This window comes from Streptomyces hawaiiensis, from assembly GCF_004803895.1.
Taxonomy (GTDB): Bacteria; Actinomycetota; Actinomycetes; order Streptomycetales; family Streptomycetaceae; genus Streptomyces; species Streptomyces hawaiiensis.
This window is the reverse complement of the sequence record NZ_CP021978.1, coordinates 8,765,013-8,822,120: the sequence shown is the minus strand read 5'-3', so window position 1 is coordinate 8,822,120 and position 57,108 is coordinate 8,765,013. Positions and strand designations below refer to the sequence as shown.

The following is a 57,108-nucleotide window of genomic DNA, read 5'->3' as shown; positions in this document are numbered from 1 at the left end:
TGGTGTTGAACTCTGGCATCAACTCGCGCCGGAACTCCGCCATGAAGGCGTACGACGAATGATCGAACACCACGACGAGCGCCGCGATGCCGCGCAATGCATCCAACCATCCAAGCCTTGATGGACGGGCCGACGCCCCGGATGCGGGTAGTCGTGCAGGTGCAGAAGGTAACGGCTTCAGCGCAGGCTCAACACCGTGGGGGGCTTCCATACCCACCTTCACGTTCAGCGCCTCGCCGATGTTCAACCAGGGAGTCTTCGCCATCTTCGAACGTGCAGGTCGGAAGCTCTGGCGTGGCGCTCGCTCGGGATATTCATGCTGCTCGGGCGGGAGTCTGCGGTCTTGATCACCCGTCATGTCATCGGTCGAGGCTGAGCCGCTCGCGGCGGCGCGGCCCGAAGGGCACATCAGGCCCCAGCGTCATCTCCTGGTGCGGTACGTCTCGCGGCCCACGGCCGGCGACGGCGTCCGCGAGGGGCGCAGCCAGGCTTCCGTTGTATGTAGTGTGCGGAAATGACAAGAAGCGAGCGACTCGCGGACCAGTTGGACTGGTACTGGAGCAAGAACCTGCGGCCACGGCTGGAGGGTCTTACCGACGAGGAGTACTTCTGGGAGCCGGTGCGCGGCTGCTGGAGCATCCGCCCATGTGGCACGTCGGCCGCACCGATGTCGGAAGGTTCGGGGGTATGGACGATGGACTTCGCGTCCCCTGCCCCGGTGCCTGCGCCGGTGACCACGATTGCCTGGCGGCTGGCGCACATCATCGTCTCCTGCCTGGGCTATCGGGTCGGATGGCACTTCGGCGGCCAGGACCTCGAGTCCCAGGCATTCGCCTACGCGGGGACCGCTGACGATGCGCTAAAACAGCTCGATGAGATGTATGGGAGATGGAACGCGGGGGTCCGCGAGCTCTCGGACGCTGACCTGGACAATCCGCCCACGGTGGGTCCCGAGCGGTTTCCCATGGAGAACAGGGTCCTGCACGTCAACAGGGAGCTGATCCATCACGGCGCCGAGATTTCCCTGCTGCGCGACCTCTACCGCTGGCAGGACGGAGCCGTACCGCGCCGAATTTGACTGATCATCTGTCAGCGTGAGAGCTCGAGGTTCGAGAGGACCAGGAGAGCGCGCAAAAGGTCGGTGGCGCGAGCGGGGTCGGTGCGGAGTTTGGTGAGGATGCGCCAGGTCTTCAGGTGCGCGAAGCCGTGTTCGACGGGAGCGCGTGCGGCGGCGAGGACCCGGTTGGCCTGCTTCTCGCCGGGGGTGAGCTTGCGGGCGCGGGTGGCCTCGTAGCCGGTGACGATCACCGGGTCGTCGCTGTCGTCGGTGAGGCCGAGGAAGCCAAGGTCGGCCAGGGCGCCGAGGCCGGCCGCGCGCAGGTGAGTGAGGATGTGGTCGCGGCGGGCGGCGGTGATGTCGTGAGTGCGGCCGGGACGGGCCGCGGAGATCCAGCTCAGGCGGCCGTTCTCGTCGGTCAGGGCGAGGAAGTGCAGGCCATGACGGCGGTGTTTGCCGGAGTAGTTGGGCCGGTTCGTGGTGCCGGTGCGGCGGACGGTGGGGATCAGGGTGCCGTCGATGAGGACGACCTCGCCACAGCAAAAGGACGGGTGGGGGCCGGTTGATCCCGTCCTGGAGCGCCGGCCTGACGGCCGGATCGCCCCCAAGGGTGCGGTGGTCGATCTGTCGTTCTCCGGCGGTGGTTCCGGCTCTGACATGCTTCGGATGAGCAAGGACGGCCGGTCGATCACCCTTGGCTGGACCGATGCGTTGCCCGAGCCGACCCTGAACGGTGCAACAGCCACGTACCCCAATGTTTTGGACGGGGTGGATCTGCAACTGACGGCGACCGCGGAGGGGTACCGCGAGGTACTCGTCGTGAAGACGCCCGAGGCCGCCCGCAACCCCGAGCTCGAGCAGGTCAAGCTCACCGCAACCGGAGACGGGCTAGCTGTGGTTCCGGGGGCCGGTGGCGGTCTGCGGGCAGTTGACGAGGACGGCAATGCCCTCTTCCGCGGGCCGGCCGGGCAGATGTGGGATTCGGCCGGTGACGACGCCGAGTCCGGACCGCAGACCCAGCTCGTGGCAGCCGAGAGTGAGGCGGCTGTGAAGGAGCCCAAGGAGGACGATCCTTCACAGCCCGGCGAGGGTGATGCCAGCACGGTACTGCCGGTCAAGGTGGAGAACGATACCGTCGCTGCCACCCCGACCTTGACCTGTTGCGTGGCGAGGACACCGTCTACCCGGTCTACATCGACCCCTCCGTCGGCCTGGGCGCCCAGGAGCGTACGAAGATCTCATCCGATGGTGACAAGTTCTGGATGTTCGACGGCGACAAGGGCGTCGGCAAGTGCGGTACTGCTGACGGTTATTCATGCGGCGCTGGCTACATCGACCGCATGTACTTCGAGTTCGCGCCGACGAAGCTCGCGGGCAAGTACGTGTTGGACGCCACCTTCCGGGCCCGCGAAACTTGGTCGTACAACTGCAATCCCTACTGGGTGGACCTGGAGCGCACCGACAACATCTCCGAGGGCACCCGGTGGCCGGGCCCGAAACAGCTGGACCAAATGGGTGACCGGTACGTCTCCGCCGGCCGCGGCGGCCTCTGCACGCCCGATCAGCCCGACGCCTGGATCGAGTTCAACGACAACCCCGACGAGGCGGACGAAAATCTGAAGAACACCGTCCGCTCGTTCGCCGACGGCAAGATCAGCCGCCTGACACTGATGCTGCGGGCCAAGGACGAGAGCGAGCCGCGCGCCTGGAAGCGGTTTGATGACAACGCCGAACTTCAGGTCACCTTCGCTTACAAGCCCGGCATGCCCACCGACGTCGGCATCATCCCGGGCGACGGCAGCACCGCCTACTGCAAGAAGTCTTCGAGTGACCCGCTGGTCGTCACCCGCAAGGACCCGATCGCGCAGGCCCGCGTCCAGACGCAGGTCGAGTCAAACAAGGGTGCGGAGGAAGGATCTCTGCAAGCCGAGTACGTCGTGGAGCGCGGAGACGACGCGGCCTGGCATCAGGTGTGGAGTGGCCACATGCCGGACACGGGCTGGCACCCGGACGGCACACTGGAAAAGCTACGTATGAGCGAGCGCGCCGATGGCGGTCTCTACCGCTACAAGGCGCGAACCCAGTCTCACTGGTCCTATGCGGGCAAAACCGGTGACTTGTTCTCCTCTTACAGCTCATGGTGCTACTTCAAGATCGACTCGTCCGCGCCCAAGGCGCCCCGCATCACTGCCGGTTCGCCGTACACCGAGTGCACAGCGACCCTGTGTGAAGGCCGGGGAGGGCCGGGAGTACCCGGATCCTTCACCTTCCAGCCGAACACCGCTGACATCAAGTCCAACGGCGCCACCGACGTAACAGCCTACGAGTGGAAACTGCTGTCCACGGCGGCCAAGCCGGTCGCAGGCAGCCTCAAGGTCACGGTCTCAAGCGTGACCCCACCACTCTCGGGCACCCAAGTCCTGTCGGTCCGGGCCAAGGACGTCTATAACCGTTGGGGGGCATACCAGGAATTTGTGTTCAAGGTTGCTCCCGCCCAGGGCGAGGTGGGCCGCTGGCACCTGGACGGCGTACCTGGCTCTGGAACCATGACCGCCAAGGACACCGCCACGGTGGGGACCCGCCACGACGCGACCCTGGTGGGGGAGGCAGGGACCGGCTGGTCGACCAGGGCCCGGCGTGGTGAGGCGGACTATTCGCTGCGGTTGAACGACGACACCACCGACCCGGCTCAGCAGACCGGCTACGCCGCCACGTCCGCTCCTGCAGTCAACACACGGGATTCCTTCACCGTCTCGGCCTGGGTGCAGTTGACCAGTGCCTCAGCCAACCGGGTGGTGCTGTCCGCGCCCGGCGCACACGGCAGTTCCTTCGCCCTGTACTACTCCGCCGCCTACAAGAAGTGGGTGTTCAACCGCACGGACAAGGATGAGGCCAGCCCGGTGTACATCCGGGCGCAGGCAGACCAGGAGAACCCGCCGCTGAACGTGTGGACACACGTGGCGGGCGTCTTCAAGACGGAAGGCGACGACAATCTCCCCGACACCGACCCCGCCAACGACACCATCCAACTGTTCATCAACGGCCGACCCCAAGGCCAGCCCGTGAACCTGTCCAAGACGGCGTCCACGTACACGCCGTGGACCGCGACAGGGGGGCTGCAATTCGGCCGAGCCAAGGCGAGCGGTACCTACGGCGACTACTACTTCGGTCTGCTCGACGAAGTGGCCGTCTGGCAGCGTTCCCTGCAACCGTCCGAGCTGGTCGAGGAAGCCAGCCTCGAGCAGGACGGTGTGCCAGCCAATGAATTGGTCGCCCACTGGGACGCCACCACGGCCACGGGTACCCAGATCGGTGAAGCCACGCCCTACCCGCCATCCGCGATGGTCCTGTCTGGCACCGGTGCCACACTGAACCCGGAAGACAACACGCTGGTCCTCGACGGAACGTCCGGACACGCCGCCACGACCGGGCCGGCCGTCGACGAAACCGGCTCCTTCACAGTGTCGGCGAGCGTCTCGCTGAACTCCGCAGCCCTCGCCTCCAAGCCGGTCGGCTACAAGGCACAGGTGGCCGCCCAGCGCCTGGGCGGGCAATCCTCCTGGTCTCTATGGGCGGTGAAGCTCGCGGACGGCGTCTATCAGTGGAAGTTCACCCGCACAGCGGTGGGCGCGGACGGCAGGGTCACCCAGAGCGCCGAGGCGCCGGCCGCCGACGTGGCCGAGACCGATACGCAGGTACAGATCACGGGCACGTTCGACGCACAAGAGACCGTGGAGTGGACCGACCCGTCCGATGGAACAACCGAGGTCCGCTACGGCAAGCTCCATTTGTACGTCGGCGCGGCTGATCAGGTGTCCGACGGGACAGCCGGGTTCACGGTCCCCCAGCAGGGCAGTGGCGAGCTGAGCCTGGGCCGAGGAACCAATGCAGGCAGCACTGGCAACTACCTGCCCGGACGCCTGCAGGATCTGCGGATCTGGACCGGAGCCATGACGGCCGACCAGGTTCGCTCCCAGATCCTGCCCGCCGACATCTGACATTTCGCACCCAAGCCGGTGCTGGGCGGCCCGCGTACACCCGCCCAGCACCGACAGGTACGCGTTGGCCATTTCTCTCCTCTGTCTCACCGGCACGCGTCCGGCGCTGTTGCCTGGCGCCGCACAGGAAGAAGACACATGCATCCCTTCGGCATACCCCCCTCCGGCCAGGGGCGGGGAAGCAGAACCAGTCGCTGGTCCCGCCGCCTCGCTGCAGCCACTGGGCTCGCTCTACTCACCGGCCTCCTCACCCCCGTGGCGTTCGCCGCGGAGCCCGACCCGCTGGGGGCCCCTCACCTTGATAAGCCCCGCTCGGCCAAGGTCAACCCTCTCACCGTCAAGGTGAACCAGAAGGCTGCTGCCGTAGTGGAAAAGTCCGCCGCAGCGGACCGCACTGCAGCCGTCCGCGCACGCCGTGACCAGCAGAAGCAAGCTACTTGGCCTCACGCCGGCAAGGCATCACTGACTACCCGCTCGAAAGGCATCACCGAAGCCACCCCCGGCTCCCTTCCCGTCACCATTGCTGCGCCGGGCAAGGGCAAGGCACCTGCGTCCGTCACCGTTGAGGTCCTCAGCCAGAAGGCGGCGGCCAAGCTCGGCGTCAAGGGCGTCGCCCTGAAGGTGACGGGGCCGAGAGGCGGAGGTGCTACCAGACTAGGCGTCGACTACTCAGCTTTCGCTTCCGCCTATGGTGGCGACTGGGCTGGACGCCTCCAGCTGACCCGCCTGCCGGGCTGCTCCCTCACCGACACGGCCAAGGCAGACTGCCGCAAGCGCATCCCCCTGGATTCGGTCAACGACCGGGACGAGAATCGAGTCTCGGCTCCCCTGAGTCTGCCGGCCAACGGCTCACCCATGATGCTGGCCTTGGCGGCCGGGACACAGTCCGGCGCCGGCGATTACAAGGCGACCCCGCTTGCTTCCTCCTCCACTTGGGAAGCAGGCGGCTCTTCCGGAACCTTCACCTGGTCCTACCCGCTGCGCATTCCGCCGGCCGCCGCTGGCCCGCAGCCAAAGCTGTCCCTCTCGTACAACTCTGGCGCTGTCGACGGGCGCACCGCTGTCACCAACAACCAGGGCAGCCAGGTCGGTGAGGGTTTCGACCTGACCTCGTCGTTCATCGAGCGCACGTATGGATCATGTGACGACGACGGCCAGGCGGACAAGTTCGACCTGTGCTGGAAGTACGACAACGCCTCGCTCGTGCTGAACGGCCAGGCGTCGGAACTGGTGAAGGACGACACCACCGGCGCATGGCGTCTGCAGAACGACGACGCCTCCACCGTCACCCGCTCTACTGGAGCGGACAATACTGATGACAACGGCGAGCACTGGACCGTCATCACCGGCGACGGGACCAAGTACGTCTTCGGTCTGAACAAGCTCGCCGGCGCCAGCACCGACGACCGCACCAACTCGGTTTGGACCGTCCCCGTCTTCGGCGATGACGAAGGCGAACCCGGCTATGCCGACGGCAGCTCGTTCTCCGGCCGTGCCAAGACCCAGGCCTGGCGGTGGAACCTCGACTACGTCGAGGACACCCACGGCAACGCGATGTCCTACTGGTACACGGCAGAACACAACAACTACGACAAGCTCGGTGACGACACCATCGGCACTGACTACGTCCGCGGCGGATACCTGAAGGAGATCCGCTACGGCCAGCGTGCCGACACGCTGTTCTCCGGGTCCCCGGCCGCGTCGAACAAGGTGGTCTTCGACTACGCGGAACGCTGCTTGGCCTCAGGTACCGGCTGCGACTCACTCACCGAAGACACCCGCGACAACTGGCCCGACGTACCCTTCGACTCCGTCTGCAAGGACGGCGACAAGTGCACCGGCAACCCCGGTCCGACCTTCTTCACCCGCAAGCGCCTGACCACCATCACCACCCACGCGTGGAACGCAGCCGCCACGACGCCCGGCTTCGATCCGGTCGACGTCTGGAATCTCAAGCAGATTTACCTCGACCCGGGCGACACCGGCGACTCGACCGACCAGTCCCTGTGGCTGGACGAGATCAGGCACACCGGTAAACGCGGGACCGACCTCGCGCTGGACCCCGTCAAGTTCACCCATGAGATGCGCGCCAACCGCGTCGACGGCACAGACAACATCCTTCCTCTGCACAAGCCTCGCCTGAAGACCGTCACATCGGAGACCGGCGCCCAGACCATCGTCACTTACTTGGATGCCGACTGCGTCAGCGGCCAGACTATGCCCAAGGTCGACGAGAACACCAAGCGCTGCTACCCGGTGTACTGGTCCCCGAACGGTGAGCAGGATTCCGTCCTCGACTGGTTCCAGAAGTATCCGGTCAGTTCAGTGCAGACCACCGACCCCCACGGCGGCTCGGAAGCAGTGCAGCACGCCTACCAGTACTCCGGCGGCGGGGCCTGGCACTACAACGAGGACCCGATGACTCCGGCCAAGGAGCGCACCTGGTCCATCTGGCGCGGCTTCCAGCAGGTCACCCATCTCGTCGGCATATCGACTGGAACTCGGAGCAAGACCGTCACGGTCTACCTGCGCGGCATGAACGGCGACCGAGTTCTGAGCGCTGACGGCAAGACCCCCGACGCAGATGCCCGGAAATCGGTGACGGTCACGGGCATCAAGGCACCGGCTGTCACCGACTCCGACCAGTACGCGGGCTTCACCCGTGAGACGGTCACGTACAACGACACCACGGAGGTCACCGGCACCGTCAACGACCCGTGGTCGAAGCGGACCGCGACCCAGCACAAGTCGTATGCCGACACCGAGGCGTACTACGTCCGCATCGGTGCCACCCACACCCGCACCAACATCACCAGCAAGCTCACCCCCTACGACCGGGTACGCACGGTGAGAACGACCTTCGACGACTACGGCATGAAAGCCACCGTCGAGGACCAGGGCGACATCGCGATCGACGGCGACGAGAAGTGCACCCGCACTTGGTACGCCCGCAACAACGCTAACGGCATCAACTCCCTCGTCTCCCGCACCCGTGTCACCAGCAAGCCCTGCGCCATCACGGGTGACGCTCTGGATCTGCCGGCGGATTCCAGCAGACCCGGTGACCTCATCTCCGACACGGCCGTCGCCTACGACTCGACGACCTGGTCCTCGGACCAGACCCCGACCAATGGCGAGCCCCGGTGGGCCGGCCGGGTCCAGGGGTACACAGCGGCCAACAACCCCATCTGGCAGAAGCAGACGACCACGACGTTCGACACACTCGGCCGTCCCCTCATCGTCAAGAACACCAATGATCTGCAGGTGTCGAAGACGACCTACACCCCAGCAGCGACTGGTCCTCTTACGGCTACTGCCGTAGAGGACGCCAAGCTGTACAGGACGACGACCGCAGTCGACTTCGCCACAGCTGCCCCGCTCAAGGTGACTGACCCCAACAGCAAGGTCACCGAGACGGAGTACGACAGCCTCGGGCGTCTGACTAAGGTATGGCTGCCCAACCGCCTCAAGGTCCTGAACAAGACACCGAACTATGTCTATGCCTACAACGTCACCGGTTCCGCCATGTCCTGGGTGTCCACCGGCACCCTGAAGGGCGACGGTTCCGGCTACAACACCACCTACACCTTCTACGACTCCCTGCTGCGCACCCGTCAGACCCAGGCCCCGACACCGCAAGGGGGCCGTCTCATCTCACTGGCCCTCTACGACACCCGGGGTCTGGCGGTCAGTCAGCAGTCCGACATCTGGGACAGCACCTCAGCCCCGGCGTCCACACCGGTAGAGACCTCCGCCGGTCAGGCCCCGCTCCAGACGGATACCACCTACGACGGTGCCGACCGCCCGATCAAGACAGTCACCAAGGCACACGGCACCACCCGCTGGACCACCACCACGTCCTACACGGGTGACACGGTCAGCACCAGCGCCCCCAGCGGAGGCCAGGCAACCGCCACGGTGACCGACGCCCTCGGGCAGCTGACCGAGCGTCGCGAGTACGGCGGTCCGCAGCCCACGGGGACCGACCACACCACGACCAGCTACGCCTACACACCGGCAGGCCAGCAGAAGACCATCACAGGCCCCGACCAGAGCAAGTGGTCCTACACCTACGATCTGCTCGGTCGCCAGGTCACGGCCACCGACCCGGACAAGGGCAAGAGCACCACCGAGTACAACGCCCTGGACCAGATCGTCAGCACTACCCCGAACGACGACCCGAACAAGAAGCTGCTCCACGAATACGACGACCTCGGCCGCAAGACAGGCACGTGGCAGGTCGCCAAGACAGACGCCAACAAGCTCGCCGCCTGGACCTTCGACACCCTGGCCAAGGGCCAGCCGGACAGCTCTGTCCGTTATAACAGCGGCTTGACCGGAAAGGCCTACACCCAGAAGGTCACCTCGTACGACGCGATGTACCAGGTGACCGGCAGCCAACTGCTCCTGCCCGACACAGATCCCTTGGTGACGGCGGGCGTTCCCAAGACACTGTCGTTCACCACCGGCTACAACCTGGACGGCACGACCAGCCAGTACGCCTCCCCGGCCATCGCCGGACTGCCCGCTGAGACCGTCTCCTACAGGTACGACTCGACTGGCCACCAGATCAGTTCGACCGGCACCACCGGTTACCTCCAGGGCGCGGCGTTCTCCCCGCAGGGCGACCTGCGTCAGCTGACCCTGGGCATGGACGGTACGAGTACGGCGAAGAAGGCCTATCTCAACTGGGACTACGAGCCGGGCACTCGCCGACTCACCCGTTCCTACGTCACCGACGACGTGCACGGCTACATGCCACAGGAACTGAAGTTCACCCAGGACGACGCAGGGAACGTCACCTCGATCTTCGACGCCACCACCCAGGGCGGCACCACCAAGGCCGACTACCAGTGCTTCGCCTACGACGGCTACAGCCGCATGACCGAGTCCTGGACGCCGAAGACTGCGGACTGTGCGGCAACGGGGCGGGCGACGCCCAACATCGATGGGTCCGCCCCTTACTGGACCTCGTACACCTACAGCGCTGCGGGGCAGCGCAAGACCGAGACCAAGCACACCTCAGCCGGCGACCAAACCACCCACTACACCTACGACGACACGACAAAGGACGGTAAACCCCACACGCTGGACGTCACCACCGGCGCCCGCCCCAGCAGCTACTCCTACGACGGCAACGGCAACGGCAACACGACCTCCCGTCCCGGCCCCACGGCGCAGCAGACGCTGGCCTGGAATTCCGAAGGCAAACTGGCCAAGCTCGTCGAGAGCACGAAGGAGACCTCCTATCTCTACGACGCGTCCGGTGAACTGCTCGTCCGGCGCGCTCAAGGCGACGGCGACACCGTGCTCTACCTGGGTGGCGGCAACGAGGTCCGCCTGACAGTCAAGGGCACAACGAAGACGCTGACCGGAACCCGCTACTACACGGCCAACGGCCAGACCATCGCCGTACGCAAAGCGGTGCCGGGTACGACGGGCACAAAACTCAGCTTCCTGGCCGCCGACCACCACGGCACTTCCAGCGTTGTCCTGGACGCCAGTACGTACGCAGTCACGAAGCGTTACACCACGCCATTCGGGGCCACCCGCGGCACCAAGCCAAGCGCCTGGCCCGACGATAAGGCTTTCCTGGGCAAGCCGGTCGACGACGCAACCGGTCTGACCCACATCGGCGCTCGTGAGTACGACCCTTCGATCGGCCAGTTCATCAGTGTCGACCCGCTGCTCACCCTGGAAGAGCACCAGTCCCTGAACGGATATGCCTACGCCAACCAGCATCCCGCCACGAGCAGCGACCCGACCGGTCTGTGCGATGACCCGGTGGGGAACGGACGCTGCCGGCCGGGCAAGGTCGGCAAAGACGCGGTGGACCCCGCCTACCCGACCAATGTCAATCCGTCTCCCAGCGGGTCTGGCCATGGACTGGGCGGCGGAGGCGGCGGAGGCGGCGGCGGCGGAACCGCCACCACCAGCAGCGCCGCACCGGCACCAGCACCAAGCCCAGGGCCTGCTCCCGTGCCCGGACCCTACGGCGGGACGTACGCAGCCCCCACTTCCGTTTTCCAGGAAGTAGTGCTTGCGGCCTGCAGTTGGATTCCGGTAGCTGGTCTCGGCTGCGATGCCTACGATGTCAGTCGTTCTTACGACGAGGGTGATGGAATCGGCGTCGGCCTCGGCATCGCAGGGCTCCTTCCGTTCGGCGATTTCGGAAAGCTGGGCAAGCAGTTCGATCGAGTGGCTGCCGCCTGGAATTCCGCCGACAACATCAGGAAGATCGACCCGGCAAATATCGTCGAGGAACTGCGCAAGACCGGCAGATTCAAGGGAGACACTAATATAGCCGGAGCGACAGTGGACATCGAGGGAATCGATCCGATGGCCCTTGCTGCTGTCAGTGGAGCCAAGAGCCGCGACGGAATGGTTCCGACTGTGGGATCGCATGGGAATCCGCAACGTTACGTTCCGAAACGGTGGCCTGCGGGCGCGGACAACAACCGATTCCACGATACCGAGTTCAAAATGCTGAACTACCGAGCGAACAGGTTGGGGCCGGCTTCGGACTCCGTGGCCGGCACCGTCCGACTGCACTCCGACTTCCCGGTTTGCGGTTCATGCGACGGCGTCATCTCTCAGTTCCGATCGGACTTCCCCAACGTAAGACTCGTGGTGACCACTTCGAGCTGAAAGAAGATAGTGTAGGGGCACCGGCCGAAATAGGCCGGTGCCCCTACACTTGGGTGCCGCCCATTGCCATCGGTCCATCAGGGATGAGATTGTGAACAGTGACTTGTCGCCCACCCACAGCGCCGTCGAGCTCGGCAATCTCGTGGAACTTCACCGGTTGCTGCTGGCGGGGGCCGATGTGCATGAGGAGCACGACGGGCTGACCCTCCTGCATGCCGCGGTCGACGCGGAGATCGACAGCCATACGCAGACCGGCAAGCCGCTGCACGTGGATGCCACCGCACTGCTGCTGGCTCATGGCGCTGACCCGCAGCGCAAGTCGGGGGGAGGCAGCGGAGTATCCGCGCACCACATGGCTTTCGTCAGCGGTCACTGGCTTGCCTGCGCGTTGTTCGAGGCATGGACCGCAAGATCACAGTCGGGGAGCTGAGGCCGTCTCTCCCGAGTCGACCGGGAGAGTCGGCCGCCGGGTGCCGGCCTCTCTTCGCACGCTTCCCCGCCCGCGACCGGACACGGACCGTAACTGGCCGTTGGCGGGGTGGCGGTTGCGGCGTATCTTCCGGCTGATCGTGGACGGACTGCGGTCCCATGTCCGCAGCAATCCTCCGCACGGGTACTTTCGCCCAGACCTGGTCGGCGATGTAGAGACGCTCTTCCAGCGTCAGATGCCGGGAGGCAGAAGGAACCCGCTCGGCCCGCATTCTGTTTGCGGACTGAGCGGGTCTCTTCTTTGTGTCCGTCCTGCCGTTGCGCCACCGCTTGGCGGTACGCCGGTTGATGCCGACGATCCGGCATGCCTCGCGGCTGCTTACCCCTTGATCCATGAGCCGGAAGTATTCCTCCCGCTCACGGACCAGCTTCTTGCGTCCCTGTGACAAGCGGCGATTGCGGATCTCGAAGGCCATCGTGTCCCCGGAGGTCGGGTGTTGCGATGACCGTTAGAACCCAAGCTGCCGGAATAGGGGCCCTTTGTGGTGCTCTGATGTGCACGGTGCACGGGCGCGCCGTGCGGGCACGTGCAGGAGGCGGCACGGGAGGCTGGTGGGCGGATGACGGCAGCAGCGGACCCGGTGGTCCGGACCCCCCATGGGGCAGTACGCGGCCGATACGAGGACGGCGTGGTGGTCTTCCGGGGCGTCCCCTACGCGGCCCCGCCCTTCGGACGCCGCCGGGTCCGGCCCCCGGAGCCGCCCGCACCCTGGGACGGGGTCCGGGACGCCGGCGCATTCGGGCCGACGCCGCCCAAACCGGCGTACTCGGACGCCTTCGCGCAGTACCTGTCCGACCCGGTGGTGCCGGGCGACGACTGCCTCAATCTGAACGTGTGGACACCGGAGCCGGGCCCGAGTAGGCCCTGCCCTCCCGAAGCTACGGCGAAGTGACAAGTAGTGCTCATGCAGAGAATCGGCCCCACACGTGCAGGCCCCCGGAGGGCGTGCGCACGCGCAGGGTCGTGGTGTCATCGGCCGGGCTCTGCTGGCCTCGAAGGGCGGCGAGGACGGCGAGTGTGTGGAATCCGTTGGCGAGGCCTGCGAGGTCGACCTGGTCACCGATGGGAATGCCGGGCGGGATCCTGTCGCGCGCCGGGGGTTCGGTGCCGTGGGCGTCGATGTCGATGACCACCAGCCCGGCCGGGCCGCAGGAGACGCCGATGCCGAACTCCGGGTGCTGCCCCCACCACTGCTGGATGCGGTCCTGGTTCAGGGTGGCCGCGTGGAAGCTGTGACACCAGCGGCCTGCGCGGACGCAGGGGCAGTTGGCCGGTGCATGGGAGCTGGCACGGCAGTCGCTGCAGTTCGCAGCTGGTGTCTTACGGCCTGGGGCGAGGGGGTGGACGGGCCAGCCTCGGCGGGCGCACGCCTGTGCGAGGGCAAGGGGCGGAACGACTGAAGAAGCAGGGATAGCAGGATCCCTTGAGTCGCTGCGGAAAGACTGCAGCTCAGCAGGCATCTGTACCCCCTATCAGCGACCGAAGCGACTCAACGACGGACACAGACTAGCGAACGGGGCGCGTGGGGTCGTGGAGCACATGCGGAACAACGGTGACACCGCGTCGATGATGCGACCGGCGAGCGGGCGACCAGCGACCGAGTGGGAGGCGCAGCGACCCACGCTGGTTCGGTAGCTGTCGACTTATCGCGGCAAAAGGCCAGGTCAAGCAGAGCCTGAAGCCTGAACAGCGACTGAAGCGACTGAAGCTCTCCATATATCACGCACACGCACACACTCTCTGAAGCCCATATATGCCGAGTCCGAGTCGCTTGAGTCGCTTTCCACCCTCGAAGAAGCCGCTGACCTGCAGCTCTACCCGCTTGAACGGCCAGCGACCGAAGGATCGCCCGGTCGCTGGCCGTTCAGTCGCTGCTCTATGCCGAGTACAGCGACTGAAGCGACCGAACTACAGGCACACGGCAACAGCGAGAGCTGGCAAGCGCCGTTGTCACACCCCTCCGATTCACTGGAAACGGTCCAGCACCAGTCGTTCTCCGCCCTTGGCGATCAGCCGCTCGTGCCGGGCTATCTCTGTGCTGCCGTCGTAGACGCCCAGCTCGTTGGCGTGCAGCACGGCCCGCACCCGGCGGCCGATGAAGCGGACCGGCACCGAGTAGCAGTTGGTGCGGACCGAGATTCGGCTGTGCCGGTCCACCCGCAGGGCGAAGGTGCGGCTGGTGTCGAATGGCTCGTCCGGCAGCGCCTTCAGAAGGGGCTGTTCGACGGCGAAGTACTCGCCCACGGTGCGGGGCCGCATCCGAATACGGCGGGCATCGTCATGCTCGTCCCATTGCTCGACGAGCAGGTTCAGCTCCGCTAACGAGTCCACCTCCGGCACCGGCACGAGGTGGTTGCGGCGGAAGTAGCCGACATCCCCTTCCACTCCGCCCTTCTCGTGGGCGCCGGCCAGGCCGGGACGGCAGTAGAAACTGTCCAGGCCGTAGTGCTCGCGGAAGGCGAGCCACCGCTCGATCTCCCGTCTTTCCCGGGCGAAACCGATCACCTTGGAGACCGCGGCCTTCAAGTTGTCGTAGCGGACCTTGCCGGTCGGCGCCCCGCCCAGGACTCTGAGGGCGTGCACGTGGCCCTCGAAGAACGCCTCCTGTCCGCCGGACGCGAAGATCCGGTGCACTGCCTTGCCCGAATACGACAGGCGGAAGCTGAACAGGTAACAGGTCACCATCTGCCCGGCCAGACGCACCGTCACATCCCCGAAATCGACCTCCGCTTCGACACCTGGGCGGTGCGACTGCGGTACGAACGCCTCGACGGGACCACGGCCGGCCATCGCGCGGATCTCGCCCCGGCGCACTGCGACGTAATCGCGGACCATGCCGTAGGAGACGCCGTGGGCCTGACGCTCCTCAAGCAGCCGGTCGAAGACACGCTTCGCGGTATGCCGCTGCTTGCGCGGGGCGTCCAAATCGGCCCGCAGCATCTGGTCGATCACCGGTTTGTACGGGTCCAGGCGGGTCGGCCGCGGCGGCAGCTTCTTGCGCGGCCGGGGCCAGGCCGACTCCAAAGCGTTCTGCACCGTCGGGTGGCCGACGCCGTACTTGCGCATCACGGCACGCTTCGACATCCCGGCACGGCAGTCCCTGCGGATCGCCGCGTACAGCTCGACCTTGGACTTCGGCGCCATCGACGCCTCCTCGCAGCACGGAGCATGCCCATGCTCCCACCGCAAGCCCCCCGGTGTTGCCAAAACTCACCGACACTCGTACCCGGCAACCCGAGGCGTTCACGGCGCTGACCGACACGCGTTCTCGAAACTCAGCGGCACACCCATGCGCCAGCACACCGCTGGCCCGATACTGCTCGACGACCTGATGTAGCCGATCGAACGACTTCTGCTGCGCCTCCGTGAAGAAGCACTCCACAGTGATCCCGTGCTGGGCCCGGAAGTGAGAGGCAACCCGCAGAGCGATCTCCGCCGAAGCAGGATCGCCGTTCTCGTAGCGGCCCTCACCTGCGTACCCGTCTAGGCCGTGTTTTAGGTAGCGGGTGGCTCTTGGGCGGATAGTTCTTCGGCCAGTTCCATACAGCGCAGGCGGGCTGGGGAGAAGTCGTAGGGCATCTTGCCGGTGGCTTCGAGCACGCTCATGGAGTCAGCCTCCCGCCTGCCAGAGCTGAGGTCGGCCTCGTCCTCGCCGTCATCGGCGGTAGCAGGGTGCAAAGTGTCCCAGGCGTCGAAGAGGGCATCGTCGTCTTTCCCTAGGCCGGACTCCTCGATGACGGCCTGCAGGGCGCTTTCGAAGGCGTGCCGCGCGACGGCCACTTGAGCCACCCGTGGATCATCGACGGCGACGCTGTCATCGAGTGCCTCTTCGGCGTCATCGATGCGGTCGGAATCCTCCCGCAGAGTGGGATGCGTGGCCAGGACGACGAAGCGGGTGGCCTGGATGGCCGCGCCGAGCGGGCCGAAGATCCGCTCAGTGACCAGCAGACTGTCCAGGTCCGCCTGACGCAGGGAGCCCTCAGGCAGGCTCTTGAGGCGTTCGGTGACGAAGTCGGAGAGCAGGCCCATCCGGCTGCCTTCGGTGCGCATCCGCTGCACGGCGGTCCGCTGCCGCCGCAATTCCGCCTCCTGCTCGGCGAGGGTTTCCTCCAGCCGCTCCAGGATGCCCGCGATACCGTCTCCGCTGTCCGCACCGGCGGAAGCCGTGCCGGTGGTAAAGGCGTCACGGATGTCGTCCAGGGCGATCCCGGCGTCGGCCATCTTGCGAATCCACAGCAGGCGGATCATGTCCTCGTACCCGTAGCGGCGGCGGTCATCGCCGCCCCGCTCAGGCTCGGGAAGCAGGCTGATCTCGTGGTAATGGCGAATCGCCCGCGGCGTGGTGCCGGCGAAGGCCGCCGCGTCACCGATCTTGACCTGGCGAGGTGGCATGAACGGCGAATGCATGAGCAAGGACCTTTCCTCAAGGGACCGGGACGTAAGTCCACCGGACCACATGCCGCTACGGAAGGTGCAACCCCATACACACCGCCCCGCGCCAATGCCAGGGAACGCGCTGTTCCTCCGTAATGACCGCAGGCCCGTCCTTTCCTGCTGGGGCATCCGCACGACGGCAGACTGAGGGTTCACAGCTACTGATAAATCGCCGCGACCTGAACCGTCGCCTCGAACCGAACCGCAAGTTTGTCGAACCGGGTCGCCACGGCCCGGTGCTGCTTGAGACGGCTGATCCCGCATTCGACCGCATGCCGGGCCTTGTAGTCCTCGCGGTCGAAGACGGGCGGACGGCCAACCGCCACGGCCGCGACGCCTGCGGTTGCGGACCTGACCGACCGGCTCAGGAATCGTGCACCTGATGCCACGTCTGCGCAGGTAGGCGCGATTCGCGCGTGAAGAGTACGCCTTATCGCCTCGCACCCGCAGCGGGCGGCTTCTCGGCCGGCCGACACCAAGCCGGGGCACACCGATCGCGTTCAGGACCGGCTCGAACTGCGGACTGTCCCGCGCTGCCCGGCGGTGATCAGCAGCGACAACGGCTTCTGTCCGTGCTCACACGCCAGATGAATCTTCGTGGTGAACCCGCCTCGCGACCTGCCCAGTCCATGGTCTTCAGGTTCGGCGCTCACTCCGCCCGGCGGTTCCTTCTGCACAGCACCGCGCCGGCGGGCACCGGCAGCATGCTGTTGTGCCCGGCAGATGATGGAGTCGACGTTGACCTCCCAGAAGATCAGCCCGGCCGCATCAGCCCTCGCCTGCAACAACGTCAACAGCCGGGCCCACACACCCCGACGCTGCCATCTCCGGAACAGTCCATACACCGTCTGCCACGGTCCGTACTCGAACGGCAGATCCCGCCAAGGAACTCCGGTCCGAACCCGCCACCGCACACCGTTTACCAGCCGCCGACAGCCAGGCCACCTGCGACTTATGCCCACCGCAGGCAGCAACGACTCCAGCACCGACCACTGCTCATCAGAAAGATCCCCTCGCCCCACATCTTGATCATCACCGTGCAGGGCGCGCACAGGAATCAGAACCTAAAACACGGCCTAGGCGTGATCAGGTTGCCCACTTGCTTGACCAGGTGAAATGTGTGGGGCGAGTGTGACCGGCGCGCGCCACTTGACCTGCGCCGGCCCCGCCTCGTTGCGTGGTGAGGCCCCATGTCGGCGCGGGCCTGGGGCCTCGTTCCATACGAGCGGCCGGCCGTCCACTTCCTGGCCTCCGCCAGCATTGCCTCCGCCTAGATCTGCTGCCGCCGCCTCACCAAATGAGACGACGTCTTCGACGGTTGCTTCACCGGCACCGGCAGCGGCCCGCGGTCATCACCGTGACGACACTGCGCACTCGAGGTCAGCGACGCGGCCTTAGCCCGTCGACGACGATGGTGAGCATGCGGTCGAGTTGGGCACGCTGTTCGGGTGCGCCGGCCACGGAGAGCACGCCAGCGAGGACGCTGCCGACGTCGACCGGATCGATGTCGCTGCGTAGTTCTCCTGCCTCGGAGCCGGTCGCGAGCACCATGCCCAGGATTTGCTGGACCTCATCGCAGACCGGTCCGGTGCCGAAGCGTCCGGAGGCGCTCATGGCGACCAGGGCGTCGCAGATGCCGCGCCGCTCGCCTGCCCACTCGGCGAAGTGGCGCATCCAGGTGTGGAGAGCCTGTGCAGGCCGCTCGGTAGCCAGGAGGGCTCGCGCGTCCTCGCGCAGAGGGCGGATCTGGTCGCGGTAGATCTCTTCGACCAGGTCCTCTCGGGTGGGGAAGTGCCGGTAAAGGGTGCCGCTTCCCACGCCCGCGCGTTTGGCGATCGCGTCCAGCGAGATCGCCTGTCCGGAGGCGAAAGCCTCAGCAGCCGTGGCGATCAGGTGATCTCGGTTGCGCTGGGCATCGGCGCGCAGGGTCCTTCGTGGAGATGTCATGGCCTTCGCAATCGGGAGTGGCGGGTTGCGGTGCGGAGACGAATCGGGGATGTCTCCGGTTAGTGTACGGTGACGCAAGCGGGGACCTCCCCGCTTACTGATTGGCGTCCGACCCTGTCCGCTCCACGAAAGGCCCGCCATGCCCGTAGCGCTCATCACCGGCGGCACGACCGGAATCGGCAGAGCCACCGCCGAACTACTGCACGCCCGCGGCTACCAGGTCGCTGTCACCGGACAGAACCCCGATTCCCTCGCGCGGGCAAGGCTCGAGCTTCCCGACGACGTACTGGTCGTCCAGTCCGACCTGCGCGCTCTGGCCGACACCGACGTTCTCTTGGCGACGGTGGCCGAACGTTTCGGGTTAACGACCTGCTGTTCCTCAACGCGGGGATCTTCCACCCCGCACCGGTTGCCGACGTGACGGAGGAGTCGTTCGACGAGCAGGTCGACGTCAACTTCAAGGGCCAGTACTTCACTCTCCAGAAGGCCCTTCCGCTCATGAACGACGGCGGGTCGATCGTCTTCACCGTGGGCGTCGGATCCCGTCGCGGCATCCCTGGCGCCACGCTGGGGGCAGCGACGCGCGGCGCCCTGCTGGCGATGCTGCCCTCGCTCGCGATCGAACTGGCTCCGCGCAGAATCCGCGTCAATGCCGTGAGCCCCGGGGCGACCGAGACCCCCCTGTTCGACAAGCTGGGAGTCCCCCAGAGCGGCCGGGACTTCTTGCGCACGAAGATCCCGTTCGAGCGCTTCGGATCCAGCCAGGAGATCGCGGAAGTCGTCGCCTTCCTCGCCTCGGACGCCGCCAGTTACGTCACCGGACAGGACATCGCCGTGGCCGGCGGCTACGGGCTCGGCGTCTGAAACTCGGGCGAGCCGACCACCGATCCGCGCTCTCGAACACCAAGAACCACAACCCCAGGAGAACACGATGCCACTCACTCTCGACACCTACCGGCTGCTGGGTCGTTCCGGACTGCGGGTCTCCCCGCTGGCTCTGGGCGCGGCGACCTTCGGCACCGAGTGGGGCTGGGGCGCCGAGCGCGAGGAGGCGCGCAAGCTGTTCGACCGCTACACCGAACTCGGCGGAAACTTCTTCGACACCGCCAGCACCTACACCAACGGCAGCTCCGAGCGACTGCTGGGCGAGTTCGCCCGTGGTGATCGCGAGCGTCTGGTACTCGCGACGAAGTACTCGACGCTGCGCCGGCCCGGTGACCCCAATTCCGGTGGCACGCACCGCAAGAGCATGCTGGCATCGGTGGAAGCCAGTCTTCGGCAGCTCGGCACGGACTACATCGATCTGCTCTATCTGAACGTCTGGGACTTCAGGACGCCGGTGGAGGAGATCCTTCGCGGCCTGGACGACCTGGTACGGCAGGGCAAGGCCCTGTACGTGGCGGTCTCCAGCGCACCGGCCTGGCAGGTGTCGCGCATGCAGTCGCTCGCCGACCTGCGCGGCTGGTCACCGCTGGTCGCCCTGGAGATCGAGTACAGCCTGATCGAGCGTGCTGGGGAACGTGACCTGATCCCCATGGCACGCGAGATGGGACTGGGCGTGGTCCCCTTCTCCCCGCTGGGCGGCGGGGTGCTCACCGGCAAGTACGGCCGGGACGATCTAAACCCGGCGGACGCCGTCGCCGGCGAAACCGCCAGCAGCCGCAAGAGCCTCAACGCCGCCCTGGGCATGGTCACCGAACGCACCCTCGCCATCGCCGATGTGGCGAAGGAGGTGGCCACAGAGCTGGGCCACACACCCGCCCAGGTCGCACTGGCCTGGACCCTGAACGCCCCGGGCGTGGCGGCACCCATCATCGGCGCCCGCACCATCGCGCAGCTCGAGGACAACCTGGGTGCACTGCAGGTCGACCTCACGCCTTCCCAGCTGGCCCGCCTCGACGAGGTCAGCGCCATCGACCTCGGCAATCCGCACGGACTGCTCGCCAGCGACCACATCCGCACGGTGACCTCAGGTGACATGAAGATCGAAACCCGCCGCTGATCCACTTCCAACATGGCGACATCCAGACGTACCACCATGTTTTCGGCGATGGAACGGAGCAACCTCGGCATGGGTAATCACAGCGACAAGAATGTAGTGATCACGGGTGGCAGCAGCGGCATGGGACTCGCGGTGGCGGAGCTACTGGTACAAGGCGGAGCCCGCGTGGTGATTACCGGCCGGTCTCAGGCCAAGCTCGACGCGGCGCGCGAGCGGCTTGGCGGGAATGCCGTGGCCGTCCGGGCCGATGTGGCTTCGCTGTCCGACCTGGACATGCTCGCCGATTGTGTGAAGAGCGGGCTCGGTTCGGTCGAGGCTCTGTTCGTCAACGCTGGCATCTCACCCCTCACGCCCCTCGAGTCGACGACCGAGGAGATGTACGACGAATTGTTCGCGATCAACGTCAAGGGCGCCTTCTTCACGGTGCAGAAGCTCGCGCCGCTGCTGAGCACGAACGCCGGCGTCGTCCTCACCACCTCGATCGCCAACGTCATGGGCTTGGTGGACACCAGCGTCTACGCGGCCGGCAAAGCGGCGCTGCGCTCGATGGCCCGCACCTTCTCCCGCGAGCTGCTTCCGCGAGGGATCCGTGTCAATGCGATCAGCCCGGGTCCCATCGACTCGGGGATCCTGGAAACGATGGGCTTGTCCAAGGAGGCCGCCGACCAGTTCAGGGCGGAGCGAACCGCGAGCAACCCCATGAAGCGTTACGGCACCGTCGAGGAGTTCGCCAAGGCGGCCGCATTCCTCGCCTTCGATGCCACGTACACCACCGGCATCGAACTGGCCGTCGACGGCGGTGAAACCCAGCTCTGAAGCCGGGCGGCGCATTCGTGTCCAACCCGCGTCACGGCCAGAAGCCCGGTGCGAAGCTCGAAACCGCACAGCAGGCCCTGAGTCGCCGCCAACGCCACTCGACGCGGCCCTGGTGCAGCGGATCCCGCGGCGGCGCAGGTAGACGCGGTTCCTGCGGGAGGCGTACGCCTTGTCAGGTGGGACTCAACACGATCCGAAGGTCACTGGAGCGCCAGGCGACTTGACTGGTGCAGAGAAGAAGTTGTGCCTCTTCCTGAAGCACGTCAGCATCTGGTCGGCCTCACGGGAAGCCCCAGCCTCGCATCGGCCCACGCCGACCGCACGGCAGCGTCAACGCCGAGCCGCAGCTGCCCAAAGCGCCGGAAGAAGGACACATACTGACTGAACTCTGGCCGCGTTCAGCGGCCTGACTGGGAGACGCCCTGCACCAGCTGAACGACCACGTCCAAGATCCCCTGCCCGAACGCTGTCGGGGCGATCAGCACGCCGAAAACCAGCACGATGACGACAGTCAGCTTCTCGTCAAACCGGCTACGGGCCTGCGTACGCCGACGCAGTCGCAGGATGATGATGATCGCCAGCAGAACCGCCACGTTGATCGTCACCAACATCAGGCCAGCCTTCCCCCACCAGGCGCGTGTGTTCACGGTCTTGTGTAGCCCGAGCGACTCCACGCAGCGATCCGGTTTCTGATCGTTGGCGGTATAGCGCTTCTGTCCGGCTGGATTGAGGTTCTTGACCAGCGCATACAGCCGCAGAGGCCCGAACTGCAGTGGGGCGGCGCATCGGGGTGCTGCAAGGGCCGGTCGCCGACGATCACGGGTTCTCCGACTGGGCGCGCTCCTGACGAGCGCATTCAGCGGTCCGTACGGATACCCCGGAAGCCCGGACCGAGCCCGCGACGCTTGGGTAACCTGCGCTCCAGGCCGCGCGCTGCGGGCACCGACGCCGCGCTGTCTCGCCAGGGCGCCTGGTCATCCACAGTGATTCCAAGGAGCCGGCGGGCCTCCGCGGTTGCGGCCGCCATCGCGGTCGGCGGTGATTGAAGGCTTGGCAGGGCCGCCCGCCGAATACGGCGGGCGGCCAAGCCTTGGCGAAGTCGGCCGGAGCTGACAGCGGTTGTGGTCAGAGGCCGATGTCGGCCAGCCACTGGCTTGTGGTCCGGGGGGTGACGCCCAGCAGTTTCTGGGCGGAGGTCTCCGGTGCGATCGAGCGGCCGGGCATGGCACTCATCGCCTGGTAGGCCCCTGCGATATCAGCGGCCGGGCCATCCCCGATCAGGGGGGCCATCGAGGTACGGAACTCCTCGGCGGTGATCTGGTCGAAGACCACGTCCCGTCCGAGCCGGGCGCCGAATGCTTCGGCCAGGTCCGGCCCCGTGATCGCCGGGTACTGGCCGACGGAGACCACGCCGGTGACGTCCGTGCGGTCGAGCAGGGCGACGGCGGCGTCGGCGATGTCCAGGTGGGAGGCCCAGGAGACGGGAAAGTCGGCCCGGATCGGGTAGGGCAGTACGCCGCGCTCGCGGACCGAGCCGATGACGTGCGGCATGAGCAGGTTCTCGAGGTAGAGCTCGGGTGCGATGACCGCGTGGGATACACCGCTGTCGGCCAGGCCGACGGCCAGGGTCGCGGCGGCACCGCCGATGGCGGGATCGATGGGGAAGCCGCTGGTGGAGAACACGACGCGGTCCGGCCGGCCCTCGCGGACAGCGGTGAGGATGTTGTGCGCGTAGGTCTGGCGGTCCTCCTCCGAGGCCACCGGCAGGTGGACGAAGACCCCCTCGGCACCTCGGTAGGCGTCGGTCAGGTCGGCGGCGGAGGAGTAGCCGGCGGCCACGACGTGCTGCGCGCCGGGCACCACGGCGTCGGGGTTGCGGGTCAGAGCGGTGACGGTCCTGCCTGCGGCGGCGAGAGCGGCGACGACGGGGGCACCCTGGGCGCCGGTGGCGCCGTGAATCACGTAGGTCATGACGTCATTAGTGCATGAGGTGCACCAGTTACATCAACTGCACTAATGGGGTACGGTCAAAACTGTGACTGATCCCTGTCTGCCCGAGTGCGGTGTTGCCCGGTTCCTCACGCTGCTCAACGGGCCGTGGGCCACTCTGATCGTGCGCGAACTGCTGCATGGCCCCCACCGGTTCAACCAGCTGCGCGAGGCCCTGCCGGGCATCAGCCCGCACACCCTGACCAGCCGACTGCGCCAGTTCGAGCGGCACGGCATCGTCACTCGCACGACGTATGCGGAGATCCCGCCGCGTGTCGAGTACGCGCTGACCCCTCTCGGTGAGGGGCTGCGCGAGGTCCTGGAGGCCATGGGGGCGTGGGCCATGGCGGTGCCGGATCCCGAGTCCGGCGTCACCGCCTGAGGTACGTCTGGCCCGGCCCCCGGCCCCCGGACACGTTCATGGCCATGGCCATGGTCACGCCGAGGATGCGAGCCTCTGCCGCAGGGTGTCGTTGTCGTCGTGGTGGACGACCTCCTCGAAGCGCAGCCGCAGCCCGTGTTTGTCCAGCAGCTCCGCCACGATCGCGTCGAGCTGATCGCGGTGCTCCTTGGTCCGCGCCTGGAGGTATGCCTCGCGTACGTCTTCGGGCTCGTCGGCGAGGACCTGGTCCATGCGTTCGCGGATGTACCGCTTGAGGTTGATGTGCTCCATGAACACCTCGCTGACCCCGGCGTCGACGAGCCGGCCGAAGAGGTCGTCGAGGAGTTCGGGCTGGGTGGCGAAGTGGGGCAGGAGCGGGCCGACGAAGGCGTAGGTGGGGATGCCCGCCTCGTTGATTTCGGCGAGGGTGCGCAGGCGGCGGGAGGCGAGTGGGGCGCGTACCTCCAGCCAGCGGCTGACCTTGTCGTCGGTGGTGATCACAGTCATGCCGACCTCGGCGCGGGGCAGGCTGGTGAGCAGGTCGATGTCGCGGGTGACCACAGGTGACTTGGTGAGGATGCGGACCAGTCCCGGATACTCGACCCTCTCCAGTTCGCGCAGGATGCCGCGGGTGAGCCGGTACTTCGTCTCGTGGCCCTGGTAGGGGTCGGTGACCGAGCTGAGCAGCATCGTGCCCCGGCGCTTGTCCTGCGGCATCTTCGCCAGTTCCTTGCGGGCGAGTTCGACCGCGTTCTTCTTCACGTACAGGTAGTCGCCCCACTCCTTCACCGACCGGCCGAACTGGCGCCCGGCGAAGCTGGCGAAGCAGTAGGCGCAGCCGATCACGCAGCCGGTGTAGGGGTTGATGACGTAGTCGTTCGAGGGGGTCTTCGACTTCTGGATCAGGGTCTTCGCCTCGATCTCGACCGGCTCCATGACGTGCTTCCTTCCTGAGGCCCGGCCGTCCGTGTCCGACGCGCCGGGGTCCTGTGCTGTCCAAGGGCCGGTGGACCACAGGCCGCCGAACCCATACACAGGAACAATAATCTGGGGAAGTTGATTCCACGGAATGCAAATGGTTTGCTGGACACCGGGCCGGTCCGGAGCCCGCCATCCCCGCCGGAACTCCCGCGAGCCCCGCGCGGAGCGATGGTCACCATCTGCATTTAGCCCGCCCCAGAGAGTCACACCCGTCCCCTTGTGGGGCGTAAGGAGTGCGTGTCATGACTGTTCCCGCCTTCAACTCGGTCGCCTGGTTCGAGTTCGGCACCGACCAGCCCGAGAAGGTCAAGGAGTTCTACGGCGAGCTCTTCGACTGGCAGTACGTCCTCAACACCAACACCCCCGGCGTGACCTACCACTCGGTGATGACGCCGGGCGCCGGGCAGCCGACCGGCGGCGTGTGGGAGTCGGAGGGCAACTTCCCCAACTACGCGATCTTCTACGTCCTGGTCCAGGACGTCGCAGCGACTGTCGAGCACGGCCGCGAACTCGGCGCCGAGGTCATCATGGAGCCGGTCTCCGACGCTGCGGGCTTCACCTTCGCCCGGCTGGAGGACACCGCCGGCAACCACTTCGGCGTCTTCTCCGTACCCGCCCCGTAACCCTGCCCCATCCGCCCTGCCTCCCGCCGGAGCGCGCCGCAGGGTCACGGGCCACCGTTCCCCCGACCGAGAGGTTCCCCGATGTCCGGCGCCAGCGCCACCAGCGAAAAGATCCCCGTCCGCGTCTACGGCGGCCCCACCGCCCTGATCGAGTACGGCGGGCTCAGGTTCGTCACCGACCCGACCTTCGACCCGCCCGGCGAGTACCCCATGCCCCTCCCCGGCGACCACAAGCTGGTCAAGACCGCCCCCTCGCCGGTCACCGCCGCCGACCTCGGCCGCGTCGACGCCGTCCTGCTCTCCCACGACACGCACGAAGACAACCTCGACAACGCCGGGCGTGCCCTCCTGGCCGAGGTGCCGGTCGTCTTCACCACCGAGAGCGGCGCCGGCCGCCTGGGCGGCAGCGCCCGCGGCCTCGCCTTCTGGCAGACCGCCGAGCTCAAGCGGCCCGACGGCGACACCGTGACCGTCACCGGCCTGCCCGCCCGGCACGGCCCCGTGGGCTGCGAGCCGATCTCCGGTGACGTCATCGGCTTCATGCTCACCTCCGACGACCTGCCCTCGGTCTACGTCAGCGGCGACAACGCCGCCCTGGAGCACGTCAAGGAGATCGCCGAGAAGTTCGCCCCGGTGGACACCGCGATCCTCTTCCTCGGCGGCGCCCGCATGCCCTTCGCCTTCGACGGCGCCCTGCTCACCCTCGACAGCGCCCTGGGCGCCGAGGCCGCCAAGACACTCGGCGCCCGACGCGTCGTCCCCGCGCACTACGACAGCTGGGCCCACTTCCAGGAAGGCCGCGCCGAGATCGAGGCCGCCTTCACCGAGGCCGGCCTGGCCGACCGCCTCGACTTCACCCGATGACCCCGACCGAACCCGCACGAGAACCATGGAGAGCGCGATGACCACTGCGAACCTCGACCCGGCCCGCGCCTACTTCCAGGCCGTGCAGACCGGAGACATGGCCGCCCTCGGCGGCCTCCTCGACGAGCAGATCGTCTGGCACCAGCCCGGCGCCAACCAGTTCTCCGGCGACCACAAGGGCCAGAGCGCCGTCTTCCAGATGCTCGGCAGCATGATGGAGGCCAGCCAGGGCACCTTCGCCATCGACGAAATCCACTCACTCATGGGCAACGGTGACCTGGTCGCCGCCACCATCCACTTCACCGGACGCCGCGGCGACACGTCCATGGCCATGGACGGCGTGGACCTCCTGCGCATCCAGAACGGCAAGATCACCGAGATGTGGCTCTTTTCCGGCGACCAGAGCGCCGAAGACGCCTTCTGGGGCCGCTGACACCCACTGCGTGCCCCGAGGCCGGCCCGGCCTCGGGGCCGGCGAACGGCCCCACCAGAGTGAAAGGCACCGTATGCGGAAGATGACCGACGAGCAGTGGCGGGAGTTCGTCACGCACAGCACCCGCACCGGCAAGCTGTCAACCGTCAAAGCCGACGGCAGCCCGCACGTCACACCGGTCTGGTTCCTCCTCGACGGCGACGACATCGTGCTCACCACCGAGGAGGACGGCGTCAAGGGCCGCAACCTCGCCCGCGACGGACGCTTCGACCTCTGCGTCGACGACGACCACCCCCCATACGCGTTCGTCATCCTCCAAGGACGCGCCGAGACCTCCGCGAACCCCGACGAGATGCTGCACTGGGGCGGCCTCCTCGGCGCCCGCTACATGGGCGAAGACCGCACCCAGGAGTACGCCGCCCGCAACGGCGGCCCCGGCAACCTCCTCGTCCGCGCCCACATCGACAAAGTCATCGCCTTCAACGGCATCGCCGACTGAACGACAACGTCCCGGGCATGGCAGCGGGGCAGGCAACCGTGGTTGCCTGCCCCGCTGCCATGCCCGGGACGTCCTGGCTCACGAGCCCGGCCGACCGGGCTGCTTCGGCGCCCGCATCGCCGGCACCGGCGTCTGACCCGCGGCCCTCCGCTCCGCATCCAGAGCACGTCCGGCCGCCCGCAGCGTACTGAGGACCGCGGTCACCTCGCGTACCGACTCTTCAGGAATCACCGACCCGATCCGCAGTTCCAGCTCCTCCTCGAAGACCTTCAGCGCCCCCTCCACCAGCTTCCGCCCCACAGGGGTGAGCTCGACAATCGAGGAACGGCGGTCGTTCGGATTGGCCCGCCTCCCGCACAGACCCGCCGCCTCCCGCCGCTCGACGACGTCCTGGCCGCCAACCTCAAATGGCTGGCCGGATACCGTCATCCTCGCAACGCCGACCGCCCGGGGCTGATGGCGGCGGTCGTCGAGGCGTTCACGCGGCCGCGGCCGCTGGTCGAGGGCACCGAAGCGGTCGGCGACCCGATCGAAGCCCTTCCCTGCGTCTTCCACGCTCTGTGGCACGGCCGGTTGGCGGCTGGTCTGGACACGCCGCTGCACGAACGCATCCTCGTCGGCCCGCAGGGCTGGAGCGACCAGGGCAAGAAGGGAGGTGCCGGGTGAGCGCGCGGCGTAATGCCCGGCCGGCCGTGAAGGTCGGTGCTCGGGTCCGGTTCTGTGACGTGACGTGGCAGGTGGTCGCCCTTTCGGGGCAGGAGATCCACCTCGTCGGCCCGGACAGAGGCGGCCAGGCCGTGCTCGCCGGGCACCTGTTCGCCGACCCCAGCTTCGCCGTCATCGGGGCCGATGCGCCTCAGGCAGCCCCGCAGTGGGGGCTGTTCGAGACCGCCCCCGCCGCAGCGCGTGAGAAGGCGCTGGCCTGGCGGCGGCACGTGCGGGAAGTCGAATGCGGGCTTGCCGGCGGGCCCGGCAGCGAAGGAGTCGCCCGGCCGCAGTACGACCCGGAGCGGCACACGCTGGCCGAGCGGGAGCAGGCCAAGGCCGAGGAGCTGACCGCGCTCGGCTTTGGCCGGGTGTCGCGCACCACGGCGCAGCGCATGCGGCTCGCCTACCGCAAACAAGGCCTGTGGGGACTCCTCGACCACCGCACCACCCGCGCCTCCAGCCCCACCGGGCGTTCCGACGAACGGGTCGTCGCCGCCGTCCGCGAGGCACTGCGTCGCCGCCGCGGGCGTTCCAAAGGCACCATCAACGGCCTGTTCCCCCTGATCAACCAGATTCTGGAGGACCGGCACGGCCCCGGTACGGTGCCCACGCCGTCCCAGGCCACGCTGTACCGGCTCGTCACCGCTCTGGCCCGGCCCGGCGAACTGCCCACGGGGCCCGTGAGACAGGTGCCGGCAAGCGTCGACGGGCGGGCGTTCACCCCCGCCATGGCGTTGCGGCCCGGCGAACAGGTCCAGGTCGACACCACCCGCCTGGACGTCCTCGCCCTCTTCGACGACGGGCGCCTGGCTCGCCCGGAGCTCACCATCGCCGTCGACGTCGCCACCCGCGCCATCCTCGCCGCCGTGCTGTGCCCGAGCGCGACCAAGGCCGTCGACGCCGCCCTGCTGCTCGCGGAGATGGCCGTCCCGCACCCCGCCCGCCCCACCTGGCCCAACATCCTGCGCATGGACCACGCCCCCGCACTCCCCCACCAGAGGCTGGCCGCACTCGACGAGCGGCCGGCCGGCACGGCGGCCCGGCCCGTCGCCCTGCCCGAGACGATCGTCGTCGACCGCGGCAAAGTCTTCGTCTCCGCCGCGTTCACCGCCGCCTGCGAACACCTCGGCATCAGCGTCCAGCCCGCCCCGCCCCACGCCCCCACCGCCAAAGGCATCGTCGAGCGGACCTTCGGCACCATCAACGCGCTGTTCTGCCAGCACCTGCCCGGCTACACCGGATCCGACGTCACCCGCCGCGGCCCCGACACCGAGAAAGACGCCTGCTACAGCGTCGCCCAACTGCAGGACCTGCTCGACGAATGGCTGGTGCACTATCACCACCGGCCCCACGAAGGCCTGCGCCACCCGATGATGCCGAGAAAGGCCCTCACCCTCAACCAGATGTGGGCCGCGCTCGTCGCCGTCGCCGGACACGTCCCCGTCCCGCTCACCGGCCGCGACTACCTCGAACTGCTGCCCGTGCGCTGGCAGGCCATCACCCCCGCCGGCATCACAATCCACCACCGCACCTACGACCACGATCTCCTCGCCCCCTACCGCGGCCAGCCCTCCCCCGTCGCCGGCCGAGGCGGGAAATGGGAAAACCACTACAACCCCCACGACGTCCGCCAGATCTGGATCCGCCTCACCGACGGCCACCTCACCGAAATCCCCTGGATCCACCGCGACCACGTACACCAGCCGTTCAACGACCACACCTGGCAGCACATCCGCACCCACGCCCACCACAACAACCACGACGACAGCCAGCAGCACGAGGCCAGCCTCGCCGACGCCCTCGACCAGCTCATGCGCCGCGTCCACACCGGCCACGCCACCACCACCGAACAAGCCCTCCTCGCCCGCGCCACCACGCTGCCGGTCCCCGCCGCACAACCCCCGCACCACGGCACCGGCCCCGCCACCGACGAGTCGGCGCAGCACTGCGAGGACCACAGCATCGACGACCTCGACGACCTCCCCGACGACGACACCCGCCCCGCCACGGCCGCCGGATTCGGGCTCTACGACGCATACGAGGAAGCCGACAAATGGTGAACCCGAACCCGCAGAGTGCGGGCAGCACACCCGTCGGCGCCAGCAACAGTGATGCGGCCGAGCTGTCCTGGCCCCTGACCACCTGGCAAGGCTGGCACCGCTTCGCCACCACCGAGCCGCCCGCCCCGCCCCAGCCCGGCGACCCGCCCCGCAGCCGCGACGAACGCCTCGCCTACCACTCCGCGTTCGTCACCATCCGCACCCCCGCCATCAGCCAGCTCGCCACCCAGGTCCGCACCCTGATGATCCTCGGCCGCCACCAGCAGACCACCGCACGGCCCTCCCTCATCGTCACCGGACCCGCCGCAGCCGGGAAAACCACCGCCCTGCTGAACGTCGGCCGCACCTGCCACCTCGCCCACACCCGCAAAAACCCGCCCCCGCCCGGATCAGCCCACGGCGCGGCACCCGTGGCGTACGTCCTCGTCCCGCCCGGCGCCACCGCGAAAACCCTCTCCTACCTGGAGGAACAAGTTCCTCACGCACGCCGAGAAGGGCAGGTGACCTCCCAGGCTGCCTCGATCATCCGGAAGATCTCGTCCACCGCGGCCTCCGGATCGGCCGCCTCACGGGCCAGCGAATAGGCGTCGATCACGAACCTCGCGATCGTCCGGCTCGCCGTTGCGGTCTGTGACAGTTCGGGATCGGCGGCGATGGCGGTTGCCAGCGTCTCCGCGTGGCGCAGCCTCATCGACTCCTCGTACCTCCGCAGGGCGGGTGATTCGTCGATCATGCGCCAGATCGGGGCGGCGCTGTCCGCCGTGCAATGTCGCACCAGGGCCTGGATCTCGCGGCGCAGCGCAGGGATGAGCGGCTCGTGCGGCGCCCGGCCGGTGACCGCCTGCGTGAGGCGTTGCTTGAAGTCTTCGTCCTGCTCGAAAACCAGGGCCTCTTTGGAGGCGAAGTGGGAGAAGAGCGTGGTGACGGCCACGTCGGCCTCAGCGGCCACTTCACGGATACCCACCGCGTCGTACCCGCGTTCCAGGAAGAGCCGCAGGGCGGTGCCGGCGATCTTCTGGCGGGTCGCGGCCTTCTTGCGCTCACGGCGTCCGGACGGCACGGTCATGCCCTAACGCTATCAGGTACGAAACCGGAGCAGTTTCAAAACCCTAACGGTTAGGTGCTACGTTCCCCCGCATGAAAAAAGTGAGCTTCGCCGAGTTCGGCGGCCCGGACGTTCTGCAACTCATAGATGCCGAGGAGCCCCACGCGGGCCCCGGCCAGATACGCATCGCCGTGCGGGCGGCGGGCGTGAACCCCGTCGACTGGAGGGTCCGTGAAGGCCAGATCCTGAAGGCCCATCCGATCGAGTTGCCCGCCGGAGTCGGGCTGGACGCCGCCGGGGTGGTGGACGAGGTCGGCGAGGGCGTCGACGGGGTCGAGGTCGGCGACCACGTGTTCGGCGAAGGCTCCAGCACCTATGCCGAGTTCGCCGTGCTATCGGCCTGGGCCCGTATGCCTGAGGGTCTGACGTTCGAAGAGGCCGCCGGGTACCCCTCCGTGGTGGAGACCGCGCTGCGCATCATCCGCGAGGCCGGTGTGCAGCCCGGACAGACGCTGCTGGTCAGCGGTGCGTCCGGGGGAGTCGGATCGGCGGTGCTGCAGATCGCCCGCGACCGCGGCATCACGGTGATCGGCACCGCCGGGGCCGCGAACCAGGACTATCTGCGGAGCCTGGGAGCCCTCGCCACGACGTACGGCGAGGGCTGGGTCGAGCGAGTGCGGCAGCTCGGCCATGTCGACGCGGCCCTCGATCTCGCCGGCTCGGGCGTGATCCGCGAGCTCGTCGAGCTGACCGGGGACCCGCAGAAGGTGATCTCCATCGCCGATCTCGATGCGCCGGAGCTCGGTGTCCGGTTCTCCGGCGTGGCCGGGAGCGTGCCGGATGCGCTCGCCGAGGCCGCCGGCCTCATCTCGCGGCGAAAGCTCCACATCCCGGTCGAGAAGTCGTACACACTCGCCGAGGCCGCGGCGGCCCACATCGACAGCCAAGCCGGTCACACGCGCGGGCGCCGGGTCGTGGTCGTCTGAGCCGTTTCCTGCGCAGTTGCACGGCGCCTTCGGCATCGCCAGGGCGATGACCTGCGGTCACCCTTAACAGTTCGCACCGTCTCCAGGCTTGGCTGGTTATCGGGCGGCCCCGGCTGCGTGTCGGTCGGTCAGCTGGCCTCGGCGCGTTCGGCCTGGGCCTTGGTGTGGGCCAGGCGGTAGGACTCGGTGCCGGTCTGGGTGATCGCGCGCCGTTGAAAGGTGAGGCGGTCCACGATCGCCGCGCAGAGCCTGGGGTCGGTGAACGTCTTGGTCCAGCCGCTGAAGGACTCGTTGGAGGCGATGGCGACGCTGTTCGTCTCCTCGCGTTCGGTCAGAACCTGGAAGAGCAGTTCCGCGCCGCGGCGGTCGAGTTGTAGCCGAGTTCGTCGATGCAGAGGAGGTCGACGCGGCCGTAGCGGGCGATAGGCTTGGCCAACTGCTTCTCGTCCGCAGCTTCTCGTCCGCAGCTTCCACCAGCTCGTTCACCAGTTTCGTGGCGAGGGTGTAGCGGACCCGGTGCCCTGCATCGCGGCCTCGGTGCCCAGTGCGATCAGCAGGTGGGACTTGGCCGGTGCCCGAGTCGCCGATCAGGCGGAGCGGCTCGCCCTTCTTGACCCAGTCGCAGGTGGCCAGGGTGTTGACGGTGGCCGGGTCGATGCTCGGGTTGGCGTCGAAGTCGAAGGCCCGAAGGGACTTGTCGCAAGGAAAGGAGGCGGCCTTGATCCGGCGCTCGGAACGCCGGCGGGCCCGGTCGTCGCACTCGGCCATCAGCAGCTCGGCCAGAAACGCCCGATACGACATCTGGTCGCGGGCGGCGCCGTCGGCCAGCTCGGGGAGCTGCTGCCGGATGGAGGGCAGCCGCAGCAGGCGGCAGGCCTGGTCGATCGAGGCGATGGCGGCTTCTTCGGTCAGTCCGCGCTTGCGCAGTGTCATGACCCCTCTTTCTCGCGCCCGGCCGTGCGGCCACGGCCTTGCAGGAGCTGGTCGTAGTGGGCCACCGACGGCAGCGGCCGGTCGTCGGGCGAAAGGTGGGATAGCTTCCAGTCGGACAGGAACGTCACCGTCGCAGCAAACCCATCGCCCGGGTCTGCGGACGGGACTGGCAGGGGCGGCTCGGCGGTCTCGCCCTCGGAGGCCTTGCGGGCCTCCAGCGCCACCGCGTCCGCGGGCCCTGGACAGCTACCTGCCGCCTCACGTCGCGAAGCTGGCTCGGAAGATCGCCGAGGTGCTGGAGATGCCGCAGCCGGCCACCGCGTGACACCTGACGCGCGCTGTCGTTGAGCAGCACGACTCCAAAGCCGGGCCCCAGGGCGACTCCTCCCCCGGGGCCTGTGGTGCACATGCGCGGCTGTGGTTGCCCTCATAGCCTGGTGTTGCTCGGGGTAGCCGCGGAGGAACCGTGTGGTCAGGTGCCATCAGCTTTGGTCTCGTGACCGTTCCGATCAACGTCCAGAGCGCCACCGAGGACCACTCGATCCGGATCCGCTTCCACCAGTACCACCTGGAGGACATGGGCCGGGTACGGGTCAGGAAGTACTGCGAGATCGAGGACCGCGAGGTCCGCAACAACGAGATCAGCAAGGGCTACCAGCTGACCAAAGAGCAGGTCATCCCGATCAGCGACGACGAACTGCGCGACCTGCCCCTGCCGACAGCCAAGGTGATCGAGATCGAAGCGTTCGTCCCGCTGGAGTCCGTGGACCCGATCCGCATCGGCGAGGGCTACTACCTGGCCCCGAGCGGGCAGGTCGCAGCGAAGCCGTACAAGCTGCTGCGCATGGCACTGGACCGCAGCAGCAAGGTGGCCGTCGCGAAGTACGCCTGGTCTGGACGGAAGCCGCTGGGCCTGCTGCGGGTGCGGGACGACATGATCGTTCTGCACGCGATGCGCTGGCCGGATGAGATCAGGTCGCCGGAGGAGTTGCTACCACCGCCGGTCGAGTTGAGCGATGAGGAGATCGACGGCGCACTCGCGCTCATGGACAGCATGCCCAGCGACGATCTAGTAGGCGACGAGTTCCACGACGCCTACACCGAGGCCGTCGAGCAGATCATCGAAGCCAAGCGCGAACACCGCGAGCCACCGAAGCTGGAGGAGCCCGAGGAGAAGACGGGCCAGCTGGTGGACCTGAATGCCGCCCTGAACGAGTCCGTGCAGAAAGCCAGGACAGCCCCGCGGCGAAGACGCCGACGTCCACGAGCTGCCGAAGAAGACCGCGAAGAAGCAGTCGGCCAAGAAGACCACCGCGAAGAAGACCACGAAGAAAGCCGCTGCCAAGAAGACGTCCGGGCGCCGGGCGCGCAGCGCCTAGCCCACGATTGGCTTCGTTCATCTTTGGGGGCTCGGGCCCAAATTGTGTGGAGCGGTTGCTCACCGTCACAGTATTTGCTTCGGGCAGGCGCTCAGTCGGTGAAATTATCGGTTTCGGACGGTCCACGTGGTGGGCCGTGGTCGACGAGCCGCAGGAGCTGTGGGCCTGGCATGTCGGAAGTGGCCAGTAGCCTCAGGCCCCATGGGCATTCAGATTGATGTAGTGGCGGGTTACCCGATCAACGATGAGATGGAGAGGGTGCTCGGGTTGGCCGAGGCGGTCGGCGAGCCCGTCTCTGTCACGTTCATGTGGGAGGGGCGTGAAGAGTCGGAACGCGCGGTGCTGGTGCCCGCGGCCACGCTGGCGCTCTGGGAGCATTGGGCCCCCACCGCCTACCCGACGAGTGGAGCTGGGGACGAGAACCAGGCTGTGGCGGAGGAGCCGGAACTGGCCCATCCAAAGGAATTCGGCACGTTCACGCTCTTTCGTCGTCGCGTAGGAGGGCGTACGGCGGTTGCTCGCAAAGGCGTGGTGGTCGCCGAGCTACTGGCCCCCGACGAGGCTCACTGGCTCCAGGAGAAGGCCCGGAATGTGCGCCAAGGCTTCATGGATCCGAAGCAGAGGGCGGCGTTCGAGGAGTTCCTTGCCCGGCAGGCATCCCTAGATGAGCAGTGACGCGCCGACTCACGCTTCGTGGCTTTGTAATGGACATACGGCTCTTGTCCGCCTCGTATGAGATGGTGACACCCGGGCACGCCAACAGGACCCATTTGCACAGGAGTTCGAAGCCTGCGCGACCGAACATCTGGCGCTTGAGCATCTTGATGCGGTTGACGTGCCCCTCTACGACACCCGAGTTCCAGGGCTGTGTGAGGCCGGCGGTGACGGCGTCGAGGTCGCGTTCGAGGTGCTGGGCGAACCGGCTGAGATTGATCAGGTCGGTTGTGGCTCTGGCCGATTCGATCCACTGCGGGAGATGGGCGCCTTGCAGGTGGGTGATCACGTGGGCGAAAAAGCGCACGTGCTCGGCGAAAGTTGTCAGTTCAGGGCAGTTCGCCAGCGCGGCCTTGAGCTGGAGCCTGTCACTTTCGGACAGGGCGTCGGGGTGCGTGAGGATCCAACGCGTGACGGCACGGGCGGATGGCGGCCGTGGCCCGACCGGCTGGGGCTTGCCGCGCAGTACCCGGCTGACGTAGTCGCGGACGCTGTTGTAGCCGCGTGGGTAGCCTTGCTCGCAGAGCTCCTCCCACAGTTTCCAGGCGTTGGTGCAGCCTTCCTGCCAGCGCTGGTCGTGGTAGGGCTTGTAGGCGTCAAGCGGGGTCGCACGGCTTTGCCACTGGCCGGTGAACATCTCCTCCGGGGTGGTGGCTCGGGAGAAACGCATGACGGTGTTGAGGGTCATGCCGAGTTGCCGGGCGACGGAACGCTTGCTGTGACCGGCGTCCAGTAGCGCGTGGATGGTGGCGTGCTTGGCGCGGGTGCGCTCGGCGAACCGGTGTCCTGTCGGCCAGGACGATGACGTGGTCGGATCCGTTTTCTGCGGTGGTTCGTCCGGCGGTGCCGGCACGGGGCGCAGGCAGCCGCGATGCCGGTAGACGCATTTCTCCGCAGCCTCGCCAAGGTTGTGCCACAGATGCCACCGGTCAGCGACCTGGAGAGCCTGAGGGGCACCGCGGGTGGCGCCTTCGGCGAAGAAGGGGGCGCGGTCGCGGCAGATGATCTGGATGCCGGGGCGCTCGGCGAGCCAGGCCGCGAGCGTGTCCGCCTCCCGGTCGGGCAGGAGGTCGATCGGACGACGTGTCTCAACGTCGACGAGCACAGTTCCGTAGATCCGGCCCCTGTGCTGGGCGTATTCGTCCACGCCGACCACGCGAGGCACGGCGGCGGGCGGGTCCGGGAGCGAGGTGACCAGCATCAGCAGGGTGTTCCGACTGACCGGGGCCCCGAAGGTGTCCGTCATCCGTGCGCCGGACCGGCCCGCGAGCGCGAGACCGACCGAGACCAGAGTCGATCGCAGCCGCTCGGTCCGCCGGCCGAACCGGCGGGTCAGGCCGGACACCTGCTCGGCGAAGGTCTTGCGCGGACAGGAATCGTCCATGCAAACGAACCGACGCACCCGTAACGACACCACGACGAACCTGCCGACCGCCGGTAGGTCACGGGGAAAGCACAGGTAGGAGCCGTGTATTCGACCTGACCAGCATCCGCATCCCGGGCAGGCCGCCCGACTGGAAGTTGTACGGGCCTCGATCCGGACGACTGTGTCGGTCACCTCGACCGGCTCCACGGACACACCGTCGATCGAGGAGAACAGCAATTCATGCAGCTGCGGCAGCACTTCGTTCACAGCGAAGGACTGTCGACCACACCGCATTCCAGCCGGGCGATTTTCGGGCGATCTCAACTGACATCACATGAAGATCAACAGTCACCCTGCGTACGCAACCACAAGAAGTGGGCCAGAGCCTGAGTTTGGGAGGCACTCAGGTTCTGGCCAGGGCGGCATCGGGATGTTCCTGGCGAAAGGTCCTGGTCATGCCGCAGATGTCAAAGGTCGAGCTGTACGCGGCGATCCGGCGTGACCTCGCGGCGGCATGTCGATGCGGGAGCTTGAGCGCGAGCACGGCGTGACCTGGCGGACGGTACGGAAGGCGTTGGACTCGTCCTGGCCGGAACCTCGTAAGAAGCTGACGCCCCGAGCCACCACTCTGGATCCGTACAAGACGGTGATCGATGAGATCCTGCGGGCGGATCTGGACGCGCCACGTAAGCAGCGGCACACGGTCACCCGGATCTTTCACCGTCTGGTCGAGGAGCACGGGGCGGACGTCTCCTACGGGGTGGTGCGCTACTACGTCGCTGGCCGGAAGCCAGAGATCCTGGTCGAGTCCGGCAAGGCGCCGCTGGAGGCGTTCGTCCCGCAGACTCATCTGCCCGGTCACGACGCTGAGGTGGACTTCGGTGACGTGACCGTGCGCCTGGGCGGCGAGTTGGTGACCTGCCATCTGTTCTCCTTCCGGCTGTCGTACTCGGGCAAGGCCGTCCACCGCGTGTTCGCCTCCTGCGGCCAGGAAGCCTTCTTCGAAGGCCACGTCCAGCACTGCGGACTCTGGGCGGGGTCCCGCGGACCAAGGTCCGCTACGACAACCTCAAAGCCGCCGTCGCCCGGGTGCTGGGGCAGAGCCGGGGAAGAGTTGAGGCCGACCGGTGGATCGCCTTCCGTTCGCACTTCGGCATCGAAAGCGTCTACTGCCGGCCCGGCATCGAAGCCGCCCACGAGAAGGGCGGAGTCGAAGGGATGATCGGCTACTTCCGCCGCAATCACTTCGTTCCCGTCCCCGAGGTTTCCTCGCTCTCCGAGCTGAACGAGATGGTCGAACAGTGGGACCGGCAGGACGATGCCCGCCGCATCGGCTCCAGGCCCAAGACGGTCGCGGAGTACTTCGCCGTCGAGCAGCCGCTGCTGATGCCGCTGCCCGAGGAACCGTTCGAGACGGGACGGCTGTTCACGCCGCGGGTCGACCGCTATGGACAGATCCCGGTCCGCACCAACCGCTACTCGGTCCCGATCCGGCTGATCGGCAAACGCGTGCGTGTCGTGCTGCACGCTTCTCACCTGATGGTCTATGACCAGAACGTGGAAGTCGCCCGGCACGAGCGGTTGATCGCGAAGGGCGCCGTCCGCTTGGACCTGACCACTACCTGGAGGTCCTGGTCCGCAAGCCCGGCGCCTTCCCCGGCTCCACAGCGCTCGAACAGGCCCGCTCGGCAGGCAGGTTCACCCCGGTCCACGACGCCTGGTGGGACCAGGCCCGCAAGATCCGTGGCGAGCGGGACGGCACCCGGGCTCTGATCGAGGTGCTTCTGCTGGGGCGTCATCTGCCTCATGAGCATGTCGTCGCCGGCCTGGCTGCGGCCCTGCGGGCCGGGGCGATGACCGCTGACGCGGTCGCCCTGGAAGCCCGCAAGGCCGCCCAGGCCGAGACCGAACCTACCCCTGCGGCAGGCCAGATGGTTCCCGGGAAACTGATGGCGCAGAGAAGATCGTCCGACATGCCAGGCGAGGACCAGTAGAGCATTTCCATCGCCATGAGATCCCTGGGCTTCCGCAACCCTCGGGCCTATCCTCGGTCGCTCTAACTGATCATTTCAGAATGAGGTTCGGAGTCGTCTCAAGCAGATGATGCTGCAAGCGAGTTGGAGCAGTCCGAGGTGGAGGTCGGCTCGTATCTCGTAGCGGGTCCGCAGGCGCTTGAACTGGTGGAACCAGGCGAAGGTTCGCTCGACGACCCACCTGGTCCTGCCCAGGCCGGAGCCGTGGGCGGTGCCCTTGCGGGCGATCTTCGTTCGTGCCGGTCGGTGATCACATGGTGCTTTCTTTCTGCCCCGGCGGCCGCGGTCGACCGGCGAAGGTCCGGTGTGAGCCCCCCTTTCAGGGCCCGGACATGCGAGCCGTCGACTGCGGCGTCCTCCATGTCCAACAGTCCGGCCTTTCGAAGTTCCGCGAGGAGGATCTCGTGCAACCGGGGCCAGACACCGGCCTCGGTCCAGTCCCGCAGCCGCCGCCGGCATGTCACCCCGCTGCAGCCGATCGTCTCAGTCGGCACGTCCGCCCAGGCCACACCCGTGCGCAGCGCGCACACGATTACGCGCAGAGCCGCACGGTCATCCGCCGGCAGCCGGCCCGGATACCGCTGACGCCGCGGCGGGCGAGGCGGGAGGAGCGGGGCGACACGATCCCACACATCATCAGGAACAAGATCATCCGACACCCGCAGAACTCTGCCGCCCACCAGCCCAACTGCCAAGCCCGTGAGCCAATTTCATTCTGAAATGATCAGTTACGGATGTGACAACGCCCGAGGCCATACGCGAGGCTCGTCGACATGGAGATCAGAACGGGTATGCGGGGCGATGTGGAACAGATCGCGGCGCTTCACGCGGAGAGTTGGCGTACGGCGTATGCGGGGATCATGCCGAGTAGTTTCTTGGGCGGCTCCCTGTTCGAGGACCGGCTGGCGCTATGGCACGGGCGAATTCTGGAGCCGCAGCCAGCTGCAGGACTGTTTGTGGCCGTGGGCGGGGGCGAGATGGACGGTTTCGCGTACCTCGTTCCGCGCCCCGACGGACGCATCCTTCTGGACAATTTGCATGCCCGGCCAGGCCGTACTGGTTCCGGCATCGGAGGCCGACTGCTCCGACACGCTCTCGCGTGGGCTGCCACCGAGCATCCCGGGCGGGATGTCTATCTGGAGGTACTGCGCGCCAATACACGCGCCGTTGCCTTCTACGAGCGCCACGGTGCTCTGCGTACCGACGAGCGCGTCTGCCTGTTCGAGCAGGGCTTTGAGCTGCCCGAGTTCGAGTACACCTGGGCGGCCGGGTCCGTGTCGATGGCTTCGGACTCGTTGTCACAGTGATCGCGTCCCATATTAGGAGCGATGTGAGGGCCCTGCTTCGTAGCAGACGGCAGTCTCGTCTACTGGGTCGCGATCCCACGGAAGTTCCTGATTGCCAGGTTGGAGTGCTCGCTCTTTGTTGAGGGAGCGGAAGCAGCCGGCGAGTCGGTCGAGGATCTTCTCAGCACTCTTGGGCCGGGTGAGGGGGCGGGGTTTCGTTCAGATGGCTAGGATCGTCGGATGCCGAGGCCGACCGCAGGAAGCGCCGTACCCGTGGGTAGGGCCCGCACACTCGCTCAGCTTGATCTTTATGGTCTGAGTCGGTTTCGTTGGGTGATGCTCTCGGGTCGTTTCACGGTCTTGCCCACGTCGTAGCGGGTGGCGGGCCGCAGGTTCTTCGAGCCAGATGGCCTTCCAAGGCCGGGAGTTGAGGGTTTCGGTGCACGGGCGGGGCAGTGCAGGTGCGGGGCGGAGGTTCCGAAACCCCCGGCGGACTCGGGCCGGGGTGAGCCGGCCGGGCTCGGCGGGCTTCTCTCACGGCCGTCGCAAGTCGGCGGCGACCTCGCGCAGAAGGCGGATCTGGGTGTGCGCGGCGATGATCAGCCAGGTCCAGCGCTCGCCGGCTTCGAGGGTGCGCAGTTTCGGACGGGTCCACCCGAGGGTCTGTTTCATCAGCCTGAAGAGGTGCTCGATGTCGAATCTCCGAAGGAACGCCTGCCAGCGCACGTCGGCGTCCTCGCTGTTCAGGCCGGTGGCGGACGACCAGAGCCAGAACGGGAGCGGGTCGCCTCCGCCGGGCAGGCGGTCGACCTGGAGGCGGATCAGCGTGCCTTCGATGATGGGGAGTTCGCCGGTGTGGTCGATCCATGCGGAGCGCGTGGTCAGGCGGGGGTGGATGCGGTCCCAGGCCATCGCGCGGGCGGTGCCGTAACGGTCGGTGACCTGCGTCGTGGCCGCGTCCGGCTCGCCCCAGGTCTCCGGCTTGGCGAAGCGGAAATCCTTGCCGTGCTTCGGCGGTCGCCCGCCTTGGGGGGCCAGGGTGTACTCCTTGAGCGTGGGTGTCGGCCGTCGCATGACGCGGTCGGAGCGCATTCGTCCCAGCACTGCGACCGGGAGGCCGTCTAGGAGGTGGGCCATGTGCGGGGCGTCGTAGCCGGCGTCGAAGACGATGAGGATGTCGCGGTCGCCCAAGTGCCAGCGGCCCATCTCGAGCAGGTCCTCGACCACGCGGCGGAGTTGGGTGGTGGTGACCTCGGCGACGTCGTCCTCGGGTCCGAGACGGACGGCGTCCAGGAGCTGGCACCAGGACGTCCGGCCCGATTCGAGGGCGGCGACGAAGGAGTACGGCCAGCCGGGGATGAACTGGTCCGAGGAGCGTCCGCTGCGGCCGTAGACGTGGCAGAACAGGCGGTCCGCGCTGGTCGGCGCGTCGGGACGGAGCCAGTTGCTGACGTCGACCGCCAGGACCAGGCGCCCGTCGGCGGCCCGCGGCATCGGCAGACCGGCAAGCACCTGCCGCAGCTGGGGCACGTCCACGTTCCCGCAGTTCAGCGCCTCGTACATAGCGCCGTGCCCACGCCGGTGCTCGGCCACCAGCGTCAGGTCCACCGGCGAGGTCACCGGCCCGTCCGCGCACAACAACGCGTCCACGAGGTCGAACAGTTCGTCCCTGCGCACGGTCGGACAGTCGAATGAGTCCTCCCGGAAGCATGACGCTTGCGAACGCCTCCCCGGGACCGGCATCAGGCAGCAGACTCACCCTCACGGCCTTCGTCTCGATGGTGCACCTTGGTCGGAGCACATGATTAAGCGAAGGCCGCTTCAATGTCCGGCGAATGCCCAGGTGAGTGATCCAGTTCGAGATGTCGTTCGACGCCGGGAGCCAGGCACGGGCACTGCTGCTCAGCTAGCGAGCAGGGCCTGCATCCACTGGTCTTCTCGTTGCTCGATGTATTCGGCGTCGTTTCGCCAGGCGTCGCCGTGTCCTTCAGCCCACAGCCTTGCCCAGGGCGGGGCTCCTTGGGCTGCCTGGTCGCGCAGGAAGTCGTGCATGGAACGCGTACGGCGCCCCAGTAGAGGGACCAACCGACGGCGTTCGGACTCAGCCAGACGGTAGGCGTCGGCGAAGACTCGCAGTCGGTCCGCCGCGTCCGGGCTCTGCCAGTCCGGATGCGCGGACAGCGGGATGAACCCGTGAATGGCGTATGCGACATCCCACAGGCGCGAGCCGGGACCTGCAGCGTCCCAGTCGATGAAGGCCCACCGCGCCTCGTCTGCGACCACGAGGTTCCAGGGGGCCAGGTCGTTATGGGCGATGATGTCACTGCCCTCAGCGGGGATCAGCGTCTGCCACTGCGCATCGGAGGGCGGCGTGAAGTCCTGCACGGCGTCGTGGAAGTCCCGGATCAGCCGTGCCACGCGAGCCAGTTGGCGAGTGGGTTCCATCAGCGAGAACCGGTCGGGCCAGACCACATCTCCCGGCATGAAGGTCAAGACCTCACGCCCCTGATCGTCAATGCCGAGCGGACGAGGCGCCGCGCCGAATCCCACCTCGCACAGATGGGCAAGCAGGGCATGCACAGCGGGAGTCCATGGTCCGGCGGGACGGCGAACGGTGTCCCCGACGCGAACGACACCATCACTGACGTTGCCACCGGACAAAGGCTGTTCATCATCATGCCGCATCGAACCAGTGTGTCGGATCAGCTCGTCATGATCACCCCATTAAGGAGCGTCAGAGTAGGGACGGAGGTTAAAGAACAAGCTGAGTGCCTGTTTCTGAACCCTGTACCAGCAGGTCAGAGGCCGCCAACCTGAAATGGGCGCTTTGCGTAAACGTTTGGGGAACGGTCACAGTGACCGTTCCCCGAACGGAAGGCTTGGCGGTGCTGACCAGTAACGCCACCAGGAGCGCATCGAGGAGCCCAGCGGCGTTGATCGTTCTCAATTTCACCGTGGTGAATCTGGTCCGGGCCCATACGAGAGCCTACCGAGCGCCCGCCGGCCAGGGGTCAGAAACAGGACTCACCGCACCTCGGTCTCGGGCAGCTTGATCTTGGTCAGTCGGAAAATCCGGGCCCGGGGATCTGGGGCAGCTGGGGCATGTTGGGCAGCTGGGGCAGCTGGATCCCGGGAGGAGGAGCAGCCGCGGATGCAGTAGGGGCTGCAGTGGCATGGACTGCGTGGGCGGGAATGGCGAGGATGCCGACGAGTACGGCGGCTCCCAACAGGGCGGTGCTGAGACGGCGCATGACGTCTCCCTTCCTTGGCGGAGGTCCGGCGTGATACGCCGGGATGCTCTCATCGTCTGGGTCGCGCAGGCGGGGCCGCCCGAATTGGTGGGCCATACCGGTGACATAGTGGCGGCCTCTGACCTGCTGGTGAAGGGTTCAGAAACAGGCACTGAACTTGTTCTTTATCTACCGGCTCAGTGTCCCGTCCCATGCGACCTTGCCTCCGTCTGATCTGACGGTGTCCGGTTTGCACGTCGAGGGCATGGTCACATGGGACAACGACTCGCCTGCTGGGGCAGTGTGCTATCCAGGGGCGGTGACGACTTCCGAGCCTTCCAGCAGACCCTTTGACGCGGTGCTGTGCGACTTCGACAACGTGATCCGTTTCTACGACACCACGGAGCTCGCGAGGCTGGAACGTGCAGCAGGGCTGGAGCAGGGCACGACCATGAAGGTGGCGTACGCGCCTGAGATAGATCTACCCCTACTCCTTGGCAAGATCACTCAGCAGGAGTGGGTGGATTCCATCGTGCTCGGCCTTGCGGACCGGGTTCCGAAGACGACGGCACGCGAGCTGGGCACGGCACTCGCCAGGGCGCCGTTCTGGGCCGACGAGGTGGTCGTGGCCATGCTTCGGCGGGTCCAGGCACATATGCCTCTGATCCTTGTATCGAACGCGACGCTGGAGTTGGAGGACGACCTGGCGTCGTTGGGGCTGTCGGATTTCGCAGACCATGTCGTCAGCAGTGCCCGGGTCGGGATAGCCAAGCCGGACCGGGCGATCTACGAGATCGCGTCCGAGCGGGCCGGCGTCGCCATCGATCGATGCCTCTTCGTGGATGACCGACTGGAGAACATCGAAGCCGCAGTAGCACTTGGAATGACCGGCCTGCACTACCGAGAGCCTGCGGATCTCCATGCGTCGGTGAGCTTCCTGCTGGACGGCCGCAGCTCGCTCACCGGCAGCGTTAAGTGAGACAACCCTGAGCATGAGCCCCCTGTCCGATTCGAACCGAATCTCGAACTGGGTTGCTCACCTGGGGATTCGCCGGACGTGGGGGCGGCCTTCGTCTGATCATGTGCTCCGACTAAGGATGCGCGTGACCGTGACAAGGCCGTGAGGGTGAGTACCGCTGATCAGCTCCGCGGAGTCGTTGAACGGCTCATCGCCGCGGGGCAGTGGCAGGCCGGGGATCCGGCCATCGTGATCGTGAGCGATGCCGGCTATGACGTCACTCGCCTGGCCTGGGTCCTGCGCGACCTGCCCGTCGAGCTCGTCGGCCGGGTCCGCTCCGACGGGGTCATGCGTCTGCCGAAGCCGCCGCGGATGCACGGCGTCAACGGTCAGCCGCCCAAGCACGGTCCTGAATTCCGCTTCGCTAAGCCGGAGACCTGGCCCGAGCCCGCGATCACCACCGTCACCGACACCACCAACCACGGCAAGGCCGAAACCCAGGCGTGGGACCGGGTCCACCCAAGGCTCACCCACCGCTCCTCCTGGCTCGACTATGACGGTGAACTACCGCTGGTCGAGGGCACGTTGATCCGGTTGAAGGTCGAGCACCTCTCGAAGGAACGGGATGCCCCGCCGGTGTGGTTATGGTCCTCCAGGATCGGCACCACCCCAGACGACGTGGACCGCTCCTGGCAGGCATTCCTCCGCCGCTTCGATCTGGAGCACACCTTCCGCTTCGCGAAAGCAGCCCCTCGGCTGGACGACCCCGAAACTCCGTACCCCGAGGCTGCGGACCGGTGGACCTGGATCCCGATCGTCGCTCACACCCAGCTTCGACTCGCCCGCCCCCTCGCCGCGGACCTCCGCCGGCCCTGGGAGAAACCCACCACCTCCGACCGGCTCACCCCCGCCCGGGTCCGCCGGGGGTTCAGGAACATCCGCGCTCACCTCGCCTGCCCCACCCGTGTTCCCAATCCCCGAGGAGCAGGCCCCGGACGCCCACCCGGCGCCAAGAACAAGCACCGGGCACCCCGCTACGACGTCGGCAAAACCGCCAAACGCCCCGAGACCCTCAAGGCCATCGGCAAGCCCGGAAGATCTTGGTAGATAAAGAACAAGCTGAAGGGCGGTCGCCTACGCGGGGAAAGGCTCTGCAGGGCTTCAGCCAAACGGTCTCCCCTACAGGCAATGGGTGAGGCCCGGGGACACTGTCCCTTCACAACCACACTCCTATTACCTCACTTTGTTGCGATGAACGCAATTTTTTGCGACCACCGCAAGCATGCACTCGATTGACGAACTGGCCGCCCTGCGCAATCCGTTGCCCCTACCGGGCACCGTCACCCCCGAGGATTGCTACACCGACGCCTGCGAACAGGTTGAGGAGCAGCGCAAGAAGGACGCCCTCCACCTGGAGGCCGCAAGCGACGACCTCCAGGTGGACCCGCTGCTGCTGGCCCTCGATGACCTCAAGACGCAGAAGGAAGCCATCCACGCCGAGATCCGCCGACTGCTGGCCTACGGGCGCGAGTTCCACGGCAGCCGCCCCTACGGGCTGGAGGAACTCGCCCGCCACGCCGGATACAGCTTCTCCGGAGTACGCACCGCCTACGGGGACAAGGAGATCCAGTACGTCGCCGACCAGATCGGCAGGGAAGCGAACCGACCGTCCCGCACCGGCCGCGCCAAAGACACCCTGTAGGCATGGCAGTCGGTGCTGCGGCTCCAGCATGCGGACGCACACAGTGCCGCTACTTCCGGGGTACCGCGACCCGCCGCTGCCCCGCGCCTAGGGATCCGCCAAGGACCTGCGTCGGCGGATCCTGTCCGGACGGCAGAAGCGAGCGAGCGGCTACCCCCGGTGCACCGCCTGCAGAGGCTCGCTCGCGGGACCGGCTGTCCCTGACTCCCCTGGCATCGCGGACACGAATAGCGGCCCAGCGCGGAGTCTGGACCGCCCCGCAGTACACGCGAGAGGAGACCACCTACCTGGAGGCAGTCATGTACGTGAGGTCAATGAGTACCGATCCTGGGATCGGTACTCATTGACCTCACGTACATGAGTACTGGTTCTCGGAGCCGTTCAGGTTGCGCGGCGCAGAGGGACGACGACGTCCTCCCCGGTGCTCTTTACGCTGAGCCGGTAGTAGCTGATCTGAGCGAGCCGCTCGGATTCCTCGAGCCAACCGGCCTCTACGACCTGGCGCCGGGTGCGGGAAAACACAGTCGGGGACAGGCCGCCAGCGAGGCTTGGTGCCGACGGACGGCCTCATGCTCGGCATTCCCGTGAGGGCCGGATATGAAGGCCAGGATGTGCGGGACGGCCTCGTGCAGACTGGCGAAGTGGCGGTGCACCCCCTCCACCGCGACAGCGGCGTTCACGCCCCACACCGTCATCCCGGCACGCAGCCCGGACCGCACCCCGGACGGGGCGTCCTCGATGACCAGGCAGTCTCCCGGCTCGGCTCCCAGCCGTGCAGCGGCTCGCAGATAGGGGACGGGAGAGGGCTTGCCCTCCTCGACCGCAGCCGCGTCCACGATCATGTCCGGCACCGGCAGGCCTGTCCGCAGGAAACGGCCGCGCACCCGGTGCTCGTAGTTCGAGGTCACCAGCGCCCAAGTCCCCGGTGGCAGGCCGTGCAGCAGCTCGGATGCGCCGTCGAAAGCCGAATAGACGCCGGATCGGACGTCTTCGTCCTCCAGTTCGTGCAGCGTGGCCAGGCACTCGCACGGATCTTGGTCCGCAGCGACCTGAGTGAACGTCTCCATCGGTCGCGTCTGCAGAGCCACCCGGTAGACCTCTTCAGCATCCAGCCCGTACCGCTCTGCCCAGGTTGCCCAGACTCGGCGCTGGTTGCTCACCGCGTCGATCAACGTGCCATCGACATCGAGCAGGACGTACTTCATGCGGCCCGGCCGCCCAGGTTCACTGGTCACGCGTCGATCATGCCAGGCGGCGAGCGGGCGATTGCGGGACAGCCCTTAGAAGTCATCTCATTTGGCTGGGTAAGCTGGCGGTCGTGGTGAGGATCGTCGAGCGGCTGGTGCCGGATGAGTTGTGGGAGCTGTTCCAGCGAGTGGTTCCGGAAGCGCCGTCGCGGCCCCAGGGTGGGGGCCGGCGGAGGCATGGCGACCGCGAAGTGCTGGCCGCGATCGTCTTCGTGGCGACCTCGGGCTGCACGTGGCAGCAGTTGCCGACCGCGTCGTTCGGGCCGTCCGGCGCGACGGCTCACCGACGCTTCACCGAGTGGACGAAGGCCAGGGTGTGGGCCAAGCTCCACCGCCTGGTGCTTGACGAGCTCGGGTCCCGTGGCGAACTGGACTGGTCGCGGTGCGCGATCGACTCGGTGAACATGCGCGCCCTGAAAAGGGGGACCTGACAGGTCCGAATCCTGTAGACCGGGGCAAGTACGGCTCAAAGATCCACTTGATCACCGAGCGGACCGGTCTGCCCCTGTCCGTGGGGACCTCGGGTGCCAACGTCCATGACAGCCAGGCCCTGATCCCGCTTGTGAAGGGCATACCGCCGGTCCGGTCCCGCCGGGGCCCCCGGCGTCACAAGCCCGGCAAGCTCCATGCCGACAAGGGCTACGACTATGCCCACCTGCGGCGATGGTTAAGCTGCCGAGGCATCCGGCACCGCATCGCCCGCAAGGGAGTTGAGACCTCCCAGCGGCTGGGACGTCATCGTTGGACGATCGAACGCACCATGTCCTGGCTCGCCGGCTGCCGCCGTCTCCACCGTCGTTATGAGCGCAAGGCCGAGCATTTCCTCGCCTTCACGAGTATCGCCTGCACCCTCATCTGTTACCGGCGGCTCGGCCGCTGATGTGGGCCCGCAGCAGCTTCACCGCCAAGTCGTGGCCGTAGTGCTTGGCCATGTCCATGGGGGTGCGACCGTCTGGATCGGCGAGCTCCGGGTCAGCCCCGAAGGCCAGCAGCACAGCAGTGGTGTGCACGGTCAACGGTTGACCACTCTGCAGGGAGCCATCGCCCTCGGCGTCGATTGCGTGCGTCAGCAGCGTCATGTTGCTGAAGACCTCATCAGGATCGGTACCGTCGGCCAGCAACCGGGCCAGGGTCTCCGCATCCTCGTGCTCGACCGCGTGATGCGCGGGTGTCCAGTAGTCGCTCACCAAGGCATTCAACCGCCACCACAGCACGTCTGCCAGCGACTATCTACACAATTATCCACCAATTGAGATGACGTCTTAGTCAGGTCTTGCAACAGTGGTCACGGTCCTTGAAACATGAGCACCACGGCCTCCAGAGCTGCCTGCCCTGCCCTCAGAAACCGTGTGCACGATGCTCAGAACCGGCTGCCAGTTCGTCAGAACATGATACGGAGGGGTGTTTCTGCTCTTCAGGGCCACTCTTGCCCGCTGCGCCCTCTCTTACAGTCAGGACCGGTTGTTTACCTACGACGGCCCCACCCACACACCGGGCTCCCGAAAGCAGTCGCGCGAGGCACCTCTCAGCGGCCCCCTGCGGAGTGTTCAACGGCGCACCCCCTCCCGCCGGTCGACGAAAAGGTCCGCCCCACTCCCCCATCCTCAGCCGACGAAAGCACGCCACAACGCGCCCGCAGCCGACGAAGCACCCGCCACGTATGCCTCCACCAGCCCATACGGTCATCAGCCACGCATTCGTTGACACCCTGAACAAGCCGCGGTCGCCCGAGCACCTGAGGGCCCCGTCGGTGCACCGGAGGCCCCCAGGGCCGAGGATGCTCCGACCGGTAGGCCCCAAGAGCCGCTTTGCGCCTGCCCTAGTACTCCAGCGGTAGATCGTGATCTTCATGCTTGAGCGGTTTGTCGCCGGTAGTGGCTGGTCTGGGATCGGGCCTGGTGGCGGCGTCGCCAGACGGACCAGCCAAGCTGGTGGACAGGGTCAAAGACGCGTTGGATGACGAGCGTGATGAATAGTCGTTGGATCTCGTTGCAGGTGAGCGGTATCAGCCCGTTGGGTGAGGGATGACGGTCGTGTTCGTTCGCGCGGACGACGGCGAGGAAGGCGTGCGCGAGCATGGCCAGGGTGACCCAGCGGGACCAGGATGAGTAGCGGCGGACCTGGTGCTCGTCCAAGGCCGCCAAGCCCTTGTCGGACTGGAAAAACTCCTCGACCCGCCACCTTGATCCAGCGACGCGCACCAAGGTGGTCAGCGGCACTGCGGCCGGCGAGTAGCAGCGGTAGTACGCGAGTTCGCCGGTGCTGCGGTTGCGGCGGATCAGCAGCTGCCGGCTCCCGGGCAGGGGGTCGGTGAGGTCGATGACGGCCCAGTCGTAGAAGCGGTGGCCCTTGGCTCCGGCCCCTGCGGACAGCTTCTGCACAGGCCCTCTTGGGCACCTTCCTGGCCAGCGTGTCCGCGGGAAACTCCCGGGCGCCTGTGGTGACTTCGTGCGAGCAGGCCACCGCGAGGACGTAGCCGGTGCCGCGTTCCTCCAGCGCGGTGCGCAGCCTCGGGTTGCCGTCGTAGACGTCGTCTCCCGCGACCCAGGCGGCCCGATGGCCGGCGTCGAGGAATCGGGTGACCATGCGAGCGGCCAGCTCCGGCTTGGTCGCGAACTCCGTATTGTCACCGAGGCCGGCGGCCCGGCAGCGGCCGGGGTCGGAGGTCCAGGAACGCGGAACATAGAGTTCCCGGTCCACTGCGGCGTGCCCGCGGCGGCCGGCGTAGACCAGGTAGACGGCGACCTGGGCGTTCTCGATCCTGCCCGCGGTGCCGGTGTAGGCGCTGGACACCGACGGTGTCGGTGCCTTTCTTCACGTCGCCGGTCTCGTCGACCACCAGCACCGCCTCGTCGTCGTGCAGATGCTCCACCACGTAGTCACTTACGTCGTCGCGGACCTGGTCGGCGTCCCACTTGGCCCGCCCGAGCAGGTGCTGCATGCCGTCCGGGCCCTGTCTCCGGCCCACTCGGCGATGGTCCAGCAGTTCTTGCGCGGCAGGTCCGACAGCAGGCCGAGTACCAACTTCCGGGCCCGGCGCCGGGATTGGACCCGCGTGAACCGTCCCGCTATCCGGCTCATCAGGCCCTCGAACGCCTCCTGCCAGCGGGCAGGGTTTACGCTGTGACCTGCGGCTACCGCATGATCTTCAGTCTTCACACACCGATGATCAACGGTGGCCGCACCCGTCTCCACAGCGCGTCAGGCTCGCGCAGCGTCTGCCTGCCATCCTATGTCTGGAGGACTTGTGCAACGTGGCGAAGTCTGGTGGGTCCAGTTCGACGAGCGGAGGCTGGTCGTACTGCTGTCGGGAGACGACACGTCCGGTATCCGGGTGATGCAGGTCGTCGCTCCGGCGGGCGTCGACATCAGCGGTCTGGGCATCGAAGTGACGGTCGGCGCCATTGAAGGTCTGCCGTTCGAAGGCGTGCTGCGGCTCGCGTTCCCGCGTCCAGGCTTCACCCCTTGCACGTGGCTGACCACTGTGTCCCGGGACGACCTGATAGAGCGGGCGGCCGTCCTGTCCTCCGTGAAGCTCAGCGAGATTGACGATGCCCTACAACTCGCTGAACAAGCGCAGGAGCGGACCCCGGCAACGACCGCGAAGCTCAGCGAGATAAGGGACGCCCTCCGTCTCGGTGAACTCGGGTAGACGGAGAAGGAGCCGACGCCCGCGACGGCGTGGGCGATCTCGGGCGAGATGATCGACGCTGGCCACCTGTCGCCTCGGCGCCCCTCACCATCGAGATCACGATCTACGGCTGGAGTACTAGGACGGCGAAATTGTGCGAGCCACACAGCAGCTCGCCTCACCCGGCCCATGCAAATGCTGCGCTGCATCCGCGCTGCCACCCGACGACCACCACCAGGGCCGAGCCGAACAATCTCACGCTCGCTCTGGCCCGCGACTTACGTCGCCAGTAGCGGGTCGGCCGGCCATCCGATGACCTCGAGGAGGTGAGCTGGTCCGCCGAGGACCGACCCGAATCCGAGCCGCCTGCTCGTCGTGCTCGGTCGGCTCGGATTGACTTGCACATACGCGGGTAGCCCCTGACACACCCGCTCAGTCCGGGGTGGACGGGACTCTGAGACGTTCGGTGTAACTCCCGATCACGGAAGATGCATCGATGACCAGTGAGAACGTGTCCGGATCCGAGGCTGTCGAGCCCGTGGAGGCTGTGCGGGCAAAGGCTGTGGACGACCAGTTGGTTGACGAGCTGGTGGGCCGGGCCCAGGCCGAGGGCCTGCAGCTGACCGGTGAGGGCGGGCTGCTCCAGCAGCTGACCAAGCGGCTGCTGGAGTCCGCCCTGAAGGGCGAGATCACCGACCACCTGGGCTATGACAAGCACGACCCGGTCGGCAAGAACGGTGGCAACTCCCGCAACGGCAAACGCTCCAAGACCGTCCTGACCGATGTCGGACCGATGGAGATAGCCGTGCCCCGCGACCGCGACGGCTCCTTCGAACCGAAGATTGTCAAGAAGCGGCAGAAGCGCCTGAGCGGCGTCGACGATGGTGATCTCGCTGGCCGCGAAGGGGCTGACCACTGGCGAGGTGCAGGCGCACCTGGCCAAGGTCTATGGCGCCGAGGTCTCCCGGCAGACCATCTCCGCCATCACCGACAAGGTGCTGGAGGGCATGGCCGAATGGCAGAGCCGGCCGCTCGACGCCGTCTATCCGGTGGTCTTCATCGATGCTGTCCACGTGAAGATCCGCGACGGTGTGGTGGCCGACCGGCCCATCTACGTGGCTCTGGCCGTGACCACCGAGGGCCGACGGGAGATTTTGGGGCTGTGGGCCGGTGACGGCGGCGAGGGCGCCAAGCACTGGCTGCACATCCTCACCGAGATCAAGAACCGCGGCGTGAGCGATGTGCTGATGCTGGTCTGCGACGGGCTCAAGGGCCTGCCCGAGGCGGTGGAGACCGTCTGGCCGCGGACCATCGTGCAGACCTGCGTGGTGCACCTGCTGCGGAACTCCTTCCGCTATGCCGCCCGCCAGGACTGGGACAAGATCGCCAAGCTTCTGAAGCCCGTCTATACAGCGCCGACCGAGGAGGCCGCCCTGGACCGGTTCGCCGAGTTCGCCGACGCCTGGGGCAGGAAATACCCGGCGATCGTGAAGCTGTGGGAGAACGCCTGGGAGAAGTTCACCCCATTCCTGCGGTTCGACACCGAGATCCGCCGCATCGTCTGCACGACGAACGCCATCGAGTCGGTCAACGCCCGCATCCGCCGGACGGTCAAGGCCCGCGGACACTTCCCCAACGAGCAGGCCGCGCTGAAGTGCGTCTACATGGCGATCATGTCTCTCGACCCCACCGGCAAGGGCCAGGCCCGCTGGACCATGCGCTGGAAGACCGCACTGAACGCCTTCGACATCACCTTCGACGGCCGACTCTCAGCAGCCTGTCAGTAACCGTCAACCCCGGCTACACCGCTCGTTTGACAGACCCGGGTGGCAGATGGATCGAGACGAGTTTGGCCGGGTCGACGACGATGTGGATGCCGGTGATCCGGCCTTCGGTGACGGTGAAGGCGATGATGGAGAGAGGGCTTCCGTCGGGGCTCCAGGACATGTGGCCGGGGATGCCGTTGACCAGCACGGGTCGTTGGCGGGCGACCTCGCCGGAGAACATACGGGCACCAGCGGCGACCCTGGTGGCGCCGAGGGTGACGACCACGCCATCGGGGGTGTCGACGGTCAGCTTCACGTTTGGGTCGAGGACACGCAGGAGCGCTTCGAAGTCGCCGTTGAGGGCGGCAGCGCCGAATGCCTGGACGGCCTTTCGGTGCTCGCGGCCGGTGCCCGCCGGCCGGTCCGCGGCTTGGACCTTGCGGCGGGCACGGCTGGCGACCATCTTGGTGGCGTCGGTGGATTTGCCCAGGATCTGGCCGATTTCTTGGAACGGGACCGCGAACATGTCGTGCAGGACGAACGCCAGGCGTTCGCTCGGGGTGAGCGAGTCGAGGACGACGAGCAGGGCGAGGCCGACTGAATCGGCCAGCGCCACCTGCTCGTCCGGCGCGGGGTCATCGTCGGGTGTCACCACGAGGTTCGCGAACTCTTGCTCGTAGGCGGTTTCGGGGTGGGCTCGGCGGGATCTCAGGAGGTCCAGGCTGATTCGGCCGACCACGGTGGTCAGCCAGCCTGCCAGATTGCCGATGGTCGCCTCGTCCTGGCGGACCAGGCGCATCCAGGCTTCCTGGACCACGTCCTCGGCATCGGCGTGCGAGCCCAGCACGCGGTACGCGACGGCGCGCAGCCGGTCGCGCTGGGCTTCGAACGCCTCGGTCACGAGGCCGGGAGGGTGGGCGGTCACGGCTTTCGCGGCTGCCGGAGCGAGACCCGGTTGCCGTCCGGGTCCACCGCCTCGATACGGAGCCCGAACGGATAGTCCTGGGGTTCGGACTCTTCGAAGGTGACGCCGCGCTGGCGCAGGATCTCGAAATCCTCTCGCAAATCGTCGGATTCGAGGATCAGCGGACCGGGCACGCCGGCCGGCTGTCCCGCGCCCTCCGCCTGCGACCACAGAATGATCTGCACCGGGCTATCGGGAACGCCGACGGTGAGGAAACGTCCGTCGGGCCCCGGGTAGTCGATCCGCTTTTCCAGGCCGAGTCCCTCGGTGTAGAACTCCAGTGCGCGGTCCTGATCGGTGACGTAGATCGTCACGTACATGATGTTGGTCAGCATCCGGTTCTCGATTCGCTCGTTGGTGCGACGCCCGTTCGCATTCGGTCGTCACACCCATGACGAATGCCGACGGGAGAAGGTAACAGGACCGGTCGTCCGAGCGGATGCCGGGCACACGCGGTGGCCCCGGCAAGGTCAACGCGCTCTGGTGTACAGCCAGTTGGGGTCTTTACGCTCTGCGCATGTCGAAGCAGAAGCGAGGCAAGAAGCACCGGACGCCCCAGCAGCGGCCCCCACGCCGTCCCTCGGCACCGCGCCCCCGTACGGCGGGCCCGGTCTTACCGAGCGGCAGTTCGCCGCTACGGGGGGATCTGAAGATGACAGCAACGCTGCTGCAACACGCGAAGCCAGACCAGCTGGTGGAGCTGATGCTGCCGCACCTGTGGGTATCGATCATCGACGGCAGCATCCCGGCGAACGTCTGCGTGGACGCATGCCAGACCCTGCGGAACGCCTACGGGCAGCTGGGAGTACGGGCCGAGCTGCAGCCGGTGAACCTAGTGATCCAGGACTCGAACGGCGACCGGGTCCGCCACGGCTCACTCCAGCCGTCCTGGACCGGCACCTCCTGGAACGGGCACTGCGTGCTGATCCTGCCCGACTGCGAGCGGATCGTGGACGCCACCGTGGAGCAGTTCGACAAGGTCCGCGAGGTCGGCGCGGGCCCAATGATCGGCAAAGTGGCCCTGTCGATGGACCCGACGCAGAAAGGGATGATGACGCCCGGCGCGCAAGTGATGCTTCAGCGCGGGGACCTAGTACTGACGTACACGGTCGCTGGGCCTGAAGCGCTGGCTTCCATCCTGGACCACCCGGAGGTGGCGGCTCATGCCGCCGGCCACCAGCGCACCGGGTTGAACGTCGCTTCCCTCGCACTGGCCGCCCTGCGCGACGAGGACGTCCGCGGACGGGCCATGCAGGCCCCCTACCCCAGACTGCGGGCCCTCCTACGGGCGGTGGGCGACGCCCCATACGAGTCGGATGAGGCCGGCGACATCCGGTTCCGCCTGCCCGACGAGGACGGCCAGAACCGGTGGCTGCGGTTGAATGAGATCCCGCTGCCGGCAACCACCCCCGCCGCCTGGCCACGCTCATGAGGGCCCGGGAGTCCTAGCTCAGACACCAGCCGCAAACTAGTGCCGCATCAGGCAACGTTCGCCCTGTTCACGACCTCGCGGAGGCGTTCGTCGGCGGCGTGCTTGTTTCCCCAGATGATGTAGCGACGGATCATGCTGCCCTGCTCAAGTTGTCGAGCACGATCGCGATGCGGATCTCGGGCGGGTAGAGACTGCGCAGGTAACGGCAGAACTCCAGGAACCTGGTCCACTTCTTCTTCGGTTTGATGTGACCTCGTAGAGCTTGCCCTTGGCCAGGTCGTAGGCGGCGAACAGATGCCGGACCCCGTGCGGGCGGGTGTAGGTCGCCCGCCGGCGGCGCCTCGGTTCCCGGGCGGGGTCCTTGTGGCGGCCGCCGCGTTCGGTCCACTGCCGCCCGGGGTGGGGCTGGAGGTTGAGCGGCCCGAACTCGTCGATGCAGAAGATGATGTCGGGCTTGCCTTCCTCGGGTATGACCTCACCGTCGGCGATCGCGTAGAGGAGTTCGACCTGGGCCTTTTTGGCCGCGTAGTCGTGTGAGGTCTTCCAGGTCCCCGAGGCGGACGTGTCCGACTGGTTCGGCGCCGGCGCTCACCGGCCGGGGCAGCTCGGTCCAGACCGACCCGGGCTTGCGTACGGCGGGGGTCGGCGCGCCCAGGACCTTGGCGAGTTGGGGCACGAGGCGGAAGCGGGGGGTGTGGTACTGGATCGCCACCCTGCCCTTGCCGGTCCGGCATGGGGAGCCCACGGGGGCGGCGCAGGTGGACATCGGGCAGTCGTGCGATTCCAAGCGCTTGAAATCGTCGCTCACGATCCCGAACCGTTTCATGAGGGTGTTTCAGACGTCCAGCCGTTTGCAACAACTCATGAAACATGACCGGCGCAGGGGGACCGCCGGGTGATCGCCTGTTTCATGAGCGACCCACCTATGAAACACGCGGGGCGAAATCGACCGGGCACTATTGCCGACCTATCTCCATGTTCCGTCGGCTGATCAGCGGCGGGGCCGGGGGTCGGGCCAGCGCCGGGTGGCGTGGATGGAACCGAGCAGATTGAGGGACTGGGCACTGGGGCTGCCTGGTTCGGCGTGGTAGATGACGAGCTGTTGGCCGGGGGCGTCGCGTACGTCGAAAGCCTGGTAGGTGAGGGTGAGGGGGCCTACCTCCGGATGGAGGAAGTGTTTGGCGTCCTGGGTCTTGCCGCGCACGGTGTGGGCGTTCCAGAGGCGAGTGAAGTCCGCGCTGTGCTCAGTGAGGGTGCGGACGAGTTCGCGCAGCCGCGGGTTGTCCGGATCGAATCCGGTTGCCTCGCGAAGGTTGGCGACGGTGGCCTGTGCTACCCGGTCCCAGTCCGTGTAGAAGTTGCGGCCCGCGGGGTCGAGGAAGGTCATGCGGGCCAAGTTGTCCGCCGGCTCGAACGGGGCGTAGAGGGCATCGGCCAGGGCGTTGACGGCGAGGAGCTCCAGGGTCCGGCTCATGACGAACGCTGGAGTGTTCGGGTATCCGTCCATCAGCTGTCGCAGCGAAGGGCTGACCCGCTCGGCGGCGTGGACGGAGGGCTGGTCGTTCGGTGTGGCCCCGGCCAGCCGGTACAAGTGCGCGCGTGCGTCCGCGTCGAGGCGCAGGGCGCGGCTGAGCGCGTCGACCACCTGGGGTGAGGGGTTGCGCTCGCGGCCTTGTTCCAGGCGGGTGTAGTAGTCGGCGTTCACTCCGGCCAGGACGGCGACCTCCTCGCGGCGCAGTCCGGCGACTCTGCGGGCCCCGTAGCTCGCCATGCCGACGTCCTCCGGCCGCAGGCCGTCGCGGCGTGTGCGCAGGAAGTCTCCCAGGTGGTTTTCGTCCATGTGTTCAGGCTAGGCGGCGGCCCGGTGCGCTGCCTGGGTGTGCCACACCCAGGCAGCACGCGTCCTGGTTGATGGCCGCTGACCTGCCCAGACTCGGTGGAGCGGGAAGGACCACACCATTCGAGGAGAGGAGTCCGCCATGGCCGGGACCGTTGAGGGCGACCATGTCGACGTGGTCGGGATGTGGGTGACCGCGGATGGTCACATCCGTCAGGAGCTGCTGCCGGACGGCCGCTACGACGAAGCCCGCGGCGAGCGGCGCAGAGCGTACACCGGCTGGTACACGGTGACCGGCAGCCACTTGGACTACGTCGACGACACCGGGTTCACCGCCACGGGCGACATCCGGGACGGAGTGCTCTATCACGAGCACCTCGTGCTCTACCGGGAGCAGAAGTCGTCGTAGAGAGGCCGGGCCACGGTCGCCCTGGGCACCGGGGGCGAACCGTCGGCGGACCAAGAAGTCCCGACACAGCAGTCAGCCAGTCAGTCAGCCAGCAGCAACGAGAATCAAGGACCATATCCATGACAGGACAACGACTTTCCGGCAAGGTCGCGCTGATCACGGGCGCGACCGGCGGCCTCGGCACAGCGACCGCCGAACTCTTCGCCCGCGAAGGCGCCCGGCTAGTGATCACCGATATCGCCGAAGGCCCCCTGCGGGA

General features: G+C 67.1%; 45 protein-coding genes and 14 pseudogenes (2 of these 59 running past the window's edge). 30 read left to right on the top strand and 29 right to left on the bottom strand.

All coding sequences use genetic code 11. The features are described from left to right. On the bottom strand, positions 1–247 hold the start of the coding sequence (locus CEB94_RS40055) for an acyltransferase family protein (RefSeq protein WP_281292567.1). Its footprint begins 1,073 nt before the window's first position; the window shows 247 of its 1,320 coding nt (coding positions 1–247); it begins with the start codon at positions 245–247; its stop codon lies off the left edge, out of view. A gap of 267 nt (positions 248–514) precedes the next feature. On the opposite strand from CEB94_RS40055, the gene CEB94_RS40050 reads away from it, so the two are divergent. Beyond that, positions 515–1,078, top strand: coding sequence for a DinB family protein (locus CEB94_RS40050; RefSeq protein ID WP_175436778.1), 564 nt, complete (start codon positions 515–517; stop codon positions 1,076–1,078). An 11-nt stretch (positions 1,079–1,089) separates the two neighbouring features. Here the strand turns inward: CEB94_RS40050 and CEB94_RS40045 are convergent, their stop codons facing one another. Beyond that, a complete protein-coding gene (locus tag CEB94_RS40045; protein WP_246112093.1) occupies positions 1,090–1,665 on the bottom strand; it encodes a transposase family protein in 576 nt (191 codons plus the stop codon). Here CEB94_RS40045 and CEB94_RS40040 point away from each other — a divergent pair. From CEB94_RS40040 to CEB94_RS40030, 3 genes and pseudogenes are all read left to right on the top strand, one after another. Beyond that, positions 1,595–5,055 (top strand): annotated as a pseudogene (locus CEB94_RS40040) (laminin G domain-containing protein); the annotation flags it as partial. The gene CEB94_RS40045 and the pseudogene CEB94_RS40040 sit on opposite strands and share 71 nt — an antisense overlap. A gap of 138 nt (positions 5,056–5,193) precedes the next feature. Next, positions 5,194–11,703: an RHS repeat-associated core domain-containing protein gene (locus CEB94_RS40035; RefSeq protein WP_175436777.1), complete on the top strand. Its 6,510-nt coding sequence runs from the start codon at positions 5,194–5,196 to the stop codon at positions 11,701–11,703. Positions 11,704–11,794: 91 nt separating this feature from the next. Then, positions 11,795–12,133, top strand: coding sequence for an ankyrin repeat domain-containing protein (locus tag CEB94_RS40030; protein WP_175436776.1), 339 nt, complete (start codon positions 11,795–11,797; stop codon positions 12,131–12,133). Here CEB94_RS40030 and CEB94_RS42040 read toward each other — a convergent pair. Further along, positions 12,066–12,527, bottom strand: coding sequence for a hypothetical protein (locus tag CEB94_RS42040; protein ID WP_342790448.1), 462 nt, complete (start codon positions 12,525–12,527; stop codon positions 12,066–12,068). The genes CEB94_RS40030 and CEB94_RS42040 overlap by 68 nt on opposite strands. 225 nt (positions 12,528–12,752) lie before the next feature. Here CEB94_RS42040 and CEB94_RS40025 point away from each other — a divergent pair. Continuing rightward, positions 12,753–13,064, top strand: a pseudogene (locus tag CEB94_RS40025) (carboxylesterase family protein); the annotation flags it as partial. A 43-nt stretch (positions 13,065–13,107) separates the two neighbouring features. On the opposite strand, the pseudogene CEB94_RS40020 reads toward CEB94_RS40025, so the two are convergent. From CEB94_RS40020 to CEB94_RS40000, 5 genes and pseudogenes are all read right to left on the bottom strand, one after another. Beyond that, a pseudogene (locus CEB94_RS40020) lies at positions 13,108–13,653 on the bottom strand (bifunctional DNA primase/polymerase); the annotation flags it as partial. A 505-nt stretch (positions 13,654–14,158) separates the two neighbouring features. Next, complete coding sequence (gene istA, locus CEB94_RS40015) at positions 14,159–15,337, bottom strand: IS21 family transposase (RefSeq protein WP_246112092.1); 1,179 nt, start codon at positions 15,335–15,337, stop codon at positions 14,159–14,161. 351 nt (positions 15,338–15,688) lie between these two features. Continuing rightward, positions 15,689–16,600: a MerR family transcriptional regulator gene (locus CEB94_RS40010; RefSeq protein ID WP_175437368.1), complete on the bottom strand. Its 912-nt coding sequence runs from the start codon at positions 16,598–16,600 to the stop codon at positions 15,689–15,691. 185 nt (positions 16,601–16,785) lie between these two features. After that, positions 16,786–17,649 (bottom strand): annotated as a pseudogene (locus CEB94_RS40005) (IS5 family transposase). 358 nt (positions 17,650–18,007) lie between these two features. Further along, the gene (locus CEB94_RS40000) at positions 18,008–18,574 is read right to left on the bottom strand and encodes a TetR/AcrR family transcriptional regulator (protein ID WP_175436774.1); all 567 of its coding nucleotides are present in this window, start codon (positions 18,572–18,574) and stop codon (positions 18,008–18,010) included. Between the two features lie 139 nt (positions 18,575–18,713). Between CEB94_RS40000 and CEB94_RS42415 the strand changes: the two are divergent. The 3 genes and pseudogenes from CEB94_RS42415 (at position 18,714) to CEB94_RS39985 (ending at position 21,392) form a co-directional block, all read left to right on the top strand. Next, a pseudogene (locus CEB94_RS42415) lies at positions 18,714–19,438 on the top strand (SDR family NAD(P)-dependent oxidoreductase). A gap of 67 nt (positions 19,439–19,505) precedes the next feature. Further along, the gene (locus CEB94_RS39990; protein ID WP_175436773.1) at positions 19,506–20,576 is read left to right on the top strand and encodes an aldo/keto reductase; all 1,071 of its coding nucleotides are present in this window, start codon (positions 19,506–19,508) and stop codon (positions 20,574–20,576) included. Between the two features lie 69 nt (positions 20,577–20,645). Continuing rightward, positions 20,646–21,392 carry an SDR family oxidoreductase gene (locus tag CEB94_RS39985; RefSeq protein WP_175437367.1) on the top strand — a complete coding sequence of 249 codons (747 nt, stop codon included), beginning with the start codon at positions 20,646–20,648 and terminating at the stop codon, positions 21,390–21,392. Positions 21,393–21,790: 398 nt separating this feature from the next. On the opposite strand, the gene CEB94_RS39980 is transcribed toward CEB94_RS39985, so the two are convergent. Then, positions 21,791–22,003, bottom strand: coding sequence for a hypothetical protein (locus CEB94_RS39980; protein ID WP_175436772.1), 213 nt, complete (start codon positions 22,001–22,003; stop codon positions 21,791–21,793). 514 nt (positions 22,004–22,517) lie between these two features. Beyond that, positions 22,518–23,363, bottom strand: coding sequence for an SDR family oxidoreductase (locus CEB94_RS39975; protein WP_175436771.1), 846 nt, complete (start codon positions 23,361–23,363; stop codon positions 22,518–22,520). A 64-nt stretch (positions 23,364–23,427) separates the two neighbouring features. On the opposite strand from CEB94_RS39975, the gene CEB94_RS39970 reads away from it, so the two are divergent. Beyond that, positions 23,428–23,763: a winged helix-turn-helix transcriptional regulator gene (locus CEB94_RS39970; protein WP_175436770.1), complete on the top strand. Its 336-nt coding sequence runs from the start codon at positions 23,428–23,430 to the stop codon at positions 23,761–23,763. A 54-nt stretch (positions 23,764–23,817) separates the two neighbouring features. Here CEB94_RS39970 and CEB94_RS39965 read toward each other — a convergent pair whose 3' ends face one another. After that, positions 23,818–24,699, bottom strand: coding sequence for an SPL family radical SAM protein (locus CEB94_RS39965; protein WP_175436769.1), 882 nt, complete (start codon positions 24,697–24,699; stop codon positions 23,818–23,820). 287 nt (positions 24,700–24,986) lie between these two features. Here CEB94_RS39965 and CEB94_RS39960 point away from each other — a divergent pair, with 287 nt between their 5' ends. The 4 genes from CEB94_RS39960 (at position 24,987) to CEB94_RS39945 (ending at position 27,163) form a co-directional block, all read left to right on the top strand. Beyond that, positions 24,987–25,367: a VOC family protein gene (locus CEB94_RS39960; RefSeq protein WP_175436768.1), complete on the top strand. Its 381-nt coding sequence runs from the start codon at positions 24,987–24,989 to the stop codon at positions 25,365–25,367. An 81-nt stretch (positions 25,368–25,448) separates the two neighbouring features. Continuing rightward, a complete protein-coding gene (locus tag CEB94_RS39955; protein ID WP_175436767.1) occupies positions 25,449–26,231 on the top strand; it encodes an MBL fold metallo-hydrolase in 783 nt (260 codons plus the stop codon). Between the two features lie 37 nt (positions 26,232–26,268). After that, entirely contained in the window at positions 26,269–26,664 is a 396-nt protein-coding gene (locus tag CEB94_RS39950; RefSeq protein WP_175436766.1) for a nuclear transport factor 2 family protein, read from the top strand. A gap of 73 nt (positions 26,665–26,737) precedes the next feature. Beyond that, complete coding sequence (locus CEB94_RS39945) at positions 26,738–27,163, top strand: PPOX class F420-dependent oxidoreductase (protein WP_175436765.1); 426 nt, start codon at positions 26,738–26,740, stop codon at positions 27,161–27,163. A gap of 78 nt (positions 27,164–27,241) precedes the next feature. Here the strand turns inward: CEB94_RS39945 and CEB94_RS39940 are convergent, their stop codons facing one another. Beyond that, positions 27,242–27,592 carry a helix-turn-helix domain-containing protein gene (locus CEB94_RS39940; protein WP_246112238.1) on the bottom strand — a complete coding sequence of 117 codons (351 nt, stop codon included), beginning with the start codon at positions 27,590–27,592 and terminating at the stop codon, positions 27,242–27,244. A 27-nt stretch (positions 27,593–27,619) separates the two neighbouring features. Between CEB94_RS39940 and CEB94_RS39935 the strand changes: the two genes are divergently transcribed. Genes CEB94_RS39935 through CEB94_RS42410 form a run of 3 tightly spaced genes read left to right on the top strand, consistent with a single transcriptional unit; the run spans position 27,620 to position 30,515 of the window. Continuing rightward, positions 27,620–27,829 carry a hypothetical protein gene (locus CEB94_RS39935; RefSeq protein WP_342790398.1) on the top strand — a complete coding sequence of 70 codons (210 nt, stop codon included), beginning with the start codon at positions 27,620–27,622 and terminating at the stop codon, positions 27,827–27,829. After that, entirely contained in the window at positions 27,826–29,931 is a 2,106-nt protein-coding gene (locus CEB94_RS39930) for a DDE-type integrase/transposase/recombinase (protein WP_175436764.1), read from the top strand. Before CEB94_RS39935 ends, CEB94_RS39930 begins: the two co-directional genes overlap by 4 nt. After that, a complete protein-coding gene (locus CEB94_RS42410) occupies positions 29,925–30,515 on the top strand; it encodes a hypothetical protein (protein WP_425472527.1) in 591 nt (196 codons plus the stop codon). The genes CEB94_RS39930 and CEB94_RS42410 overlap by 7 nt, the downstream gene beginning before the upstream one ends. On the opposite strand, the gene CEB94_RS39920 is transcribed toward CEB94_RS42410, so the two are convergent. Further along, positions 30,410–30,997: a TetR/AcrR family transcriptional regulator gene (locus CEB94_RS39920; RefSeq protein ID WP_175436763.1), complete on the bottom strand. Its 588-nt coding sequence runs from the start codon at positions 30,995–30,997 to the stop codon at positions 30,410–30,412. The genes CEB94_RS42410 and CEB94_RS39920 overlap by 106 nt on opposite strands. 71 nt (positions 30,998–31,068) lie before the next feature. Between CEB94_RS39920 and CEB94_RS39915 the strand changes: the two genes are divergently transcribed. Beyond that, positions 31,069–31,962 carry an NADP-dependent oxidoreductase gene (locus CEB94_RS39915; protein WP_175436762.1) on the top strand — a complete coding sequence of 298 codons (894 nt, stop codon included), beginning with the start codon at positions 31,069–31,071 and terminating at the stop codon, positions 31,960–31,962. A gap of 128 nt (positions 31,963–32,090) precedes the next feature. Here CEB94_RS39915 and CEB94_RS42405 read toward each other — a convergent pair whose 3' ends face one another. Both CEB94_RS42405 and CEB94_RS42400 read right to left on the bottom strand, forming a co-directional pair. Beyond that, positions 32,091–32,297 carry an ATP-binding protein gene (locus tag CEB94_RS42405; protein WP_425472569.1) on the bottom strand — a complete coding sequence of 69 codons (207 nt, stop codon included), beginning with the start codon at positions 32,295–32,297 and terminating at the stop codon, positions 32,091–32,093. Between the two features lie 181 nt (positions 32,298–32,478). Beyond that, positions 32,479–32,895: pseudogene (locus tag CEB94_RS42400) on the bottom strand (ATP-binding protein); the annotation flags it as partial. Between the two features lie 466 nt (positions 32,896–33,361). Between CEB94_RS42400 and ku the strand changes: the two are divergent. Both ku and CEB94_RS39900 read left to right on the top strand, forming a co-directional pair. Continuing rightward, positions 33,362–34,274: pseudogene (gene ku, locus CEB94_RS39905) on the top strand (non-homologous end joining protein Ku). A gap of 201 nt (positions 34,275–34,475) precedes the next feature. Continuing rightward, positions 34,476–34,949, top strand: a complete 474-nt coding sequence (locus tag CEB94_RS39900) for a hypothetical protein (protein WP_175436761.1) — start codon at positions 34,476–34,478, stop codon at positions 34,947–34,949. On the opposite strand, the gene CEB94_RS39895 is transcribed toward CEB94_RS39900, so the two are convergent. Together CEB94_RS39895 and CEB94_RS41555 are read right to left on the bottom strand one after the other, a co-directional pair. Next, complete coding sequence (locus CEB94_RS39895; RefSeq protein WP_246112091.1) at positions 34,879–36,621, bottom strand: ISL3 family transposase; 1,743 nt, start codon at positions 36,619–36,621, stop codon at positions 34,879–34,881. The genes CEB94_RS39900 and CEB94_RS39895 overlap by 71 nt on opposite strands. 136 nt (positions 36,622–36,757) lie before the next feature. Beyond that, positions 36,758–37,366: a hypothetical protein gene (locus CEB94_RS41555; RefSeq protein ID WP_246112090.1), complete on the bottom strand. Its 609-nt coding sequence runs from the start codon at positions 37,364–37,366 to the stop codon at positions 36,758–36,760. A gap of 77 nt (positions 37,367–37,443) precedes the next feature. On the opposite strand from CEB94_RS41555, the gene CEB94_RS41550 reads away from it, so the two are divergent. Continuing rightward, positions 37,444–38,127, top strand: a complete 684-nt coding sequence (locus tag CEB94_RS41550; protein WP_246112089.1) for a Mu transposase domain-containing protein — start codon at positions 37,444–37,446, stop codon at positions 38,125–38,127. A 296-nt stretch (positions 38,128–38,423) separates the two neighbouring features. Here CEB94_RS41550 and CEB94_RS39885 read toward each other — a convergent pair. Then, a pseudogene (locus CEB94_RS39885) lies at positions 38,424–39,046 on the bottom strand (transposase). A 114-nt stretch (positions 39,047–39,160) separates the two neighbouring features. Between CEB94_RS39885 and CEB94_RS39880 the strand changes: the two are divergent. Further along, positions 39,161–39,694 carry a GNAT family N-acetyltransferase gene (locus CEB94_RS39880; RefSeq protein WP_175436760.1) on the top strand — a complete coding sequence of 178 codons (534 nt, stop codon included), beginning with the start codon at positions 39,161–39,163 and terminating at the stop codon, positions 39,692–39,694. Positions 39,695–39,981: 287 nt separating this feature from the next. Here the strand turns inward: CEB94_RS39880 and CEB94_RS39875 are convergent. After that, positions 39,982–41,416 (bottom strand): annotated as a pseudogene (locus CEB94_RS39875) (NF041680 family putative transposase). Positions 41,417–41,575: 159 nt separating this feature from the next. Then, entirely contained in the window at positions 41,576–42,358 is a 783-nt protein-coding gene (locus CEB94_RS39870) for a phosphotransferase enzyme family protein (RefSeq protein ID WP_175436759.1), read from the bottom strand. 864 nt (positions 42,359–43,222) lie between these two features. On the opposite strand from CEB94_RS39870, the gene CEB94_RS39865 reads away from it, so the two are divergent. The 3 genes and pseudogenes from CEB94_RS39865 (at position 43,223) to CEB94_RS39855 (ending at position 45,563) form a co-directional block, all read left to right on the top strand. Continuing rightward, complete coding sequence (locus CEB94_RS39865) at positions 43,223–43,882, top strand: HAD family hydrolase (RefSeq protein ID WP_246112088.1); 660 nt, start codon at positions 43,223–43,225, stop codon at positions 43,880–43,882. 126 nt (positions 43,883–44,008) lie between these two features. Then, a pseudogene (locus CEB94_RS39860) lies at positions 44,009–44,968 on the top strand (transposase); the annotation flags it as partial. Between the two features lie 175 nt (positions 44,969–45,143). Next, a complete protein-coding gene (locus CEB94_RS39855; protein ID WP_175436758.1) occupies positions 45,144–45,563 on the top strand; it encodes a hypothetical protein in 420 nt (139 codons plus the stop codon). Positions 45,564–45,944: 381 nt separating this feature from the next. On the opposite strand, the pseudogene CEB94_RS41545 reads toward CEB94_RS39855, so the two are convergent. Then, a pseudogene (locus tag CEB94_RS41545) lies at positions 45,945–46,100 on the bottom strand (replication initiation protein, RepL2); the annotation flags it as partial. Then, positions 46,055–46,768 (bottom strand): HAD family hydrolase, encoded by a 714-nt coding sequence (locus CEB94_RS39850; protein WP_381113023.1) that lies wholly within the window; start codon positions 46,766–46,768, stop codon positions 46,055–46,057. The pseudogene CEB94_RS41545 and the gene CEB94_RS39850, both read right to left, overlap by 46 nt. 122 nt (positions 46,769–46,890) lie before the next feature. On the opposite strand from CEB94_RS39850, the gene CEB94_RS39845 reads away from it, so the two are divergent. After that, positions 46,891–47,690, top strand: a protein-coding gene (locus tag CEB94_RS39845; protein WP_218945985.1) for an IS5 family transposase whose coding sequence is annotated in 2 segments (ribosomal slippage) — positions 46,891–47,230 and positions 47,230–47,690 — 801 coding nt in all. Because the reading frame shifts where the segments join, the coding sequence is not laid out codon by codon here. On the opposite strand, the gene CEB94_RS39840 is transcribed toward CEB94_RS39845, so the two are convergent. Further along, positions 47,662–47,997, bottom strand: a complete 336-nt coding sequence (locus CEB94_RS39840; protein WP_054214933.1) for an ankyrin repeat domain-containing protein — start codon at positions 47,995–47,997, stop codon at positions 47,662–47,664. The two genes, CEB94_RS39845 and CEB94_RS39840, sit on opposite strands and share 29 nt — an antisense overlap. A gap of 754 nt (positions 47,998–48,751) precedes the next feature. Further along, positions 48,752–49,751, bottom strand: a pseudogene (locus CEB94_RS39835) (IS701 family transposase). 306 nt (positions 49,752–50,057) lie between these two features. Between CEB94_RS39835 and CEB94_RS39830 the strand changes: the two are divergent. Next, positions 50,058–50,462: a type II toxin-antitoxin system PemK/MazF family toxin gene (locus tag CEB94_RS39830; protein WP_175436756.1), complete on the top strand. Its 405-nt coding sequence runs from the start codon at positions 50,058–50,060 to the stop codon at positions 50,460–50,462. A gap of 475 nt (positions 50,463–50,937) precedes the next feature. Further along, positions 50,938–52,228, top strand: a pseudogene (locus CEB94_RS39825) (IS256 family transposase). A gap of 13 nt (positions 52,229–52,241) precedes the next feature. Here the strand turns inward: CEB94_RS39825 and CEB94_RS39820 are convergent. Together CEB94_RS39820 and CEB94_RS39815 are read right to left on the bottom strand one after the other, a co-directional pair. Further along, positions 52,242–53,132, bottom strand: a complete 891-nt coding sequence (locus tag CEB94_RS39820; RefSeq protein WP_175436755.1) for a sigma-70 family RNA polymerase sigma factor — start codon at positions 53,130–53,132, stop codon at positions 52,242–52,244. After that, the gene (locus tag CEB94_RS39815; RefSeq protein ID WP_175436754.1) at positions 53,129–53,506 is read right to left on the bottom strand and encodes a VOC family protein; all 378 of its coding nucleotides are present in this window, start codon (positions 53,504–53,506) and stop codon (positions 53,129–53,131) included. The genes CEB94_RS39820 and CEB94_RS39815 overlap by 4 nt, the downstream gene beginning before the upstream one ends. A 317-nt stretch (positions 53,507–53,823) precedes the next feature. Here CEB94_RS39815 and CEB94_RS39810 point away from each other — a divergent pair, with 317 nt between their 5' ends. After that, positions 53,824–54,603, top strand: a complete 780-nt coding sequence (locus CEB94_RS39810; protein WP_175436753.1) for a hypothetical protein — start codon at positions 53,824–53,826, stop codon at positions 54,601–54,603. 47 nt (positions 54,604–54,650) lie between these two features. Here CEB94_RS39810 and CEB94_RS42025 read toward each other — a convergent pair. The 3 genes and pseudogenes from CEB94_RS42025 to CEB94_RS39800 form a co-directional block, all read right to left on the bottom strand. Beyond that, positions 54,651–55,152: pseudogene (locus CEB94_RS42025) on the bottom strand (transposase); the annotation flags it as partial. Further along, entirely contained in the window at positions 55,079–55,429 is a 351-nt protein-coding gene (locus tag CEB94_RS42395; RefSeq protein ID WP_425472526.1) for a zinc finger domain-containing protein, read from the bottom strand. The gene CEB94_RS42395 and the pseudogene CEB94_RS42025, both read right to left, overlap by 74 nt. Positions 55,430–55,594: 165 nt before the next feature. After that, positions 55,595–56,443, bottom strand: coding sequence for a helix-turn-helix transcriptional regulator (locus CEB94_RS39800; RefSeq protein WP_175436751.1), 849 nt, complete (start codon positions 56,441–56,443; stop codon positions 55,595–55,597). 139 nt (positions 56,444–56,582) lie between these two features. Between CEB94_RS39800 and CEB94_RS39795 the strand changes: the two genes are divergently transcribed. Next, positions 56,583–56,849 carry an Atu4866 domain-containing protein gene (locus tag CEB94_RS39795; protein WP_175436750.1) on the top strand — a complete coding sequence of 89 codons (267 nt, stop codon included), beginning with the start codon at positions 56,583–56,585 and terminating at the stop codon, positions 56,847–56,849. Between the two features lie 119 nt (positions 56,850–56,968). Further along, positions 56,969–57,108 carry the 5' portion of an SDR family NAD(P)-dependent oxidoreductase gene (locus tag CEB94_RS39790; RefSeq protein ID WP_175436749.1) on the top strand. It continues 619 nt past the right edge of the window, so the window shows 140 of its 759 coding nt (coding positions 1–140); the start codon lies at positions 56,969–56,971; the stop codon falls past the right edge of the window.

Coding starts and splice junctions, on each gene's coding strand:
- CEB94_RS40050 (WP_175436778.1), top strand. CDS start 515: ATGACAAGAAGCGAGCGACTCGCGGACCAGTTGGACTGGTACTGGAGC.
- CEB94_RS40035 (WP_175436777.1), top strand. CDS start 5,194: ATGCATCCCTTCGGCATACCCCCCTCCGGCCAGGGGCGGGGAAGCAGA.
- CEB94_RS42040 (WP_342790448.1), bottom strand. CDS start 12,527: ATGGATCAAGGGGTAAGCAGCCGCGAGGCATGCCGGATCGTCGGCATC.
- istA (WP_246112092.1), bottom strand. CDS start 15,337: ATGGCGCCGAAGTCCAAGGTCGAGCTGTACGCGGCGATCCGCAGGGAC.
- CEB94_RS40010 (WP_175437368.1), bottom strand. CDS start 16,600: ATGCATTCGCCGTTCATGCCACCTCGCCAGGTCAAGATCGGTGACGCG.
- CEB94_RS40000 (WP_175436774.1), bottom strand. CDS start 18,574: ATGACATCTCCACGAAGGACCCTGCGCGCCGATGCCCAGCGCAACCGA.
- CEB94_RS39990 (WP_175436773.1), top strand. CDS start 19,506: ATGCCACTCACTCTCGACACCTACCGGCTGCTGGGTCGTTCCGGACTG.
- CEB94_RS39985 (WP_175437367.1), top strand. CDS start 20,646: ATGGGTAATCACAGCGACAAGAATGTAGTGATCACGGGTGGCAGCAGC.
- CEB94_RS39980 (WP_175436772.1), bottom strand. CDS start 22,003: ATGTTGGTGACGATCAACGTGGCGGTTCTGCTGGCGATCATCATCATC.
- CEB94_RS39975 (WP_175436771.1), bottom strand. CDS start 23,363: ATGACCTACGTGATTCACGGCGCCACCGGCGCCCAGGGTGCCCCCGTC.
- CEB94_RS39965 (WP_175436769.1), bottom strand. CDS start 24,699: ATGGAGCCGGTCGAGATCGAGGCGAAGACCCTGATCCAGAAGTCGAAG.
- CEB94_RS39960 (WP_175436768.1), top strand. CDS start 24,987: ATGACTGTTCCCGCCTTCAACTCGGTCGCCTGGTTCGAGTTCGGCACC.
- CEB94_RS39955 (WP_175436767.1), top strand. CDS start 25,449: ATGTCCGGCGCCAGCGCCACCAGCGAAAAGATCCCCGTCCGCGTCTAC.
- CEB94_RS39950 (WP_175436766.1), top strand. CDS start 26,269: ATGACCACTGCGAACCTCGACCCGGCCCGCGCCTACTTCCAGGCCGTG.
- CEB94_RS39945 (WP_175436765.1), top strand. CDS start 26,738: ATGCGGAAGATGACCGACGAGCAGTGGCGGGAGTTCGTCACGCACAGC.
- CEB94_RS39940 (WP_246112238.1), bottom strand. CDS start 27,592: ATGACGGTATCCGGCCAGCCATTTGAGGTTGGCGGCCAGGACGTCGTC.
- CEB94_RS39935 (WP_342790398.1), top strand. CDS start 27,620: ATGGCGGCGGTCGTCGAGGCGTTCACGCGGCCGCGGCCGCTGGTCGAG.
- CEB94_RS42410 (WP_425472527.1), top strand. CDS start 29,925: ATGGTGAACCCGAACCCGCAGAGTGCGGGCAGCACACCCGTCGGCGCC.
- CEB94_RS39920 (WP_175436763.1), bottom strand. CDS start 30,997: ATGACCGTGCCGTCCGGACGCCGTGAGCGCAAGAAGGCCGCGACCCGC.
- CEB94_RS39915 (WP_175436762.1), top strand. CDS start 31,069: ATGAAAAAAGTGAGCTTCGCCGAGTTCGGCGGCCCGGACGTTCTGCAA.
- CEB94_RS39900 (WP_175436761.1), top strand. CDS start 34,476: ATGGGCATTCAGATTGATGTAGTGGCGGGTTACCCGATCAACGATGAG.
- CEB94_RS39880 (WP_175436760.1), top strand. CDS start 39,161: ATGGAGATCAGAACGGGTATGCGGGGCGATGTGGAACAGATCGCGGCG.
- CEB94_RS39870 (WP_175436759.1), bottom strand. CDS start 42,358: ATGCGGCATGATGATGAACAGCCTTTGTCCGGTGGCAACGTCAGTGAT.
- CEB94_RS39855 (WP_175436758.1), top strand. CDS start 45,144: ATGCACTCGATTGACGAACTGGCCGCCCTGCGCAATCCGTTGCCCCTA.
- CEB94_RS39850 (WP_381113023.1), bottom strand. CDS start 46,768: ATGAAGTACGTCCTGCTCGATGTCGATGGCACGTTGATCGACGCGGTG.
- CEB94_RS39815 (WP_175436754.1), bottom strand. CDS start 53,506: ATGCTGACCAACATCATGTACGTGACGATCTACGTCACCGATCAGGAC.
- CEB94_RS39810 (WP_175436753.1), top strand. CDS start 53,824: ATGACAGCAACGCTGCTGCAACACGCGAAGCCAGACCAGCTGGTGGAG.
- CEB94_RS42395 (WP_425472526.1), bottom strand. CDS start 55,429: ATGAAACGGTTCGGGATCGTGAGCGACGATTTCAAGCGCTTGGAATCG.
- CEB94_RS39800 (WP_175436751.1), bottom strand. CDS start 56,443: ATGGACGAAAACCACCTGGGAGACTTCCTGCGCACACGCCGCGACGGC.
- CEB94_RS39795 (WP_175436750.1), top strand. CDS start 56,583: ATGGCCGGGACCGTTGAGGGCGACCATGTCGACGTGGTCGGGATGTGG.